Raw genomic sequence first — 54,702 nt, forward strand, 5'->3', positions numbered from 1 at the left:
TGCCGATCTGCTGGTGCACGAGGTAGACGCCGTACGAGATGCCGGCGAGCCACGTGACCGGCCTGGCGACGGAGTTGAAGAACACCCAGTCGGGTCCGGCGGCCGCCGCGCACACCATGAGCAGCAACACGGCGAAGCCGAGCGTCGATCCGTACTCGGTCGTGTGAATCGCCTGCGCCACCAGGGTGGCGACGAGGAGCGCGGCCAGGTGCGGCGTCTTCACCCTGTCCTTGTGCCACAGCCAGATGGCGATGCCGGCGGCGAACAACTGGGCCCTGTGCAGCGCGAACCCGTTGTAGATCGTGAAGAGCGCGTGCGAGTGGTCCAGCAACGGCCGGAGCAGCAACGGCGTGACGATGAGCACCCACAGGAAGACCCGCAGCTGCGTACCTCTCAGGAACTTCACCAGCGCGGCACCGGCGATGAACGCGGCGATCTGCACCGGCACCGTCCAGTAGGCGAAGTCGACGATGTTGACGTCCGGCAGCCACTGGTTGACCAGCAGCAGGTTGTAGACGACGTCTCTGCCGTCGAGCTGGCTCCACCCCTCCGGCGCGATCCATCTCTGCACCGCGTAGGTGAGCAGCACCGCCGCCATGTACGCGGGCAGCAGTCTGGCGAGTCTTCTCCACAGGAACTGCCCCGGCCTGCCGCTGTTGAGCGTGGCACAGGCGAAGAAAGCGGAGACGACCATCAACGTGCTGGCGCCCATCGACATCGGGAAGGTGAACGGCAGCGGCCCGAGATCGGGGTGGCTGCTGACGCTCGTGAGCGTGGCGTGGTGGAGCAACACGCACCCGATGGCGACGACGCGGAGGACGTCCCAGCTGACCCTGCGGACCGTCTGGGGCTTCTGTCGTTGCGCTGGAATCACGAGAGGCGGGGACCTGTTCGTTGGTGCTTTCGGGGTAAGCGGCGACTAGGTGTTGACCTTTACTTACCCTATGAGTGCAACCTGTATGCAACCTGAAGGTGTGCGTTGCACCGCTTCGAGCGACTACCGTCTGCCACCGTGGACGTACTCGAGAACTACACCGGTCACGTCGATCCGGACGGCCCCGCCGCCCGCCGCACGCTGGACGCGCTGACCATCACGAAGATCTCCGTCGGTCCGATGGACAACAACGCCTACCTGCTGGTTTGCCGGTCCACGAACGAGGCGTTGCTCATCGACGCGGCCAACGACCACGAGCGCCTTTCGGACCTCCTGGGCCACGCCCCGGACCGCCCGAGGCTGCGCACGATCGTGACCACGCACCAGCACGCCGATCACTGGCAGGCACTCGGCTCCCTGGCGGGCGCCAACGGCTCGAACACCGTCGCGCACACCCTCGACGCCGCCGTCCTCCCGGTCCCGCCGGACGTCCTCGTGGAGCACGGAGACACCGTCAACGTGGGAGAAGTCCCGCTGTCGATCATCCACCTGCGCGGCCACACCCCAGGCTCGATCGCGGTCCTCTACGACGACCCGAACGGCCACCCGCACCTCTTCACGGGAGATTCACTCTTTCCGGGGGGTGTGGGGAAGACCACGTCCGCGGACAACTTCGCGTCGCTGATCAACGACGTGGAGGACAGGCTGTTCGCCGTGCTGTCCGACGACACGTGGTTCTACCCCGGTCACGGCGACGACTCGACCCTCGGCAAGGAGCGCCCGTCGCTCGCGGAGTGGCGTTCGCGCGGCTGGTGACGTGAGACGCACGGGGAGCCTGACGACGCGGGCTCCCCGTTGTCCGTGATCAGACTTCGACGATCGTGACCATCTCGTCGAGCCCTGTGAAGTCTTCGGCGTTTCGCGTGTAGAGCGGCAACCCGCGCGACGACGCGACAGCGGCGATCATCAAATCCATCCGCCGAGGCTTCGGATTCCGGTTCGCCGCCATCGTGAGCGCGACCAACGTGCCGTATCGGGCCGCTGCTCGACTGTCGAAGGGCAGCGGCTCGAAGTCCACGATCGCCGCGCCGAGCTTCTCGGTGCGCGCGGCCCTGGACGCCGCGTCCTTGGCCATCGCCACACCCTGGTGCAACTCGGCCATCGTGACCGCGGTGAGCTCAGGTACCTCCGGCAGTGCTGCCGGATCCAGAAGACCGAGGTCGATGTAGGCGCACGTGTCGAGCACCCCGGATTCAGGACGTTCAGCCACGGCTGCGCTCCCACGGATCGAGGTCGCCCACACGGTCCTCGTCACCGAAGAACTCATCGGCTTCCTGACGCATGCGGACGTGGTCGACCTGGGGCAGGGTCCTGTGCCGTTCGACGAGTTCCTCGGCCGTCAGCCGACGACGGCGAGGCAAGGGCCGGAGTTCGGCGACCTCGACCCCGTTCCGCGTCACGTGATACGTCTCGCCCGCCTCCACCGCGTCCATGACCGCCGCGGAGTGGTTGCGGAACTCCCGCTGACTGATGACCTTCACACGCCCAAGTGTAGTCCCGCGTAGCACACGGGGCTACATCAAGCTGACGATGTTCAATCTCGCCCGTGATCTCCGCGTCAGCCGACCGCGTCCAGCAGGTCCAGGTACCCGGTGGTCGTGCGCCACAGGGCGTCCGACTGCGGGGTGAGCTTGCCGGGACTCCACCGCCGGTCGGTGTACTCCTGGTTCGCCCGCCGCAACGCCCGCAGGCTCACGTCGAACTCGTCCCCGACCCGCTTCCGCAGCTCGTCCGGCGAAGGCGCCGCGATCCTGACCAGCTCCCCCGTGCCGTCGCCGACCGCCACGAGCGCCTCCTCGTTGATGCCGTCCGCCGCGCTCCAGAGCAGCGCCGGCCGTTCGACGCGGTGGTTCCACACCGGGGCGTCCTTCGACCGCCAGCGCGCCTCGAACGGGTTGCGCGACAGCCTCGTCGAGTTCGCCCAGTGCTCGGCGCCGACCGGCTCGGTCATCCACGGCACCTCGTCCACCGGCAGGTCGGTGACCAGCGCGACCTCGATGACGTCGACGTCGCGCGGCACGTCGAGCAGGTCGCCGAAGACCCACAGCTCGACCACCTGGAACCGGAAGAACGAGGCTGGCAGCTCGCCGCACTTCTCGGCGAGTTCGGCCAGGTGGTGCACAGCACGGGTCCACTTCACGGGGTGGATCATGCCTGACGCGGTCGCCGAGGCACTGGCGCGGCTCCAGCAGGTCGAGCCGGTGCTGTGCGCGTTCCACGAGGTCTTCGACACCTTCGCGCCGGTCGATCCCTCGTTGCCGTTCGCCGGCATGCCCATCGCCGTGAAGCGCGGCGAACGCAGAAGCCATCGGGAAGCGTTGATGGCCATGGGTTGCGTACCGATCGGATTGACGACGACGCCCGACAAGAGCACCCCATGGCAGACGTGGGGTCGCAACTCTCGCGGCCTCACACGCAACCCGTGGAACCTCGACCGCACGCCGGGCGGTTCGTCGGCGGGCTCGGCCGTCGCGGTGGCGTCCGGTGTCGTGCCGCTGGCCACGGGCGTCGACGGCGCGGGGTCGATCCGCGTCCCGGCCGCGTGGTGCGGCGTGTTCGGTCTGAAGACCACCTCCACCGAACGGGCCGCGGTCGGCGTCTTGACCCGCGACCCCGAGCTGCTCGCGACCTACCTCGGCGTCGAGGAATCCCGCTCTCCCACCGCCGTCTGGTCGACGGACCTGGGTTTCGCCGCGGTCGACGACGAGCAGGCGGAGATCGCCTGGCGGGCGGCCGCTCCCCTGCGCCCACGCCCTGTCCCTCTCCGGCTCGAAGATCCCGCGGCCGACTGGTACGCAGGCCGTTGCAGGCGCAATCCCGTGCTGGACTCGTTGTTCGAGAGCGCCGACCTGCTGCTCACCCCCACGACGCCCGGTCCACCGCACGGCCACGACGGTCCGGGAGCGCGGATCAACACGGCGTTGACCTGGGCGTTCAACCTCAGCGGGCACCCGGCGATCAGCATCCCCGCCGGGTTCGACTCGGAGGGACTGCCGGTCGGGCTGCAGGCCGTGGCGCGGCACGGGCGCGAAGCCGATCTGGTGGCCGCGGCGCTGTTGACCTCCAGTGCGGTGGAGGTTGCACCCTGGCCGCCATGAACCTCCTCGTGCGTGCGGAACAGCAGTCGCTCTGGTTGTGCTTCGAGCCGTGGGCCAACCAGTACACGCTCCTCCCGGGCAACACCGTGCTGGTCCGGTTCCCGCCCGACACCCAGGTCGAAGTGGTGCACCACCGCGACGGCATGACGTTCTTCAACCTCGGCCCGCACCCCGACCTCTACGCGGAGGACGGGAGCGCCGTGGAGATCTACAGCGAGTACATGCCGGTCTTCGGAGCCGACCTGCCGATCGACGTGCTCAGACACGTCATGGAGGTCGTCCCGCCGATCCGCGACGAACCCGACCGCCTCAACTAGGCGGCCACCGCGCGCACCGACCGCAGCGCCGACGCCCACGCCACCAGCTCGTCGAGCATGGCGTTGAGCTCCTCGTCCTGCCGCAACCCGTCCTGCAGGTCACCGCGCGCGAACGCGACCTGAGAGCGCACGGTGGCGACCTTCAGTTCCGCCAGCACCAGCCGTAGGTGCTCCACGGCGCGCAGGCCGCCGTGGCCACCCAACGACACGAAGCCGGCCGCCTTGTCGTTCCACTCCGCGTAGAGGTAGTCGAGCGCGTTCTTCAGCACGGCCGGGAACGAGTGGTTGTACTCGGGCGTGATGAACACGAAGCCGTCGTACGGCGCGATGCGTGCCGCCCACTCTCGCGTGTGGGCGTGGGCGTATTCGCCGACGATGGCGGGAACGGGCTCGTCGAGGAACGGCAGGTTCACCTCCGCCAGGTCGATGAGCTCGAACGACGCGTCGGTCCGGGCGTTCGCGACGTCCACGACCCACTGACCCACCGCCTCGGAACGGCGGCCGGGGCGGGTGCTTCCCAAGATCACTGCGATGCGCATGAACGCCAAAGTACAACGACCGTAGTACTTAGTGCAACGGCCGTTGTACTAAGCTGGTCCGATGCGACCGGACAAGCGGCAGGCGATCCTGCGCGGGGCGTTGGACGTGTTCTCACGCGACGGCTATTCGCGGGCGAGCATCGACGCCATCGCGAAGGAGGCGGAGGTGTCGACGCGCACGCTGTACAACCACTTCGCGGACAAGGCCGACCTCTTCCGCAACGTCATCCAGGCCAGCGCGGACGAGGCGGCGCGGGACCAGATCGCGATCATCGAGCGGTACTTCCACAAGGTCACGAACCTGGAGAAGGACCTGACGGCGTTCGGCAGGGCCATGAGCGCCGAACGCGGTCACGCCACGCACTTCGCGCTCGTCCGGCAGATCAACGCCGAGCTCACGCACATCCCTGCCGAGGCGATCGAGGCGTGGCAGGAGACCGGGCCGCGCAAGGTGGTGAAGGCGCTCGCGGACGAACTCGGCAAGCTCGGCTTCCAGGACCCGGCACGCGCGGCCGTGCACCTGATGCTGCTCACGATGACCGGTGATCCCTCCATCAGCGGCACGCGTCCGGACGACGACGACATCGCGGCGGGCGTCCGCGTCTTTCTTCACGGGCATGATGTCGAGAAACGGCGAGAGGCTGCGACATAGGGCTATGGACACACGTATCGACGACTACATCGCCGGGCTGCCGGAGTGGCAGCAGGACATCTGCCGCGAGGTGCGCAGGCTCGTGCACGAGGCCGATCCGGACGTCGAGGAGACGATCAAGTTCACCAACCGGCCGTACTTCGTGCTCGACGGCAACGTCTGCGCGTTGCTCGGCACCAAGGACCACGTGAACGTGATGCTCTACGACAAGGCGGCCGTGCCGGACCCGCACGGCATCATCACGAGCGGCCACGGCAACAAGACCGCGCGCATGATCTCCGTGTACCGCGACCAGCCGATCAACGCGCCGGCGCTCGTCGAGATGTTCCGCCAGATCATCGCCAACAACCGTCAACGCAGGGCTGTCGGACCTCGTCGGTAGCCTCATGACGCATGGAGGTCGAGATCTACACCGACGGTGCGTGCAGCCCCAATCCCGGTCCGGGTGGCTGGGGTGCCGTGCTGCGCTACGGCGAGCATGAGAAGGACATGTACGGCGGTGACATCGGCCCGACGACGAACAACCGCATGGAACTGATGGCGCCCATCGTGGCGTTGGAGAGCCTCACGCGCCCGTCCACCGTGAAGCTCTACACGGACAGCACCTACGTCCGTAACGGCATCACCTCGTGGGTGCACGGCTGGAAGACGAACGGCTGGCTCACCAAGGCCCGTGAGCCGGTCAAGAACTCCGACCTGTGGCGCCGCCTCGAAGAAGCAGCCGACCGGCACGAGGTGGAGTGGCACTGGGTCAAGGGCCACGCGGGCCACCCGGAGAACGAGCGCGCCGACCGCCTCGCCGTGCGCGGGGTCGAGGAGGTGACGGGGCGGAAGGCGGAACAACCCGGCTCGAAGCCGAAGAAGGCGGTCAAGCCCAAGCAGCCGCGCGAGCTCAGCGGCGAACCGTGCGGCGCGCCGACGAAGAAGGGCACGCCTTGCCCCATCACGGCGGGTGCCAACGGCCTGTGTCACGTGCACGACCCGGCGTTGCAGTGCGGTGCCGTCACGAAGAAGGGCACGCCCTGCACGGTCGCGACAGGCGGCGGGCGGTGCGAGTACCACCAGGACGCGCTGGAGCTCTTCAGCTGACGGGCCGGCGGGATCGACCTCCGGGCGTCACAGCGGCTCGTAGCACGAGTGGACCGCGGGCTGGCCCGTGTAGTTCGGGCCGACCCGGTCGTCGGCGCCCAGATACGCGAAGGGCAACCGCGGCAGCGCGTCTCCTTCCCAGCTGACGAGACGCCTGCGGCTGTCGTAGTTGAATCCGTTGTCGCGCAACGCTTTCGTCAGCACGCGGCCGAGCGGGGTGCCGTCGGCGCGGACCAGCAGCCGGACGCGGCGGCACGTGGTGGTCCACCAGGTCCACCCACCGCGCGCCAGGCCGCGCTCGCAGTTCATCTCGCAGTTCGCGACGACCGACGAGCTCCACAACGTCTCGTCGTCCAGCAAGCTCACAGCAGCACCTTGGCGAGGCGGGCCATGCCCTCGCGGATCTCCTCCACCGCGTTGGTGGTGAACGACATCCGGAACGTCGCGTGGTCCGGCGTGGTCGCGAAGAAAGCCGCACCGGGCACAAACGCCACGTCGTGCCGCAACGCCTCCTTGAGCAGCTCGGCGCTGTCCGCGGAACCGGGCAGCCGCAGCCACACGAACATCCCGCCGTCCGGGTCGCTCCACGTCGTGCCCGACGGCACGGTGGCGGGCAGCGCGGCGATCATCGCGTCGCGGCGGGCGCCGTACTCGACGCGCAGGCGGGCGATGTGGGCGTCGAGGTCGTTGTGCGCCAGGTAGTTCGCGGCGGCAGCCTGGTCCACTGTGGACGTGTGGAGGTCAGCGGCCTGCTTCACGATCGTCAGTCCCCGCAGCAGGTCCGCCGGGGCTCGCAGCCAGCCCAGGCGCATGCCTGGCGCGCCGATCTTGGAGAAGCTGCCCAGGTAGATGGTCCTGTCACTGAGGGACGCGAGCGACGGGACAGGGGTGCCGCGGTAGCGGAGTTCGCCGTAGGGGTCGTCCTCCACGATCCACAGGCCGTGAGTCGCGGCGATCTCCGCGATCTCGACGCGGCGCGAGGCGGAGAGGGTGCGGCCGGTGGGATTGGCGAACGTCGGCACCAGGTAGAGCAGGTCGGGCTTCTCCGCGGCCACCACCGACCGCAGCGACGACGGGACCAGGCCGTCGGCGTCGCTCGCGACGGGCACGATGCGGGCGCCGGTCATGCGGAAGCACTGCAGCGCGGCCAGGTACGTCGGTTCCTCGACCGCCACGACGGCGCCCGGTCCGAGCATCGCGGTGGCCACGAGAGCCAGCGCCTGCTGGGAGCCCGTGGTGATCAGGACGTCCGGCGTGGGCAGTCCCAGTCCCGTCAGGCGCTCGGAGACCAGCGCGCGCAGGTCCGGATTTCCTTCCGTGGGCGCGTATTGCAGCACCGAGGGATCTTGCAGGGCCAGGTCGTAGGCGGCGCGCACACCCTCCAGGTCGAACAGTTCGGGGGCGGGCAGGCCGCCGGCGAACGAGATCACCTCGGGGCGGGAGGTCAGCGCGAGCAGGTCGCGCACCGGGGAACTGGCCACGGGAAGCTGCATGATCCGCACGCTAACCGGCACCCGGCCGGCGCCCAACGCGTTTCCCATGTAGCGGACATATGCCGATCGAGCTATATTGCCGTCATGGCATCTACCTTCGCGGTGCTGGCTGATCCGAGTCGCCGGGAGATCCTCGACCTGCTGCGGGAACGCGAGCGGCCAGTCGGCGACCTCGTCGACCGGCTGACGCTCGCCCAGCCGACCGTCTCGAAACACCTCAAGGTGTTGCGCCAAGCAGGACTGGTCGAGGTGCGCACCGACGCCCAGAAGCGCTGGTACCGCGTGTCACCGGGACCGCTGGCGGAGATCGACGCCTGGCTCGCGCCCTACCGCACGATGTGGGAGAAGAGCCTCGACGCACTGGAACGACGACTCGACGAGATCGAAGGGGACTGAACCCGTGGACGCCGAACTGCGGATGATCGAGGGCAAGCCCGTGCTGCGCTTCGAACGCGTGCTGCGGCACTCGCCGGAGAAGGTCTGGCGGGTCGTCACCGATCCCGCCGAGATGAAGCACTGGTTCCCGGCCGAGGTCGAGATCGACGGCCAGAAGATGCGCTTCACGTTCCCGGACGAGGCGCCGGTGGACGCGGACGGCGGCGAGGGCGAACTGATCGAGTCCGATCCGCCCAAGGTCTTCGCCTTCCGCTGGCTCAACGACGTGCTCCGCTTCGAGATCCTCCCGCGCGAGGACGGTTGCGTGCTGGTCTTCACCGCCGTCGTCACGAACAAGCTCTCCGTGGGCCGCGACGCCCCCGGCTGGACCACCTGCCTGGACGCGCTGATCGCCCACGCCGACGGCACGAAGTTCGAGCCACCGACGGAATGGCTGTCGCGCATCGAGCACTACGTCCGGCACTTCGGCCTGGACGAGGGCACCGACGAACCCGGCGGCGTGCGCTTCGAACGCGACCTGGTGTGGACGCCGCTGGACGACGTCTGGAAGCTCCTCACCGAGGGCGACTCCGGCGTGCCGGCCCGTGCCGCGCATCCCGGCATCACGCCGGGTGAGGTCACGAGGTCCGAGGCACCGGCCCTGCTGGAGTACGAGTGGCTCCAGGACGGCGAGCCGAAGGGCAAGGTGCGCTGGGAGTTCGAGCACGTGCCGTTGCAGGGCACCACGGTCACGCTCGTGCAGGAGAACGCCCACGGCCCCGAAGCGCTCGCCGCGTGGCACGTCCACATGGAACTGTTCTTCGCGGCCACGCAGGGCGAGATCCGCTGCCCGTGGCCGGAGGACAGGGAACGGGAACTGGCCCAGCGCTACGCCCAGGGCTGACCCTCGCGGACGCCTTGTCCCGTGGCGAGCAAGTACAACTCGGGTACGGCTCGCCACGAGGACCGCTCAGTCGTCACAGCTAGTGGCGAAGGCTCTGGACGAGTTCCTCGACGCCGCTGAGAGTGTGCGGGTCGAACCGGTGGATCACCAGTGAGCGCAGCAGGAGTGACAACGTCTTCAGGTCGGTTCCTGGCGGCACGATCGGCAGAACGGTGCATCCGTCGGCTCCGGAGTGGTCGTAGATCTTCTGACGCACGAGACCGGCTTCGTAGCGGACACCGAGATGGTCCGTCACATCGTCGGATCCCAGTGCCTTCACGTAGTCCGGCGACGCGACGACCAACACTGCCCGTTCCGAAACCCTCCATCGCTCGTGCTGTAGCTGACGAACAACGGCGGACCGACAGGCTCAGGGCGTATCAGGTCCAGAGCCGGGGAACTGGGTGGATCAGCATCGAGCACGGTGTGCCTCCGGTTACGGGTCATCAGCGACATCCCCGCGCGTCGTGTGGTCGGGGCTCCGTCGGCCGACAACGCCGGTGGATGGAGCTACGTGCAGCCGACGCGTCGAACAGTGTTGTCAACCAATAGACAGCTTCAGCCGGAGAGATAGCAGCACGAGGGAACGCTGATCAACCTCGTCACCCGTTCGGCGTTTCTCGGACGACATGTCACGCCACATCTCGGCCCAGTCGGAGAAGGTGACCGCTACGCCGAGGGCTGAGGCGCGGCCGTCGCACAACGGCCGCGCCCACCGCTCAGACGTGCTGCACGCGGTCGACGAGACAGGCCCAGTCCGGCACGCACCGCCGGTTGGGTCGTCTCGCCGCGCGCCGTTCGTGCTCGAGCACGGCCAGCCGCCGCTCACGCGGGTCCGGCGCGAGGTCCTCCAGCCGCAGCACGTCGGCGGTGCTCAGGCGGAAGCCGACGAGCTTCGTCGAGTCGATCCTCGCGATCGACCACCAGCAGGTGGCCGCCGCGTAGTCGCAGCCGAGGCCGCGGAACTGCTTCTCGGCGTCGAGGAGGTCCCGCAACGCCTCGGACTTCTCGCGGGTGGCCAGGAGCAGGTCGGCTCGGACCTGCCGGGACCTGGCGACCACCTCGGGGTAGTCCGCGGTGTCGATGACGCCGGAGACGAACTCCTTTCCCTCGTTGTACTTCCGCGCCGTGAGGCAGAGCCGCGCCAGCAGGACGCTGACCCAGTGGTACCGCTCGGTGCCCGGCGTCAGCAGGCCCTCGGCCACTCCCGCGCTCTCCCACGCGGTCGCCAGGTGGTCCCGGTCGCCCGTCATCTCGTACAGCAGCAACTGCTTCTCCGCGTGCAGCGAGGCGCACACCCCGACCTCCTCGCTGGTCTGCCCGCACAGGGAACGGAACTGCGCCGTCGCGAGGATCAGCAGGTGCTCACCTCTGCGCAGGTAGAAGTCGCGGTCGTACGGCAGCGCCTCCATCGCCATGTGCAGGTAGACCCGTGCGTGCACGCGCTGACCGCGGGCGGCCGTGAACAGGTCGCGGTACTTGTGCGCGATCTGCGTCCCCTCCTCGGCCACCGACGCCGCCTGGCTGAAACGGTGCTCCCGCAACAGGTGCCACGCCTTCCCCGAGACGAGGACCTTCGCCATCAGGGACTCCTCGCCCTTCAACGGCAACGTCGACGACATGGTCTTCAGGCACACCTGCGACAGCCGGCTGACCAGCCCGACGTCACCGTGGGCCTTCGCCACGCCTACGACCGAGTCGAACGCCCTGGCGATCTCAAGATCACCCTCCCCCTGCTCCACCAGGTCCCGCGCCAGCCGGTAGGCCAGCGCCGACGACGGTGGATGCGCCTCCAGGGCCGCCAGCATCACACGGCTCCCCTGCACACCTTGTTCCACCACCATCACTTCACCCCCGTTCCCCACCTCGAGCGCGCCCAGGCCGCGCACCAGTTCCTCCGCACCGTCCAACGTGCCGGGGTCGAACCGGTGGATCACCAACTGCTGCAGGACGGCCGGCAGCGCGTTCGCGTCGGCGTCCGGCGGCACCACCGGCACCACCGCGACGCCGTTGGCACCGCGATGGTGGTAGATCTTCTGCCGCACCAGCCCCGCCTCGTAGCGCACTCCCCTGCGCTCCATGAAGCCGTTGGACTCCAACGCTTTGACGTAGTCGTCCGACACGATCACCACGACCACGCAGTCCCGGACGGAGGTCTCCATCCAGGCCGGAATGGACAGTGGGCGGACGTCCGGCAGATCGCCGTCCCAGACCACGTCGAACCCGCGGGCACGCAACGCTCCCACCACCGCGGACGCGGCCGGGCCTCCATCGCTACTGCTGTAGCTAACGAATATGGCCATCGCAGCGACCTCTCCCGTGATGAGCTACGAGGGGGTGGGTGCGAGTTCTGGTGTCATTGCTCATGGTGCGCCTCCTGCGGGCATGGTCGCGCCCCGGTCGAAGACCGGTGCGGCGAGGACATCACCCGAACGGGACCTGGATGGCGGCACTCATCTGGGCACGAACGTCATAGGCTTGCCTACGGCGACATCGCCTCGCCTCATTGGACTGGGGTTCGGTTGTGGTGTGCCATCGGACGGGTGGCTGTTGGCGCAGCCACCCGCCCGGCCATTGCGGTTCAGGCGCCTCCTAGCTCCTTGAGTCGTCGGTCGATCACCTTGGACGTCTCCTCTGCCGGAAGCGCGAAGTCCTCCAGCTGGATGAAGTAGTTCAGGAACTCCTTGAGCTCCGGACCGGACGTCATCAGCTCGTCGCGGCCGGGATGTTCGAGCAGCAGAGCGAAGTCCTCCTCCCCCTCGGAGAACTCCAGGATCGAGAACGACCCCTTCATCGCCGGGTGGATGCCCGCGGCGAACGGCAGGATCTGGACGGCCACGTGGTCCAGCGCCGCGACCTCCCTGATCCGCAGCAACTGCCGGCGCAGCACGCCCTCGTTGCCGATGACGCGGTGCAGCACGGACTCGTCGAGGATGATGGAGATGTCGGGACCGTCCGGGTCCAGCACCGCCTGGCGGTGCATCCTGATCTCCACACCTCGTTCGACGACGGTGTCCGGGTTGCCGTAGCTCTTGACCAGCGCGTGCGCGTAGTCCGGCGTCTGCAGCAGCCCGGAGACAACGTTGAGCTGGCTCTGCCGAATGCGGACGGCAGCGGTCTCCAGCTCGACGAACTTCGCGAACTGCTCGCTGAACGAGCCTCGGTACTTCTCCATCCAGGCCGACTTCGACTGCCGGATCGCCCTGGTCATCCCCACCAGTTCAGCGACCCGGTCGTTGTCACGCACCCCGTAGTGGAAGAGGAGCGCCTGCACGTCGGTGACAGAGATCTTGTTCTCCCCCTTTTCGATCCTGATCAGTTTCGAAACAGACCAGTCCATGGCATCGGCAACGGTCTGTTGACTGAGGCCGAGCTCGTCCCGCGTCTGCTTCAACTCGGCCAGCAGGCGCTTCTGCAGCACGACGGGACTATCCTTGCGGGGCACTGCGACTCTCCTCAATCTGCTAGGTAGCAGAATGGTAGCCCTCAATTGGAGGGTCTCCACAATGGTTGACCACCAATTGACCAATTTCAAGGAGAAAGATCGCAGAAAGAAGCCTCGCAGATCAAATCGGCGGACTCCATCAGAGTGGAGGGCGTCGCTCGTTCGGCTGAATCACGAACGAACGAGGAGGAGGAACGCGCGCCAGCCGGCCGGGGAGACCTCGAGCCGCTGACCACCGCGGTCCTTCGAGTCCCTCAGCCACAGCGCGCGGCCATCGCCAGCGCACTCAACACAATCCGTGGTACCACCGCTACTGCTGTACGAGCTGCGCTTCCACATGAGCTCCGCCGCCATGGTCGCCCTCCCGGCAAGGTCCCCGACCCGACAAGGCCACACTTGAGCGTAGATCCAGAAAGTTGATCGATCTACCGCCAGAGGTCGCCTAGTAGAACCTGTTCCCATCGCGTGGAATCAGAGCGTGGCGAACCGATCGACCCCGATGCCACTGATCAGCAGGCGCTCCTTGCGGTTACCTGTCAACCGCGCGGTCCAGTCGACGAACCCGCCGTCCCCGATCTCCACCCCGTCGCGGAACACCTTGAAACACAAGCCCTTGTAGTACCCGGTCTCCCGCAAAGGGTCAGCGGCCAGGTCCCCGCGCACCACCTCGAACCGCGGATCCAGCACCGTCACGCGGAACTCGACATCCCCACAGGCGGAACGCAGGAACGCCACGTGCTCAGCGAAGTGCTCGCGCTCAAAGGCAAGCGAGCCGCGGTCACGACCGGCGGACACCGCCGCGAAGAGCGAGAAGTGCGCGAAACGACCGGCACCGCTGAACATCTGCGCCCGCACCACGCGCTGCACTGCGGCGAGACGCACGTCGTCCGGGCCGGATTGCCGCAGCAGAGCGGCTTCCAGCGCCAGCGCGTTCGTCGGGTCTGCCGCGACCTCGGTGCCGCGCACGGTCGACACGACGTTGTTCTGGTCCATCAGAGCAACGGCGGAACACGTGCCGAGGGGCGCTACGGGAGCGAGGCCCAGCACGGAGAACGACGGCGGTAGCGCTGCCAGCAGGCGGTCCTCGGCCGCGCGCAACGTCAAGAACGGCACCGCGGAAGGTGCCACGAAACGGTCGGAGCGGTACTGCCGCAGCACATCCGGCCCGGACAACGCCTGGGCGCGTCGCCGCGTCAACGCGAGCAGGAAGCTCGTCAGGTCGCTGCCGGACAGGCCCGCTAGCCGGTCCAGCACCTCCTCGCCGCCCACCGACCGCAGCACCCGCGCCAGTACACCCATGCCTGCCATGATCCACGGGCCCGCCAACGGATTAGGGTCGCAGCCATGAGCGAAGGCGAGTTGTGGGGGCGCAAGGCCGCCGAACGGGCGGTGCTCGGCGCGACGATGTCCCTGCCCGCCTGGCAGGCCGCGATCGAACGCACTGGGATCACCCGAGGCACGACGGTGCTCGACCTGGCGTGCGGCAGTGGTGAGTTCTGCGCCCTCGCAACGGAAGCAGGTGCGAAGGCCACCGGGATCGACATCTCGGCGGCCATGATCGCGGTGGCGAGGAAGGCGAGCAGCGCCGAGTTCCACGAGCTGCCGCTGGGACCGTTGCCCTGGCAGGACGGCACCTTCGACGTCGTGACGGCGTTCAACGCGCTGTTCTTCGCCGACGACCCCGACGAGGCGTTCGCGGAGGCCGTGCGGGTCAGCAGGGACCACGTGGTCGTGTGCCAGTGGCATCCCGAACAGAAGAGCGATCTGCTCACGGTCGGCCGGGTCGTGCGCGGGCTTGGCGGGCGCCGGGGTGCGCGGCTGCCCGAGCCGGACGAAGAACTCACGATCGACATTCCCCAGGTTCACGCCGACGAGGCCACGATGCTGCGCAGCTTCCTGAGCGTGGGCAGCTATCAGCGCATCATCGAGAACGAGGGGGAGGAGAAAGTCGTGGAAAAAATCAGGGCCGCCGTTGAACCGTTCCGAACCCCAGACGGTGGCTATCGGTTCTCGAACAAGTACCTGATGTCGGTTTTCCGCAAGCGTCAGGCTGCGAGGATCTCGTAGCCCGCCGTGGTCAGTGCCGCGGGGCCGGGACGGGTGCTGATCAGGCCCGCAGTGCGCAGGCGCAGGCCGACGAACTGGTCGGCGCAGCACAGGCCGTCGACGAGCAGCGAACTTCCGGCGATCTCACAACGGCCGTCGGCCACTGCTCTGAGAACGGCGCGGTCGCGGTGTGTCAGCGATGAGTCGGTCATCTTCTTCTCCTAGCGGTGAATCCTCTACTTACAGATACGTCGAAGAAGAAGCCTTCGGTTCGACAGAATCGTCAGAGAATTCCGCGCGTACTCCAAGAAGACGTACGGCCCGGCCGTGTTCGAAGCGGTCCAGCACGACCAGGGCCGCGGCCGCCAGGTCGTCGGCGGAGGACGTCGGCGCAGGCAGCTTCATCAGGCGCACCTTCGTGAAGAACGGTACGAACCGCACCTTCACGCCCACGCGCACGGCCGGGCGTCCCTCGGCCACGACGTCCAGAGCCACCTGGTGGGCCAGCGCCACGACCTCGCGGCGGATGTCCTCCAGCGACGCGAGGTCCTGCTGGAACGTCTTCTCGTGCGAGCGGGACTTCACGACCCACGGCGTCGCGCTGACGACCGTGTCCCCCGCGCCGAGAGCGACAGAACGGAAGTACGGGCCCATCCGCGGGCCGAAGCGCGCGGCCAGCACGTCGGCGGACGCGGACGCCAGGTCGGTCACGGTCACGAGGCCCAGCTCGGCGAGCTTCTTCTCGGTCTTCGACCCGATGCCCCACAGCGCGGACGTCGGCCGGTGCCCCATCACCTCGACCCAGTTGTCCCGCGTGAGCTGGAAGACGCCGGCGGGCTTGCCGAACTCGGTCGCGATCTTGGCGCGCAGCTTGTTGTCGCCGATGCCGACCGAGCAGTGCAGGCCGGTGGCCGACAGCACCTCCGCCTGCACCGACCGCGCGAACGCGAAGGGATCGTCCACCGACACGCCGACGAACGCCTCGTCCCAGCCCATCACCTCGACGACCACGGGGAACGAGCGCAGCACGGCCATCACGTCCGCCGACGCCGCCTCGTACAGCGCGTGGTCGACGGGCAGGTAGACGGCGTCCGGGAGCTTCTTGAACGCGGTCCGCAGCGGCAGGCCCGAGCGCACGCCGAACTCGCGCGCCTCGTAGGACGCCGTGGCCACGACCGCGCGTTCGGTCGGGTCGCCGTTGCCGCCCACGACCACGGGCTTGCCGCGCAACGACGGGTCGCGCAGCACCTCGACCGCCGCGATGAACTGGTCGAGGTCCACGTGCAGGACCCAGTCCGCCATGCTGGACAGTATGAAACGGTCTGCCGGGATCCTGCTCTTCAGACGAACCACCCAGCTCGAGGTGCTGCTGGGGCACATGGGCGGCCCGTTCTGGGCCCGCAAGGACGCCGGCGCGTGGTCCGTGCCGAAGGGCGAGTACACCGAGGACGAGACGCCGGAACAGGCCGCGCGCCGCGAGTTCGAGGAGGAGCTCGGGCTGCCGGTGCCCGAGGGCGAGCTCATCGAGCTCGGCGAGGCCAAGGGGTCGGGCAAGGTCATCACGGTCTGGGCGCTCGAAGGCGACCTCGACCCGGAGGCCGTCACGCCCGGCACGTTCGAGATGGAGTGGCCGCCGAAGTCGGGGCAGCGCAAGACGTTCCCCGAGGTCGACCGCGTGCAGTGGTTCGGCGTGGAAGAGGCGAGCGCGAAGATCGTCTCCGCGCAACGCCCCTTCCTCGACCGACTCACGGCCAGATAGAGGCGACCCACTCCGGGTGGTCGATGAACGGGTTCCGGTTGTGCTGGAACCGGTCGAAGATCACCTGGTTGCGGTTGCGCTCGAACGCGTCCGGCGGGTCCTGCTGGCTCCACTGCTTGAGGACCGAGAGCTTGCCGATGTAGGGCTGCGAGCCGTTGGACACCGAGTTGTTGATCTCCAGGTTCACGTAGCCGTCGTTGCCCTCGTAGCGCACGGCCATGTAGAAGATCATGCGCGCGACGTCGCCCTTCACCGCGTCACGCGGCTCGAACGAGTCACCGTCGGCGAGGCTGCCCGGCGCCTGGTTGACGGGCGAGCCGCCGTTGTCGAAGTCCAGGTTGCCGCGGGCGGCGTTGACCGAGACGTCCTCGGGCCGCAGGTGGTGGACGTCGGTGCCGGGACCGGTGGCCGTGCCGAAGTCACCGTGCGACTTGGCCCAGACGTGTTCGCGGTTCCACTGGTCGCCGCCGCCACCGTTCGAGGTCTTCGGCAGTGAGATGCCGCTGTAGAGCAGCTTGACGTTGTTCGCGTTGGCCGGGTCCTGGTCCGTGGCCGTCAGCGCATCCCAGACCTGGTCGTAGCTCAGCTTGGTCTGGTTGCGGATGATGCCGTTCAGGGCCGACTTCAACGCCGCGCCGGTCTTGCCGTTGGCCGCCGCGTAGTAGTCGTCACCACCACCGGGTGGAGGCGAGGTCGTCGTCGTGGTGATGGGTGGCGTGGTGCCGGCAAACGCGAACGCCGTGGACGAGGTCAGACCGGCGTGCGAGAAGTACGCGCCCAAGGAGCCCGTCACGTCGATCTGCTTGCCCAGCAGCGACGGGTTCGACTTCATGCCCCACGCCGAGCGGAACGACGACGGGATCTGCACGTAGACCATGTTCGACGTGCTGGTCGTGGACGCCGCGTCCGCCAGTGCGAGCGCGTAGTCGTTCGGATAACCCGAACGTATGACGGTCGTCGTAGCCGTGGGCTGACCGACGACGTAACCGCGGACCGTCGCCGCCGACCCGTTCTGCTGACTGATCGCCTGGGCGACAGTGAGCGGAGCTGCTGCAACAGCGGTGGTCGGCCCGTACAGGCCGACCACCGCCAACAGAGCGACAACTAACGCAAGTGGACTCCACCGTGCCATGAGCACTCCCCGATCGAGTGGATGTTTCGCACACGATCGGTGTACATGGTCAACGAATGGTTAACGAGGGGTCACGGCACCAGGACGACCTTGCCCGTGGTGCGGCCGGACGCGACGAGCTCGTGCGCCTTCGCGACGTCCGCGAGCGGCACCGCGTGGTCGATCTGCACCTTGAGCTGCGGCAACGCCGCGAGGTCCGCGCCGGACGCGACCACGGACAGCACCAGCTCGAACCGGATTCCGAGCGCGGAAGCTCGGTCAACGTCAAAAGCCGGGTTGCCGGGAATGATCGACACGAGCACACCACCCTGCTTGATGACACGCGCGGAACGCTCCGCGTACTCGCCGCCGATGGTGTCCAGCACGACGTCGACCGGCTCGATCTCGGTGAAGTCCTGGTGGCGGTAGTCGATCACTTCATCGACACCCAGCGAGCGCAGGAAGTCGTGCTTGGCCGCCGAGGCCGTGCCGATCACGTGCGCACCGCGCGCCTTGGCGATCTGCACGGCGAAGTGCCCGACACCACCGGCGGCGGCGTGGACCAGCACGCGCTGACCGGCGGTGACCCCACCGCGGCCGACGAGCGCCTGCCACGCCGTCAGCGCCGCCATCGGGACCGCGCCTGCCTGCTCGACGGTCAGCCAGGACGGCCGTTTCACCAGGCTGGAGGCCTTGAGAACGGCGTACTCGGCGTAGCCGCCACCCGTGCCGGGGAAGTCCAGCAGCCCGAAGACCTCGTCGCCCGCGGCGAACCCCTCGCCGTCGTGCACGACCGTGCCCGCGACGTCCCAGCCCAGCGTGAACGGCGGCTCGCCGAGCGCGGGGAACCCGCCGCCGCGGACGTAGGTGTCGACCGGGTTCACGCCCGCCGCACCCACCTCGACCAGCACCTCACCCGGTCCGGCCACGGGCGTCGCGACCTCGGCGACCTCCAGCACGGACGGGTCGCCGACGGTCTTCTGCGTGATGACTCGCATGATGATCCCTCTCGAAGTTCGCGATGGGACCATCTTGCAGTTAGCGCCAACTTCTAGAAAGTAGGCACTTTCTGGAAACTAACTCTCCCTGAGGTAGAGGTCGCGGAGCAGGGCGACCTCCGCGAGGTGGTGGATCACCTCGCGGTTGATGTGCAGCACCAGGGTGGCCATCGGCTCCGCCGCGAACGGTCCCTCCGCCGGACCGACCGCCTTCGAGAGGTCCGCCGTGCGCGCGCCGGCCATCCACGTCTCGTACGCGTCGTCCAGCTGCTTCAGGGCCTCGTCGGCACTCAGGGCGAACGGCCAGGTCGCGTAGTCGGCCGGCGGACCACCGAAGTGCGACGCGGACCGCTGGGCGAACACACCGACGGTGACGTGCGCCAACCGCCAGGCGATCGTGGTGACCGGCGCAGGGGAAGGCGGCGGGTACTGCCAGTCGATCGAGTTCTCCCGGACGGTCCACGTGTCGGCCACGGGCTCCCAGAGGTACTCCGCGTCCGTCAGGCCTTCGAGCCGCGGCCGCGCCGCGATGTTCCAGTGGAACTCGAGCTGGTCCGTCAACTGCTTGTTCCAGTCCATGCGGACGACGGTAAATCCGTTTGCGGACAACCACCGTCCTGGAAACACTCCGGCCGTGGACATTCGCACCTCGCGCCCGGAAGACCTGGACCAGGTCGAGAAGCTGATCGTCTCCCGTCTCGACCCGAGTGACGGCGTCGACGCCCGCCTGCTGATGACCGACCCGGACGCGGGCTGCGACTGGGTCGGGGTCGCGGCCGACGGCGACCGGATCGTCTCCACCCTCACCCTGATGGACGAGACGGTGACGCTCGCGGGTCTCGACATCCCCGCCGGCCAGATCGAGCAGGTCGCCACCGACGCCGAGTACGAGGGCAGAGGCCTGGTGCGGCAGCTCATGGACTGGGCGAACGACAGGTCGGCCGAACGCGGCCACCTGCTCCAGTTCGTGATGGGCGTGCCGTACTTCTACCGCCAGTTCGGCTACGCCTACTCGATCCCGGTCAAGCAGACCCGCAAGCTGGTCACGACCCCGCAAGCCGTTGCGGGACACACCATCCGGCGGGCGACCGACGCCGACGTCCCCGTGCTGGCACGCCTGCAGGACGACGCCCAGCGCGGCGCGGACCTGCGGATGGGCCACACCACGCCGTGTTGGCGCTGGCTCCTGCGCCGCACCGGCTCGGTCACGTGGGTCGTCGAGCGCGACGGCGTGCCGGTCGCCACCGGCCGCAGCACGCCGGAGGAAGAGGGCGACGTCGGCCTCGGCGAGATCGCCGGTGTGGACGACGACGCGGTCAGGGCGTTGGTGGCACTGGTGAACCCGGCCCAGGTCGGCGAACGCCACCCGCTGCTGGAGGCGCACCTGGCGGACCGCGCCGCGGATCTGGACCAGTACATGGTGCGCATCCCGGACGTCCCGAGGCTTCTCGAACACCTGCGGCCGGTCTTCACCCAGCGCCTGCGGGGCCACGAACCCACCGACGTGGTGCTCGGCTTCTACCGCACGCACGTCCGCTTCCACTGGGACGGCGAGCGGGTCGGCCCGTACGAGTGGGGTGGCACGCTGCTCGGCCCCGGCTCGGTGGGAGGCGCGGGAATCGCCCCCGACCTGCTGGCACCGCTGCTGTTCGGCCCGCACGGCATCGACGGCCTGCGCCGGATCTTCTCCGACGTCTACCCCGGACCGAAGGCCGAGCTGATGACCAGGCTGTTTCCGCCGGTCACGAGCGATCTGCTGACCTTCTACCTGCCGTAACCCAGAATAAACCGAGCGCTCGGTCTAGTATTGGGCGCATGACGACTGTGCAGGAGACCGCGGCGGTCCGGTACGGCATCTGGGTCGCGTGCCCGGTCGCCGGCGCCGCCGCGGTGTGGGGGCTCAAGCTGGCGGCCGGGTGGATCACGACGCTGAAGTGGTTCCCGTTCCAAGGTGTGTTCGAGCTGGCCACGGACGTGCCGGAGCCGTGGGTCACGCTCGCCGCCCTCGCGATCGGTGCGGTCGCGGGCTTCGTGTTCGCGCTGTTCTGGGCCAGCGAGATGCTGTCGGTCGAGGTCGACCACGCGCGGATCACGCTGCACAAGGACGACAGGACGTTCGGCTTCGGCCGCGACGAGGTCGAGTCGGCGTTCGCGGACGGCAAGCAGCTCGTGCTGCTCGCGCCCAACGGCACCGAACTGGCCCGTGAGACCTCGGACCTGAGCAGGGCGAAGCTCGAACGGGCGTTCACCGAGCAGGGCTACCGGTGGCGCGCCGAGGACCCGTTCGCGCAGGACTTCCGGATGTGGGTCGAGCACGCGCCGGAGCTGCCGTCGGACGTGAACGCGCTGTTCACGGCCCGCCGGAAGGCCATCGCGAAGTACGAGAACGCGGAGGCCGCAGAATTGGCGCGGGAGATCCGCAAACGCGGCGTCTCCGTGCGGGACGAGAAGAAGAGGCAGTACTACAGGTGCGAACGGTAGACCCGGTCAAGCACGCGGAGAAGAAGCGGCACATCACCGACACCGCGGCGGGTCTGTTCGCCCAGAAGGGCTTCGAGCGCACGACCGTCGCGGAGATCTGCAGGGCCGCGGACATCAGCACCGGCAGCCTCTTCCACTACTTCCCCACCAAGCGGGCGATCTTCCGCGAGATCTTCGTGCAGGACGCCGAGGACAACGCGGCCATGTTCGCGAAGGCCCGCGAGCTGAGCCCGTGGGACGGCGTCGGGCTGGTGGTCGGCCACCTCTGCGAGCCGGCGCTCGACCGGGCGGTGGCGGGCCTGGTGCTGGAGGTCGTCGCGCAGGCGAGCCGCGACCAGGAGCTGTGGGACCTGGTCGGCCGCAACGAGCAGACCGTGCGCGACGAGCTGGCGACGTTGCTCCAGCAGGCGCACGACGCGAGCCAGATCAGCCTCCCGGTGAGCGCGACGAACGCCGCGACCTGGGTGCAGGCGCTGGTCGACGGCCTGTTCGGCAGGCTGATCGACCCCGACTTCGACGCGACCGAACAGGTGATGACCCTACGGTTGATCCTTTCCCGATTCGTGGGTGCTGAAGCACCATGAGGGCATGGCCTACGACGTCGCAGCGGTCCGCGCCCACTTCCCCGCGTTGCGCGAGGGTGCCGCGCACTTCGACGGCCCCGGCGGCGCGCAGGTGCCCGACGTCGTCGCGGACGCGGTCAGGGACACGCTGACCTCGGCGGTCTCCAACCGCGGCAGCGTCACTGCCTCCGAACGCCGATCTGAGGAGATCGTGCGGACCGCACGGCGCACGATGGCGGAGTTCCTCAACGCCGGCAGCATCGTGTTCGGGCGCAGCATGACCCAGCTGACCTACGACTTCGCCCGCACGCTGTCGAAGAACTGGCGGCCGGGCGACGAGATCATCGTGACCAGGATCGACCACGACGCGAACATCCGGCCGTGGGTGCAGGCCGCCGAGGCCGCCCGCGCCACGGTGCGCTGGGCGCCGTTCGACCGCACGACCGGCGAGCTGCCCGTCGAGGCCGTGACGAAGCTGCTGTCCGACCGCACCCGCGTCGTCGCGATCACGGCCGCGTCGAACCTGCTCGGCACGCGCCCGGACGTCGCCGAGATCGCCCGTGCGGCGCACGAGATGGCGGCGTTCGTCTACGTCGACGGCGTGCACTACACACCGCACGTGCCGGTCGACGTCGAGGCGTTGGACGCCGACTTCTTCGTGTGCTCGCCGTACAAGTTCCTCGGCCCGCACCTCGGGGTGCTGGCCGCCGCGCCGGAGCTGCTGGAGACGTTGCGGCCGGACAAGCTGCTGCCGTCGACGAACGCCGTGCCGGAGCGGTTCGAGCTGGGCACGCTGCCGTACGAGCTGCTGGCCGGAACGACCGCTGCCGTCGAGTTCATGCGGTCGTTGGAAGGCCTGGAGGAGTACGAGCTCGAACTCCGCGAGAAGATGGAACACGGGTTGCGCGAGCTCGGCGTCCGGATCTACAGCAAGGCGTCCTCGCGCACGCCGACCGTGCTGTTCTCCGTCGACGGCCTGGACCCGGCCGAGGTGTACCGCCGGCTCGGAGCCGAGGGCGTGAACGCGCCCGCGGGCCACTTCTACGCGCTGGAGTGCTCGCGGTGGCTCGGTCTGGGCGACAAGGGCGCCGTGCGGGCGGGCATCGGGCCGTACACCGACGAGTCCGATGTGGACCGCCTGCTCCAGGCCGTGGCCAGGCTCAGATGAACAGGGCCAGCCCGGCGTAGACCGCGGCGGCGAGCACGCTGACGTTGAGCCTGCGGGTGACGCGGTCGCCGGCGTGCTCGGCGATCAACGACCGGGCGCGCGCCCACATCACCTTCTCGCCCGCCTCCCGGTCCGGCAGGTGCGGCGTGGTCAGAACGTCGCCGTGCGGGCCGAACGCGAGCATGAGCTGGGGGCCGGAGCGGCGCACGCCGTGCAGCTGCGACCACGGCACGCGGTAGGTGAAGACGCCGGTGTAGAGCACGACCGAGTTGTGGTCGAGGCGCAGCATCGGCTGGAACCGCGTCACGGCCGACAGCACGCACTGCACGCCGATCAGCGCGAGCACGATCCAGTCCGGGTAGTTCGCCAGCAGGACCAGCGCGCCGGCGGCGGCGAGCAGCAGCGCCACGCCCTCGACCCGCCTGCGGTCACCCGGCCAGATCGCGTGCGGCAGGTCGACCGGCGTGCCCGCGGTGACCGGCTCGCCCGGCAGGTGTGCACTGTGGACGGTGTGGCGCGGGCTCACGCGGTTCAGCGTGCTGGTCGCCACGACCGCGCCCTCGACCAGCAACGCCACCTGGCCGCCGTGGTGCCACTCCCCCGCGACGAGCACCTCGGCCGGATCGAGCTGCACCGGCGGGTCCTCCTCGCCGCGCCACACCCGGCCGAACTCGTCGGTGTCGTGGTAGAGCGGTTCCTCCAGCCCGAGGTCGGCCAGCGTGGTGACCGTGGCGAGGTCCTTCCTGCCGTACCGCAACAGGATCCGGCGCGGCCCGACCTGGTGCACCCGCACCCTGACGGCCTTCACCGGACCCGTCCACAACGCGCGGCGGCGGCGTTCCCGCGCGGCCAGCATGATCGCGAAGAACACGGCGGCGCCACCGATGGTGAGCCACCACGTGACGTCCTCCGGCTCGTTCTCCATCCGCACCCACGTGCCGTCCGCGAGCACCGGCACGTCGTCTCCGACCTGGTAGCTCTCGGGCGCGAGGGGCTGGAACGCGGCGCGCTGCCTGTCCGGCAGCTCCACCCACACCTCGTAGGCGTCCTTGACCTCGACGACCTCCGCCTGGACGCGGCTGGAGTTCGCGATGTGCTGCTCGATCGCGTCGTTGGTGAGGCTGTACTGCACGAACGTCAGGAACCCGAAGACGACGAGCAGCACGGCGACCACGCGCAGAACTCCGCGTTGTGGCGGGAGGTCCGGCAACGCGACGACCGCCGCGCCCGCCGCCTCGTGCTGGTCCGCGCGGGACCTGACCGTCCACGCCGCCACCACCGCGCACGCGGCGGCGTGCAGCCCGAACGCCACGTTGGCCGCCGCGCTGCCGTCGAGCGCGATGTCGACCACACCGAACAGGGCGCCCATCGCGCAGCCGGTGAGCACGCGGCCGAACAGCAACAGCAGCGGTGTGGCCAGCAACGGCACCACCGCGAGGGAGAACAACGGATCCGGCAGGCACGGCTGCGCGGCCGTGCACGGAGCCGCGTTCGCGCTCACGGAGAAGTAGAAGGCGACGAGCCACCCACCGACGAGCCCGACCTTGGTCACCCACCACGGAACCGCCGCTGCCTGCCAGCGCTCGACGTCCACGGGACCGATCATGACATGTCCATTGCTCCGAACGGCCCGGTTCCCCCGTGAACAAGTGGGTATCCGCACCTCACCTAATACGGAGGTGGACACAAAATGCTGGCCATCATCGCCGCGGTCTCGTTCGGATTGGCGCTGATCCTGGACCTGGCCAAGGTCGCGCTCGGTGACGTGATCACCGTGAACACGCTGGTCGTGCTCGGTCTGCTGCTGCTCGCGCTGCACCTCGCCGGTGTCGGCTCCGGCAGCCGTTCGTTCAGCTGGCGCCGTGCCCGCAGGTAACACCGTGGAAGGCCCCACCAGGCTGCCCAAGCGCGCCTGGTGGGGCGTTCTCAAGCGGACGGTCAAGGAGTTCAACGACGACAACCTGACGGACTGGGCGGCCGCGCTCACCTACTACGCGGTGCTATCGCTGTTCCCCGGGATCATCGTCCTGACGTCCGTGCTCGCGCTGCTCGGTGACACGACGACGCAGGAACTGCTGAAGTACGTCGACCAGGTCGCGCCCGGTCAGGCGGGCGAGGTGGTGAAGTCGTCGATCGAGGAGCTGCAGAAGAGCCAGAACGCCGCGAGCCTGCTCGGCGTCATCGGTCTGCTGACCGCGCTCTGGACCGCCTCGGGCTACCTCGGCGCGTTCATGCGGGCGTGCAACGCCGTCTACGACGTCGAGGAAGGTCGTCCGATCTGGAAGACGATCCCGCTGCGGCTCGGGCTCACGCTCGGCTCGGTGGTGCTCGTGTCCCTCACTCTCGGCGCGCTGGTGCTGACCGGCGGGGTCGCGGACGGCGTCGGTGAGTTCCTCGGGCTCGGCGACACCGTCGTCACGGTCTGGGACAGCGCGAAGTGGCCCGTCATCCTGCTGCTCGTGAGCCTCGGGTTCGCGGTGCTCTACTGGGCGGCGCCGAACGTGCGGCAGCCCGGCTTCCGCTGGGTCACCCCCGGCAGCCTGCTCGCGATCGTGCTGTGGGCGCTCGCGACCGTCGGCTTCGCGGTCTACGTGGCGAACTTCGCGTCCTACAACAAGACCTACGGCTCGCTCGGTGGTGTGATCGTCTTCCTGGTGTGGCTGTGGATCTCGAACATCGCGGTGCTGCTCGGCGCCGAGTTCGACGCGGAACTGGAGCGCGGCAGGCGGATGGCCGAGGGTGAGCGCGACGCGTCACCCGAGCCGCGTGATCTCCCGGGGTAGCTCGGCCTCGACCGCCGTCCAGACCCCGTCCGGGCCGGCCTCGATCCGTTCGCTCGTGTCTCCCGGCACGAGCACCCACAGCTGGTCCTTCGTGGACAGCCACACGACCCCGATGCCGTCCGCACGGGAACTCGTGGCGTACTCGTAGGACTTGCTGAACACCTCACCGCCGTCGCGGTCGGTCACCCGCACCTCGCTCGCGCTCTCGGCGTGCGCGACGAACTTCCCGCTCGGCGACTGCCGGGGCTCGCCGGGACGGGCGAACCAGCTCTCGGGCTCGCCGCCGCACCCGGTCAGCGCCAGCAGGAGGGCGGCGAGCGCCACCGTGGCCCTGCCGCGGGAAATGCCGTGCGTCATGGCGCCCAAGGTAGCTAGCCTGACCGGCCGTGTGGGACGTTCTCGAAAGCTTTTACGACTCCGTGCCCCGGCCGGGATCCCGCGTCGAGGAGCACGGCGAACTGGTGCTGTTCCTCCAAGCGGGCGACGGCTACCCGTTCTACGCGCGACCCCGCTTCCCCGGCGGGCGGCCCTCGGTGGACGACGTGCTGAGGATGCGCGCCCGGCAGCGTGAGCTCGGGGTGCCCGAAGCGTTCGAGTGGGTGCACGAGACGACACCGGACCTGCTCGGCGTCGCCCGCGAGGCCGGTCTGGACGTGCTCGAAGCGCCGCTGATGGTCCTCGACCCCGCGAAGCTGCCGGAACCGCATCCGCACGTGCGCCTGCTCGGCACCAGGACTCCCGAGGTGACGGTGGTGGCGCAGCTCGCGTTCTCGTCACCGGGCACGGCGAGGGGTGAGATCGGTGTCGCGGAACGGGACGCGGCCCTCGCGGAGGCGACCCCGATGGCAGGCAGGCACCGGTACGCGGTGGCCGACGTGCCGGGCGAGGGCGTGCTGGCGTCCGGCACCGCGCAACGGGCGGGCGACGTCGTGGAGATCGCCGGGATCGGCACGCTGCCCGCCGCACGGCGCCGCGGTCTCGGCGGCGCGGTCACCGCCGAACTGGCGCGGGACGCCCTCGCCGGTGGTGCGGGGCTGGTGTTCCTCTCGGCGGGCAGCGCGGAGATCGCGAAGGTCTACCAGCGCGTCGGGTTCCACCGCGTCGGAACGGCCTGCATCGCGGCACCGCCCGAGTAGTTCGTCCGGTTTCGCAGCGACCTGGGACCCGCACCGACTATTCTGCGCGCGTGATCAAGGACTTCGGTGCCGGTGTCGGTCTGCTGCTGCGTGGGTTCAGCCTGGTGTTCAGCACGCCCAAGCGCGTGCTGATGGGGGCGTTGCCCGCCGTCATCACGGCGGTCCTGATGCTCACCGGCTGGGTGGTGCTGCTCACCAACATCGACTCGATCGCCGGGTGGCTCACCGGTTTCGCGGACTCGTGGAGCGACACCTGGAAGAGCCTCGTCGAGGTCGCCGTCGGGATCTCGGTCCTCGCGGCCGTGCTGGGTCTCAGCGTCCTGCTGTTCACCGCGATCACGCTGATGATCGGCGGCCCGTTCTACGAGTACATCTCCGAGGAGGTCGAGGACGAGCTCGGCGGTGTGCCCGACGCGGAGCAGATCGGCTGGTGGCGCGGGTTCCTGGTCGGGCTGCGCAGCACGGTGCTGCTCGTCGCGACCTCGATCGCGTTCGCGATCCCGCTGTTCTTCTGCGGGTTCATCCCCGTCGTCGGCCAGACCGTCGTGCCGGTGCTGGCCGTGCTGATCAACGGTTACCTGCTCGGCATCGAGCTGACCGGCATCCCGTTCACGCGCCGCGGCCGGACGTTCAAGCAGCGCAGGAAGATCCTCGCGACGCGCCGCGGCCTGGTGCTCGGGCTCGCCGTTCCCACCTACCTTCTGTGCCTGGTCCCGCTCGCCGCGCTGATCGTGATCCCGGCGGCGATGGCAGGCGGCACGGTGTTGTCGCACCGCCTGCTCAACGGGGACCGCGCTACCGCGTGAACGGCAGCCAGGCCTGCTGCGCCAGACCGTTGCGCGCGTTGACCTGCACGCCGGCGCTGGAGATCGACCACAGCTGGTCGCCGATCACGATCGTCCTCCTGGGACCGCCGTAGTAGTCGGAGCCCGACGGTTCGACGATCTTCCCGCTGTCGCGCAGCTGGTTGCCGTCGACCTTCAGCACCAGCGACGAGAACTCGTGGTTCGCCTTGTAGGACGACACGGGGATGACCAGCGTGCCGTCCTGCGGCCAGAAGAGGAACGCGTGCGGGTCGAACTGCGCCTCGGAGCTGGAGTTCGGCAGGTGGTACTGCGCGAGTCGTTGCGGTGACGCGGGATTCGCCACGTCGAACAGCGACACCTGCGTGCCGGTCGTCCTGCCCTGCTCGGTCGCCTCCTGGCCGACGCCGATCAGCTTCCCGTCGCCCGCCGGGTGCAGGTACGCGGAGAACCCGGTGATCTTCAGCTCGCCGGTGACCCTGGGCTTGGCGGGATCGTTGAGGTCCAGCGTGTAGAGCGGGTCCGTCTGGCGGAACGTGACGACGTACCCCATCTTGCCGATGAACCGCACGCTGTAGATCCGCTCGCCCTTGCCCAGCCCGCCGACCTGGCCGACCTGGGTCAGCCGGCCGCCGTCACGGCGCAGCGTGGTGACGAAGCTCTCCGACGGTGGCTGCGGTGGCTGCACGTCCGCGGGCATCCGCCAGCAGCAACGGCTTTCGGTGCCCGTGGTGGTGGCGACGCGCAGGACGCCGTCGTGCTCGGACAACGAGTACTGGTTCAGCAGCGTGCCTTTGACGTCACCAGAGGCGACGTGCTTCGGCGGGCCCGGCTTGCTGATGTCGAACTGGTGGACCGCCGTGGTGATCGGGCGCTGAACCGGTGTCCTGGAAGGGATCTCCGGCAGCAGGCGGTGGTCGTCGGCGATGTAGAGGCTGCGGTCGGTGCCGTAGACGGTGTCGCCGTCGGCCACGATCGAGACGGGTTGGCCGGTGCCGAGCTGCCCGGAGAGCTCGAACGTCAGCACCGTCAGCATCGACGTGCCGGAGTGCACGACGGGGTGGCTGACGTTCGCGCAGTCGACCAGGGTTCCGCTGGACTTGGCGCCGTTCTCGCTGAGCTCGTAGCGCGGCAGCCACGACGAGACGGGCTCGTTCTGCAGGATCTCCTTGTTGCGGCGCAACGATCCCGCTTCGTTGGTCGTCTGGTCCGGGTACACCCACGGCAGGCGCGGCTGCGAGCGGACGACGACCCGTGCGGTGCCGCCGATCTGGCGTGCGTCGAGGTAGAAGCCGTCGGTCTTGAGGCTGCTGATCTCCTTGAGCCCCTTGAGGTCCACGAGAACCAGCTCGGTGCCGGACTCGGGGGCGTACGACGGGCGGTCCGGCGGCAGCGTCGGCTTCATCATCGGCACGGGGCCCTCGGTGACCACGAGCGCGCGGTCGCCCGAGACCAGGAGCTGGCTCGCGCGGCGCTCGCCGAGGTCGACCGTGCCCGTGACGGCCCTGCTCGCGACGTCGATCAGGCGCAGCTTGCCGTCGGCGATGGAGACGACGCGCTTTCCGTCCGTCTTCACGACGTCCGGCTCGTCGACGCCCTGCTCGTGGACGTTCGTCGTCGAGTGCTCCTGCTGCTGCTCGGGCGGGGTGGCGGCGCTGTTGCGCGAGTCGGGCGTGGCCTTCTGCGGCACGGCCGCGCCGCTGTCGGTCGCCATGCCCTCGGCGAACATGGTGGGGCCGCCGCCGAGCCCGTACGCGGTGACGTACGGGGCCATGGCGCGGCGCAGTTCGGTCACTGCGTTGTCGCACGAGTCGAACGCGACGAGACGCACCGGCCCGGAGTCCACGATCGGTGGTGGCGCGGGAGAATCGTCCCGCACCGCGGAGCTCACACACACTCCGGCGACGGCCAGCACGGCGGTGCCGGCCAACAGCTTCTTGCCGTTCATGGTGTGAGGACGTAAGCGGGGCCGGAAAGGGTTGCCCCTTCCCGGCCCGTCGTTCATCGCGTTCTTCCTACAGCTGCGCCTGGATCTGCGCCGCGTAGGTGGAGACGCGGGAGTAGACGCCGGGGTAGCCGGCGGCCGCACAACCCTCGCCCCACGACGTGATGCCGATCAGCTTGCCACCGGCCACGAGCGGGCCACCGGAGTCGCCCTGGCAGGTGTCGGTGCCGCCCTGCGAGTAGCCCGCGCACACCATGTGCGTGGCGTTGAAGTCGCTGCCGTACGAGCTGGAACAGCTGGAGCTGCTGGTCAGCGGCACGGTGGCGCGCAACAGGTAGCGCGAGGCCGAACCACCGGAGGACGTCGTGCCCCAGCCGAGGATCGTCGAGCTGGTGCCCGCGGCGTAGAGCCCGCTGTCCGCCGACGTGGCGAACGGGAGCGGGGTCTGCGACAGGTTGCGGTCGAGCGTGAGCACCGAGACGTCGTAGCCCAGCGTCACGTCGCGGTAGCTCGGGTGGATCCAGATCTTCGTGACACGGGCGACGGTGCCCGCCGTGGAGTTCTTGTCGTCACGACCGGCCACGACCCGGACGACGGACGGGGAGTCGCCCACGGTGCAGTGCGCGGCGGTGACGACCTTGTTGGGAGCGACGAGAGTGCCGCCGCAGTACTGGAAACCGCTGCTCGTGGCCAGGTAGACGACCCAGGGGTAGGTGGACGTGCTCGCGCGCGTGCCACCGACGATCTGGGTGCCGAACTCGCCGTCGGCGGTCGGAGCAGGAGCTGCTTCGGCCACGCTGACGCAGGCCATGGACAGCGTTGCCGCCGCCAGTGCCGCGCCGAGCAGTGACCGGAGGCGGTGCAGGGTTGCCGCCATGATCGTCTCCTTCTTCTGTTGTGTCCCTCCGGCTGCAGGGGCCGGTGGTCGTTAAAGAAAGACATGACTGCGACGGGACCGGGTAGGGCTGGTCCGCGTAGGCCATTCGGCCGCGCGCGCCCGCGCGTGATTGGATCGAGCGCGAACACCCCCGTTCGAGAGGAAGTTGTGATGGCCCCCACGAAGCCTGAGGTCGACCCGCACGACGGCCCGGCGCCCGCCGACCTGCTGATCGAGGACATCACCGTCGGCGACGGTGCGGAGGCCACGGCCGGGCAGTTCGTGTCCGTGCACTACGTCGGTGTCTCGCACTCGTCCGGCGAGCAGTTCGACGCGTCCTGGGACCGCGGCGAGGCGTTCCAGTTCCCGCTCGGTGGCGGTCGAGTCATCCAGGGCTGGGACCAGGGCGTCCAGGGCATGAAGGTCGGTGGCCGCCGCAAGCTGGTCATCCCGCCGCACCTGGGCTACGGCGCGCGCGGTGCCGGTGGCGTGATCAAGCCCAACGAGACGCTGATCTTCGTCGTCGACCTGCTGGGCGTGAACTAGAACGTTGTCCCAGCGGCGTCCCACTGGTTCGATCGGTGGGACGCCGCTGGTCTTTTCGGCCTATTTGGTCTCGGGGTGGAACGAGATCGGATCCGGCTGCGTCATCCTTTGAGTCCGCCGCCGCTTTGGGAGGGAACCACCGGTGCCCGAGGACATCGCCGGGTCCGAGCAGATGCTCGCGAACTGGAACCAGAACATCCAGGAACGCGCCGCGCGCTATCAGGAGATGGCGACGCGCGTTCAGGGGATGACGATCTCCGAGCGGTCGCAGGACGGCTCCATCGAGATCCTGGTCGGGTCCAACGGGATCCTGCAGAACCTCGTGATCAACGAGTCCGCCTCCGGCAAGCGCATGTCCGAGGTCAGCGGCGAGATCATGAAGCTGCTGCAACGCGCGCAGTCGCGCATTCCCGAACTGCTGCAGGAAGCCATGGCAGAGACCATCGGCACGCAGGACGAGACGGCCAACGTCCTGTTCAACGAGGCCAAGAAGAACTTCCCGGCGCCTCCCGCCGAGGAGCCCACGCGCACGCCGTACGACCGCAACGAGATCAACTTCCGGGTCGAGGACGACGCACCGCCGCCCGCACGCCCGACGCCGCCTCCGCCGCCGCGCCGCCGTCCGCCGAGGGATGACGACGACGACTTCGGCGGCGAGTCGGTGCTCACCTGATCTTCCTGTCCGCTGCTCGAACTTGAGGGGGTTCGATGACTTCCGGTGGTTTCCACGTCACTTCGGACGTGCTGGAAGCGCACGCCAAGGCCTTGGAGGGCCTCCACGGGCGACTGCAGGGGGCGGTGGACGCGGCGAACACCGTGTCCATGCCGACTGACGCGTACGGGATCATCTGCCAGCCGTTCCGGATGCTGCTCGACCCGGTCGAGCAGTGGGGCCTGGACGCGCTGAAGGGCGCGGCGGAGGCGATGCAGGCGACCTCCAAGAAGGTCACCGACACCGCCAAGCACTACCAGGAGGTCGAGGACCAGATCACGCGCACCCTCAAGGGCGGCGCCTGATGTCCTCCCCCAATCCGCTGGTGGCACAGGCGCCCGCCGAGCCGTCCGGCTTCTTCAACGCGGGCACCGGCGACAACGGCTGGGCGACCGGCTTCTCCATCGCCGACTCGGCCGTCGACGCCTACAAGGGCATCTCCGAGGGCAGCTGGATCGAGGGCGGCCTCGGCGTCGTCGGCCTGGTCGCCGACGCCGCCTCGATGGCGATCGACCCGTTCGGCACGCTGCTCTCGTCCGCGGCCTCGTTCCTGATGGAACACATGCAGCCGTTGAAGGAGGCGCTGGACTGGCTGGCGGGCGACCCGCCGGTGATCCAGTCGTACTCGACGACGTGGAACAACGTCTCGCAGGAGCTCGGCAAGATCGCGGGCGACTACAAGGCGGCCGTCGACGGCACCGGCGAGTGGACGGGAGCCGCGGCCGACTCGTACCGCAAGTCGGCGGGCGAGCAGCTGGACGCGTTGTCCGGCGCGGCCTCCACGGCGGGCTCGGTGGGCACCGTCGTCGGCGTGATGGGCATGGTCGTCGGGTTCGTGCGCGAGATGGTGCGCGACCTGATCGCCGACCTCGTCGCGAAGCTGATCACGTGGGTGCTGGAGGCCGTGTTCACGCTCGGCTTCGGCACGCCGGTGATCGTGGCGCAGGCCGTGACCGCGATCTCGAAGTGGGCCACGCGCATCGGTGAGCTGATCCAGAAGCTCATCAAGACCATCAAGAAGGTCTCGCCGCTGCTCGGCCGTCTGGTCGAGATCTTCACGAAGATCATGAAGGTCGTCGGCAAGCTGGTCGGCAAGGTGACCGGCCTCGACGTGATCTCGACGAAGTCCATCAAGCCCGGCGGCTTGTTCCACAGCACCAACGCCCCGGACCTCTCGCCTTCGGGCGGCCGCGGCACGCCTTCGTCCTCCTCGCCCGACAGCTCGCCGTCCTCTCCGTCGTCACCGTCCTCACCGGACAGTTCGCCTTCCTCTCCGTCGTCGCCGTCGTCACCGTCCTCTCCGGACACTTCGCCGTCGTCGCCTTCTTCTCCTTCGTCTTCGCCGGACAGCTCGGCGCCGTCGTCAGCGTCGCCGCCCTCGGCTCCCTCGCCGTCGCGCACGCCCGACAGCCCGTCGACCCCGGACACCCCGTCGAGGACCCCGGACAGCTCCACCCCCGACGCGCCGTCACGAACCCCCGACAACGCCTCGGCCCCGTCGGCCCCGCGTTCGCCGGACAGCTCCCCGTCCTCCCCCTCTTCGCCTTCGGGCCCAGGTGCGCCGCACTCCCCGGCCGGACCTTCGTCCACTCCGGACGCTCCCACGCCCCGCAACACCGGCCAGACCGTCCAGTCCTCGGTGGCACCCCCGGAGGCCCCGGCACGACCGGACGTCCCGCACGCCCCCGCCGCGCCCCGCACCCCGGACACCACCCCGGCCCAGTCGGGCCCGATGGGCGGCGGCGCCCCGAACGCGGGCGGCAACGCCCCGTCCTCCCCGGCGGCCGGCCGTCCCCCGGCAGGCGCCGGCCAGGGCTGGACCGGCACCCCGGGCAGCCGCGGCGACCTCGGCTCGGGCGCCCCGGCCCCGCGCACCCCCGACGCCTCGACGTCAGCGGCAAGGGCAGACGCCCCAGCCCGCCCGTCGATGCCGTCGTCACCGTCCATGCCGTCGTCACCGTCGATGCCTTCCTCGCCCTCGATGCCTTCCTCGCCCTCGGGCGGCATGCCATCGGGCGGCGGAATGCCCTCAGGCGGCGCCCCGTCGGGCGGCGGCATGCCCCACGCACCATCAACGGGCGCACCACACAGCCCGTCGACCGGCGCCCCGAACGCGGCCCGTCCCGACGCGACTCCCCCGAGCCGCGCCACAACCCCGTCGTCGGCGGCACCACACGCCCCGTCGGCACCGCACGCCCCGTCGACGCCGTCCTCCCCGTCGATGCCGCCGGCACACAGCCCGAACGCACCCTCGGCAGGCACGCCGCACTCCCCGTCGACACCGAACGCCCCGCGCGGCGACGCGCCGATGCGCCCGCAGTCGTCCGCCCCGCACGCACCCCAGGCCCGCACGGACGCCCCGAACGCGCCGTCATCGCGCCCGGACGCACCACAGAGCCGCCCCAACACCCCGAACACGCCCCCGTCCGGCCCGCACGGCGGCCCCACGCGCCCAGACGGTCCCCACGGCACCACGACGCCGTCGTCCCGTCCCAACGCACCCCACAACGGCCCGTACGCGCCACACAGCCCGAACGCGCCCCACGGCGGCCCCAACGCACCCCACAGCCCGAACACGCCGCACGGTGGCCCTAACGCCCCGCACAGCCCCAACGCACCCCACGGACCGAACGCACCGCACGGCGGCCCCAACGCCCCGCACGGGCCCAACACGCCCCACGGGCCGAACACGCCGCACGGTGGCCCCAACTCACCGTCCCGCCCGGACGCACCACACCGGCCCGACGGCCCGTCCCGCCCGGACGGCAACGGCCCCGGCAACCGCCCCGACAGCACCCGCCCAGACGGCTCACGTCCCGACGGCTCACGTCCCGACGGCTCCCGCCCGGATGGGTCCCGCCCGGACGGCACCCGTCCCGACGGCACGCGCCCGCACACCCCGGACGGCCCCCGCCACCGAGGCACCGACACGGCCGAGGCCCCCCACCGCGCCCCGGACACCACCCGCCCGGAAGCCGCCACCCCGCACCGCCCCGACGCCGACGCACCCCGACGTCCCGACGCGGACGCCCCTCACCGCGGCCCGGACGCCGACAGGCCCCACGACGGCACCCCCGACCAACCGCACGACGCCACCCCGGACAAGCCGCACGACAGCGACCCCAACCGCGACCCGAACAACGACCCCGACAGCCCGAACAACCACGACCAGGACGCCCCTCCCGCCGACCGCCCCTCCCCGGAGGAGGCCCACCAGCGCCACGCCGAGACCACCCCGGCCGGCATCTCGCACCACGGTGGCGACCGGGACATGGGCGACCTGCCGCACCGCGTGCCCAACGACCCGCGGTACTTCACCGCGGACGTCCACGTCACGCCGGACGGCAGGGCCCGCATCGGTGGTCACGACTACTCGCCGCGCGAGTACGCGGACATGCTCCGCCGCTCCGGTTACGACGGCAGCAGGCCCGTCCGCCTGATCGGCTGCGACGCCGCCAGCAACGACTTCGCCCGGCAGCTGTCCCGGCACCTCGACGCGCCCGTCCTGGCTCCCACCAAGCCCGCCTGGACCGACGCCAACGGCCGCGTCTTCACGAGCGACCCCGAGATCCGCCCCGACGGCACCCGCCAGCCGAAGATCCCGCCGAACGGCGAGTGGGAGACGCACCACCCGGACGGGTCGTCCAGCAGGACCGGCGACGACGGCTTCGCGCCCGGCACGCACGACAAGGACAAGGACCTCGACCCGACCGACTCCAGGGACCGCGGCGACGACCCCGACGGCAAGCGCTACATCGATCCCGCGCCCGTGGAGATCGAGACGCGCAACCCCAAGGCGTCCATGGAGGAGAAGGTCAACGACCCGGACTACCGGAAGAAGTACTACCTCGACGAGGACTCGCAGGGACGTACGCCGCGCAAGGAACAGATGATCACCGACGCCAACGGCGACCCGGTGCCTCCCGTGCGCAAGCAGGGCGACGAGTACGTGCTGTCCGAGGACCAGACGCCGATCCCGCCGGACTTCCACAAGGACAAGGTGGACAGCTCCCGCGGCGACGACGTCGACCCGGAGCTCAAGCGCGAGAACCAGGACCTGGTCGACGAACGCCGGACGGAGAACCAGAACCAGAAGGACGCCGAGGACAAGTCGCCGGAGGAGAAGGCCGCTCAGGCGCGTCTCACCAAGATCGGCGAGGAGCTCGGCGACCGCGCGGGCATGCACTCGACGCCCGAGATCTACCCCGGTCCGCCACCGCCGTCGCGCCTCGACCCCGGTCTGCCCGGCAGCGGCCGGTTCGACCAGGTGTGGGAGACCGGCGACGGCAGGCTCGTCGTGGTCGAGGCGAAGGGCCCGAGCGCCCAGCTCGGCAACGCGCTCAACGGCGACAACGTGCTCGTCAAGCAGGGTCACGACACCTACTTCGAGAAGATCGCCGAGGAGATGCGCGACCGCGAGCTCTCTCCCAAGGCGGAGAAGAAGCTGCGCGCCGACCTGGAGGGCGAGGGCCTGAGCAGGGCCGAGGTGGACCAGCGGGTCAACGACCTCAAGGCCGCCTACCTGCGGGAGAACGAGCTCGGCGAGCGCCTGCTGACGGCCAGCCGGGACCCGAACCACCCCGGTGTCGAGTACGTTGTGACGCAGGCCAAGGTCAAGGAGATGGGTCTCGACGACTACCTCCAGGCGCACCACGCGGACGACGTCAAGGACCTGTCGCCGGCCGAGCTCGACGCGTACAAGCGGGAGCACGGCTACAACGACAAGTACCCCGACGGGCGCGTCGACGTCTACGACGGTTACGAGACGAAGCACTTCAAGATGAAGTGGCAGACGGAAACCGAGGAGTGAGCACCAGGTGGTCGAGGTCAGCCGACACGAGGTCGATCCGGACTGGTCCGCCAAGCAGCTGAAGAAGATCGAGCGGCGGATCGAGGAGACGGTCGACTCGCTCCCGAACGTCCGCACGATCGCGCTGAGCGGGTTGATGAGGGACGCGCTCAGCCACCTCGGCCACCGGTGCGCGGTCGACCCGCTGGGCAGCAACGGCGACACGTGGGACAGCCTGTGCTTCGCCGCGGAGGTCGGTGCCGCGATCTACGTCGTGGCCACGGCCGAGGAAGGCGCGACGGTCGAGATCACCTTGCGGGGCAAGCAGATCCCGGTCACGGCGACGGGTCCCGTGTACTTCGCGTCCGGCGGCACCTGGCTCACCGCGAACTACCTGGCGGCCGTCGCCAGGGACGTCGCGAAGACGCAGCAGCTGAGCGAGGTGCCCGTCGAGGCGCTGCGCGCGTCCGGCAGCGAGGAACCCGAGTACGTCTTCCTCATGGTCGACATGTTCCAGAAGTTCAACCTCCAGCAACCTGGCGTCCACGAGGCCCTGAACGCGGCGCTGAAGGCCACCGCCCCTGACGAGATCGACCCGGTGCACCGCGAGCACGTGCGCGTCGTCGCGTTCCCGCAGCTGAACCTGTTCCACAACATCGTCAACTCCGGCCGCGAGCAGCAGTTCAACCAGGCGCTCGCGGAGTCGCTGGAGCTGTACCGGGAGCTGTGGTCCTCGGAGGAGAACGAGGAGTCGCCGAACGGGTACGTCGCCATCGGTCCCCTCGGCCTCACCAGCGTGGCGCACGACGCGGGCATCCCGATCGAGGTCACGTCGGAGTACCTGCCGCCCTACCTGTACAACGGCTCCTGGACGAGCGAAGGCCTCTGACCCGCCGAATCAGCTGGAACCACAGGCCTCAACACCCACTCAGAGTGGTGTGAACGACGCGGGGTGAGTGACCGGACCGCGCGCGTCGCGGTGGCCCGATAAGATCAGCGGGCTTTCACGGGGAGAGGGGCGAGGACCACATGAGCCAGCCGGCGACACCGCTGAGCGAGCAGGACCAGCAGCAACTGGTGCGGCAGATCGGCCGTGCCATGCTGCCGGCCGTACCGCAGGGCTGGCAGCGCATCCGCGCCGAGTACCGCGCCGCGGGCCGGCACATCGAGGTCGACCTGGCGTTCGCCGGGCCCGACGGCCAGCTGCGACCGGTGCGGCCGCCGATGGACGTCGTGCAGATGTTCGGACACCTGCGCGGGGGCATGTACCACCCCGAGCGCGGCACGTGGCTGAGCGCGACGTACGAGATCGAGGCGCCGGCGGCGTTCACGGTGGACTTCAACGCCGAGGACGAGCCCCGCTGGCGCAACGCGCCGCCGCCCATCGGTTTCCGCGACGAGCTGCAGACGTTCCCGCGCCCGGACCGGCAGATCCCGGACTGGTGGCGCCAGCGCGTCGGCCTGCCGCCGCTGCCCGCGCCCGAGCCGGAGCAGGCGCCCCAGCAGCAGGAGTACCAGGTTCCTGCGGCCCAGCCGGAGCAGCAGGCCGCCGGTGGTGAGCTGCGCACGGCCCGCGTGTACGACGGCAAGAACGACGACGGCCGCATCGTGGTGAACCGCCAGCCGGTCGACCCGCAGCTGCTCGACGGGCTGCTGAACTACCTCGAGTCGGCGCCGGTCGTGCTGGCCGCGCGCAGCTACGACCTCGACGAGTTCTCGCAGAGCGGCGAGCAGGACGTGCCGCTGAACTTCCGCACCGACGGCACCTGGATCTGGGCCGGCGCCGTGCCGCACTACCTGCGCAAGTACGGCCTGCCGCCGGAGCCCGAGCTGGTGGCGCACGCGGCGGCGCGCGGCTTCCAGGTCGCCGAGGTGAACGAGCAGACGCAGGACCGGGCTGTCTCGATCATCACGGGTCAGTAGTCAGGGAACGCAGGTACGCCTCTCCCCGCGGGGAGAGGCGATATCCCACCTCCAGGGACTCGGTGAGCCCCTTGGCCTTGAGCTTGCGGACGTCCGCCTTGAACGGCAGCTTCTCGCGGCCCACCGAGGCGGCGAGATCCGCGGCCCGCACGGCCGGATTGGCCGCGATCAGCCGCAGCAGCGCCAGAGCGCCGGCAGACAGCTCCAGTCCGTCCACATCGGACGATGAACGCAGCTCGACGCGCGGATCCTCGCCCACGTAACGCAGGCGGATCCGGTAGAGCGAGCCCTCGCGTCCGTCCACAGAGGACTTCAACGCGGCGACGGTCGGGAACCCGGCCGCCACCGCCTCCGCCCTGCTCACGCGGGACACGACGTCGACGGCGTCGATCGCGAGGACGCCCAGCGACGTCCGCAAGGTCCCGCCGGCCCGCACGGTCGGCCGTTTCCACCGGCGGAACTGCAGCGTGACCTCGCCGGACCGGATGCGTTCCCAGTCAGCCACTCGGATCAGCACCGAACGAGGGTCTCAGGTTGCCGACCCCGGCGACAGCCGAGACGATCCTGCCCATGCAACGGTGGTGGCTCTTCACGGTGCGCGGAGTGTTCGCTGTCCTGTTCGGCCTGGCCGCGCTGGTCTGGCCCGGCCTCACGCTGATCGCGCTGATCATCCTCTGGGGCGCCTACGCGTTCTTCGACGGCGCGATGACGCTCTACCTGACCCTCACCCACAAGGAGTGGCCCGCGCGCTGGGCGCTCGGCCTGATCGGCGTGCTCGGCCTGGTCACGGGCTTGGTCGCGTTGTTCCTGCCGGGCATCACGGCGAACGCGCTGTTGCTGCTCATCGCCGCGTGGGCGCTCGTCACGGGTGTACTGCAGATCGTCGACGCCATCCGGCTGCGCAAGGTGATGACGAACGAGTGGTTCTACGTCGTCACCGGCGCGCTGACGGTGCTGCTCGGCCTCATCCTGATCGTGAACCCGGCGGCGAGCGCGCTGGCGTTCGTGATCACCATCGGCGTGTTCGCGATCCTGTGGGGCGTGGTGCTGGTGCTGTTCAGCCTGCGGTTGAGGCAGCTCTCCGGCGGTTCCGCACGACACGCACAGCGAGTGTGACCAGCACGGCGACCCCGACGAACACGTAGAGGTTGCCGATCACCTGCTGCCACCAGGCCCAGTCGCGCTCGACGTCGTTGTCGCGCGGGAACAGCCAGTGCGGCCCGATCGCGAACACCGCCACGACCGCCCACGCGGCCCACTGACGGCGCAACGCGGGCCGCGAGAGCAGCACGAGCGCGGGCGCGATCCACACCCAGTGGTGCCCCCACGACACGGGCGAGATCAGCAGGCCGCCGATCGCCACGACGAAGAACGCCTCGACCTCACCGACCTGCGACGCCAACCACCACACCGCCGCCACGACCAGAAGCGCCAGCACGAGCCACACGCCGACCTGCGCGGTGTTCTCCAGACCGAAGCGCGCCAGCGTGCCGCGGATGGCCTGGTTCGACGCGTACGTCAGACGCCCGACACGGCCCGGATCCAGCAGCGCGTGCGTCCAGTACTCCTTCGCGTCACCGAACGAGATGACGAACCCCAACGCGCCGAAGAAGAAGAACGACCCGATGGACACGAACACGGGCTTCCACTGCCGCCGCGCCACGAAGAACAACGCGAAGAACGCCGGCGTCAGCTTGATCGCGGCGGCCAGCCCGATCAGCGCGCCCCGAGGCCACCAGCGGGTGCGTTCCAGCAGGCAGTCAGCCATCACGAGCAGCCCGAGCAGCAGGTTGATCTGCCCGAACCACAACGTCTCGCGCAGCGGGTCGAAGATCGACGACACCGCCGCCGCACCCAACCCCCAGGCGACGGCCTTGGGCCCCCAGCCGACGACGCGGCTCGCGGCGATCAGGCACAACCCGGTGAGCATCGCGAGGTTCGCCACCGCCACCGAGAAGATCGCGACGCCGAGCGGCACGAGCGCCAGCAGGCTGAACAGCATCGCGGCGATCGGCGGATAGGTGAAGGGCAGGTCGGGCCCGCCCAGGGGGTTCGCGAAGCCGTCGACGTAGAGGGGGAGGTCCTTCAGGAACGCCGCCCCGCCGTTGCGGTAGACGCGCAGGTCGAGGGACCACCCCGGCGGGCGGTACATGACGTAGGCCAGCGTGGCCACCATGACGGCGGCCCACGCCACCACGACCCGCTTGGCGGTGCGGTCGAGCTGCATCCGGGAATGGTATCGATGTGCCAGATGAGGCCCACGTCACCGGTCCGGACCGGGAAATCTCACGTAGCGTCGCGGCGTGACCGCGCAACGTCGAACGTTCCATCTTGAGCCGTTCGTAGGGCGCACAAATGCGCACGCACGGGATATTCTGTGCGCATGAGTCCCGCGCTGGAGACGGTGCTGGCCAAGGCCGGCCTGCAGGTGAGCCCCGACGAGTTCCTGGCCCTCGTGTCCGACGCGGCACGCAGGCTGGCCCCACCGCACCCGGAACCGGCCACCTACTTCACGCCGGACCAGCAGGCGGCGCTGACCGACGTCGGCCTCGACCTCTCCCCGGCGGGCCCGGCCGACGCCAAGCCCCGCACCCGCACCGTCGTGGCCCACGCGGTCCTGCGCGACTCGGCGCTGACCGTGAACGAGGCCGCGCGCCAGCTCCAGGTGGACACCAGCCGCATCCGGCACCGCCTCGGCGTCGGCAGGCTCGTCGGCTGGAAGGACAGGGGCAGCTGGCGCCTGCCCGCGTGGCAGTTCGCGGGCACCGGCGTCCTGCCGGGCCTCGAAACCGTCCTGGCGGAGATCCCGCAGGACCAACCGGCACTAGTCGTCGCCGCGTTCATGACCAGCGACCAGGAGGACCTGCCCGTAGACGGCAAGCCCGCGACCCCGCGCGAATGGCTCCTCGCAGGAGGAGACCCGCGCCGGGTAGCCACCCTGGCCTCCGCACTCGGCACACCGGCCTGAGCGCGTTCCCGGACACCCGACAGGACCCGAATGTCACGGCTTCCACAGCCGCCTGCCCCTGCCGTGCTCCAAGCACACCTGCGCCGCACCGAGGACGTGGTGGCGGTGCACCGCGCCACCCGCCTGGTGCGGGTGTTCACGGCGAAGGGCTCCCACCCGCAGCGCTGGAACACGTTCCGCTACACGGGCCCGCTCCCCCACGCGCGCTTCGACGCACAACAACCGGCGGACGACGGCAGCCCGGTCCAGGACCACGAGAACGGCGTCCTGTACTTCGGCCTGTCCGTCCGCACGTCGATCGCCGAGGTCTTCCAGGCCACCTCGATAGTGGACCGCCGCACCCGCTCACCGTTCCTGGTGGTGCTGCGGCCCCGGCGCACGTTGCGGCTGCTGGACCTCGGCGGGTTGTGGCCCACGCGGGTCGGGGCGTCGCAGGAGATCTCGACGGGGCCGAAGATCGTGACGCAGGCGTGGTCGCGGGCTATCCGGGCGGCTTATCCGGAGCTGGACGGGCTTTGGTACCGGTCGTCGATGGACTCCGGGGATCCCGCCATCTGCCTGTGGGATCCGCCTGGGGCCTCGGGGTTGCCGGCGGCGCCGGACGTGTTGCTGCCGTTGGACCATCCGGGTCTGGATCTGCCTTTGGCGCGCGTGTGCGAGGAACTCAACTACACGTTGCTCGGGTGATCATGCGGCCACGTGAACCCATGAGGTCGTAGATGCCGACGAACGCGGCCAGAGCCCACCGGCTCGAAGCGTGGACCAGCTTCAGTCCTGCCTACGCGATCGGGCTGGGCGTGAGTGAGCCGGGTGAACGCCAGGACCTCGTGGCGTTCGACGCCGAGTCAGAACCTGCCAGAGAACTCCTGGCTCGCTTCGAGGCCTTCGCGTCAGTCGAGCCCCGCTAGTTTCCTGCGCACGTCGGCGAGAGTGGCACGCTGCAACTCTTCGAGGATCACCAACGCCTCCTGCCAGGCGGAATGCGCCGCGTCACGCCGCCCCTGCGCCAACTGCGCGTCGCCGATGCGCTCCAACGCCTCCGCCTCACCCAGCCGGTTGCTGATGTGGCGATGGATCGCCAGTGCTTCCTGCGCGGTCTCCATCGCGAGCTCGTGTTCTCCCATCAAGGCACGGATGTAGCTGATGGTGTTGAGAGCTTCGGCCTCACCCATCTCATCGCGGATCTCCAGGGTGCGATGAAGTTCGAGCGCCTCCATCGAGTACTTCAGCGCCTTGTCCGGGAGTTTCATCGCCGCGTAGCAGCGCCCGACGATGTTGAGCGAGTAGCCTCGCCACGCCGCGTTGTCATCAGTCGGATGCAGGTCCAAGGCGCTCTGCGCATGCACCAACGCGCGTTCGTGCAACTGCCGCTCCGAGTACAACCAGGACAGCGCCTCATGACATTGCGCCTGCTGCCTCCGGTCGAGCGTCCCATCGGTGAAGCTGAGGGCCATCCGCAACACGTCCTCCGCCTCTTTCCACCTTCCGATCCGGCTGAGCGCCCTTCCCAGTCCTCTGTGGACCCTTGCTTGGACGAGCCTGTCCGCCAACCGGTTCGCCGGGGCGATGGCAGCCCGGTACACGTACTCGTAAGCACGCCAGTGTCCATGGTTGTCCAGGTAGCTGCGCATTGCCATGGCCAGCCGCCACGCGTGCTCGTCGAATCCCGCATCAGCCGCATGGCTGACAAGCCCTGACAGCACGGCCTGTTCCGCCGTGAACCAGCGCGCGGCGTCCGCTGGCCCGGAAAAAGCCAGCGGGACCACCTCCGGGGCCGGTGGAGGCAGGTCGATGCTGATGCGCTGCGACACCAGAGCACGGTCGCCGGCCCACGCCGAGTGCAGGTAGAAATCCAGAACACGGCGCTGGGCGTCGTCATCAGTGCCCGCCTGCTCTCGGGCGAACAACCGCAGCAGGTCGTGGAAGCGGAACCGGCTCGCCACGTACTCTTCCAGCAGGTTCGCCGCAGCCAACTGCCTCAGCAGCCTCCGGCACTCCGCGACGGAAGAGCCCGCGAGCGCGGCAGCGGCCAGGACGTCGATGTCAGGTCCGGGATGCAGGCCGAGCAATCGGAACATGCGTGCGGCGGACTCGGGCATTGCCCGGACCGACCAGGAGAAGACCGATCTCGCGCTGAGCTCGTGCTCCCCGAGATCCAGTGCTTCCAGGCGGTCGGCACGCAGTTCGGCGACCACCTCGGCCACGGGGATGTGCGGTTGCTGAGCGACCCGCGCCGCCACGATGGCCAATGCGAGTGGAAGGCCGGCGCACAGGCCTGCCACCTCGGAGAGTGCCGAAGGATCGACGTCACCGATGCGGGCTCTCAGCAGAGCCATGGACTCGGCATCCGTGAGGCGATCGAGCCACAGCGGTTTGGCCTCGTGCTCCACCACCAGGCTGGACAGCCGGTTCCTGCTGGTGATCAGGACGAAACAACTTCTGGTCCCCGGCAACAGAGGACGCACCTGATCGGCGTTGTTCACGTTGTCCAGGACCACGAGCACACGGCGTCTCGCGACCATGCTGCGGAACAACGAAGCCTGCCCGTCCAAGGTCATCGGCATGGCATCGCCCGGAACCCCGAAAGCGTCGAGGAAGCAGCGAATCGCCTCGTCAGGAGCCATCGGCTCCCGATCCGGCTCGAACCCGCGCATGTTCACGTACAACTGGCCGTCCGGGAACTGGTCAGCGACGCGGTGGGCCCAGTGCAGCGCCAAGGCTGTCTTCCCGACGCCTGCAGTGCCGTTCAGGGCGGAGATGACCACGGCGCCCGAACCGACACCCGATTCCAGTTCAGCGATCTCGTCGAGTCGCCCGCTGAAGTTGCCGACAGCGGCGGGAAGCTGGCGGGGAACGACGGCATCGCCGGGTGAAGGAAGGCGCAGACGCGTTTCAGCCCGCACAACCGCGCCGGACACGGTGTTCTCCTCCATCGGAACACCCTCGTACCCGGCGCGGCGGCTGACCAGCGGCCGAACGGGTCAGGCCTTGAGGTAGCGGCCCCACCACTCCAGCACGGCGTCGAACCGCTGCCGCCGGTGCCGAGGCTGCCCAGTCCGGGTCAGCTCGTGCCCCTCACCGGGGAAGATCAGCATCTCCGTCTCCACGCCGCGCCGCTTCAGCGCCACGAACATGCGCTGCGCCTGCTCCAGCGGGCAGCGCCAGTCGTGCTCGGAGTGCACGACGGCGAACGGGAGGTTGATCTTCTCGGCGTAGGTCAGCGGTGACATCGCGCGCTGCGCCTCGGGGTCGGTGCCGCAGTAGGCGTCGGCGAAGAAGTAGCCGATGTCCGACGAGCCGCCGAACGAGTCCCAGGCGTTGACGGCGCGTTCGGACCACGCCGCGCGGAAGCGTTCGCCGTGGTGCGCTGACAGCCACGACGTCATGAAGCCGCCGTACGAGCCGCCCATCACGCCGACGCGTTCGGAGTCGCAGTCAGGGCGGGCCAGTGCGACGTCCAGCAACGACAGCACGTCGTCCACGTCGACGGAGCCGAACTTGCCGATCACCGCCTGGCCGTGGGCCTGGCCGTAGCCGGCCGAGCCGCGCGGGTTCGGCAGCACGACGGCGTAGCCGGCGGTGGCGTAGACCTGGGCCTCGTCGAAGAAACCCCAGCTGTGGTACATGAACGGGCCGCCGTGGACCGCCATCACGACGGGGTGCGGGCCGTCGCCCTCGGGCAGCACGAGCCAGCCGTGCACCGGGTAGCCGTCGGAGGCGGAGCCCGACAGTTCCACGACGCGGCGTGCGGACACCGACGAGAACGCCGTGCGCACACCGGTTCCGACGAACTCGACCTGACCGGGACTGTCCGGAGTGGACACGACCGCGACCACAGTGGACCCGTCGGTCGCGAAGGACCGCACAGCGGCGGACGAACCCGCCAGCACCTCGCCGGGGCCGCCGTCGAACGGGATCCGTCGCAGCTCCAGCGCGCCGCGGTTGCGCACGACCAGCAGGACGCCGGACGCGTCGGCCACGGGCGGGCCGGAAAGTCGTTCGACGTCAACGGTTTCGACGTCGGTGAGCCGGACGGCGCCGGAACCGTCCACAGAGGCCTTCCACAGGCCGTGGTTGCGCGCCACGGCGTCGATGCCGCTGAACTCCGTGCCCAGCCAGAACAACGAGCCGTCGGCCACGAACGGCATCGACGCCTCGCCGGCCGCCTGCACCAGCAGCGTGGCGGAACCACCCGCGGCGGGCACGGTGTACAGGTCGGAGTGCAGCGTCTCGACGGCGCCGAGGTCGCGCGGCGCGACGAGCACCAGCGTCGAGTCGTCGAGCCACGCCGGGTCGGAGACGTCGTGCGAGCCGTCGGTCACCTCGGTGACCGAACCCTCCAGGTCCACGACGTGCAGGCGCGGGCGGCGGTCGAGCAGGAAGCCGACGTCGTCCACGCGGTAGTCGAGGCGGGTGATGCGGCGCGGCGCCTCGGCCTCGGGGCCGTCATCGGTCGTGCCGTAGCGGCCTTCTTCCGGCAGGCGGGCGACGAACGCGATCCGCGACGAGTCGGGCGACCACACCGGGGCGCCGGCGCCGAGCGGCAGGTCGGTCAGCCTGCGGGGCTCGCCGCCGTCCACGGGAACGACGTAGAGCTGCGGCTTCGACTTTCCGCTGACGCGCAGGAACGCGACCAGTTTGCCGTCAGGAGAAATGCGCTGCGCATTGTCACGATCACCGTGTGTCCACGGTGTCGTCGTGCCGTCCGGGAACACCCGGTGCAGACCGCCCCGATAGGTGTTCTTGTCGAGGTCGGGCGTGGTGATGCTGACCAGCACCAGGTCTCCGGACACGGCGACGGTGCCGGGCGTGGTGAGCAGCTGCAGGTCGTCAGGGCGCACGGCCAGGACGTTAACAGAACTTGTTAGCAAGGCTCAGAGTTATTTGTTGACCGATCACAAAAATTGACTCGCGGCATAGATTCCCGCGTATGACGCGCATCGTGTTCTCTGGGGGCCGGGTCTTCACCGGCCGGACGACCGAACCCGGCGACGTGGTCGTCGAGGGTGACCGCATCGTCGACGTGGGCATCGGACTCGACGGCGACACCTCGGTCGACGCGACCGGCCACACGATCCTGCCGGGGCTGTTCGACTGCCACGTGCACTTCATGTTCAGCGGCGCCGACCTGGTGCGATCGCTGAACACGCCGTTCTCGCTGCCGTTCTACGAGGCGATCGGCAACATGAAGGCGACGCTGCAGTGCGGCATCACGACGGTCCGCGACGCTCTCGGCGCCGACCTCGGTGTCGCGGAGGCGGTGCGGCGCGGCCTGATCCAGGGCCCGCGCATGCAGATCGCGGTCAACATGGTCTCGCAGACCGGCGGCCACAACGACGACTGGATGCAGTGCGGCGCGCACGTCTCACCGCCGCTGCACCCCGGCCTGCCGGACACCGTCGCCGACGGCCCCGAGGAGCTGCGCAAGGTCATCCGCACGCTGGTCCGCCACGGCGCCGACATCATCAAGATCGCGTCGAGCGGCGGCGTGATGTCCCCGCGCAGCAACCCCCGGCACGCGCACTTCCGCGACGAGGAGATCGCGATGATCGTGCAGGAGGCCAACGCCGCGGGCATCGCCGTCATGTCGCACGCGATGAGCGGCGACGGCATCCTCACGGCCGTGCGCAACGGCGTGCGTTCCATCGAGCACGGCGTCTTCCTCACCGACGAGGGCGTCGAGGAGATGCTCAAGAACGGCACGTGGCTGGTGCCGACGCTGATGGCCCCGCGCATGGTCCTCGACCAGGCCGCGGCGGGCATGGCGATCTCGGACGTCATCCTCGACAAGGCGAACGCCGTCGTCACGCAGCACTTCCAGTCGTTCCAGAAGGCGCACCAGGCGGGCGTGAAGATCGCGATGGGCACCGACTCCGGTGTCGGCCCGCACGGCGACAACCTCAACGAGCTGAGCCTGATGGTCGAGTACGGCATGTCGCCCGCGGAGGCGCTCTACGCGACCACCACGTCCGCCGCCGAGCTCATGCGCCTAGGAAACGAACTCGGCGAGCTCGCCCAGGGCAAGCTCGCCGATCTCGTGCTCGTGGAGGGTGACGCCGAGCAGCACGTGAAGGCCGGAACGCTCAAGCAGGCCATCCGCGCCGTCTACCAGAACGGCGTCACGCAGTTGTAGCTAGTGGTTGGCGTCGGCCCCGACGTGCTTCGCGGCGTCGGGGTCGCGCCGCACCTTCCACAGGCTGGCGATGGTCGTGATCGCCAGCACGCCGATGATCACCGACAACGAGACCTCGATGCCGATGGTCGGCACGTGGAACGGCTCGCCGCCGTTGAGGAACGGCAGGTTGTTGGTGTGCAGGGCTTCCAGGATCAGCTTGACGCCGATGAAGCCGAGGATGACCGACAGGCCGATCGACAGGTAGACGAGCTTCGCGAGCAGGCCGCCGAGCAGGAAGTACAGCTGGCGCAGGCCCATCAGCGCGAACGCGTTGGCCGTGAACACCAGGAACGGCTCCTTGGTGAGGCCGAAGATCGCGGGGATGGAGTCGAGCGCGAAGAGCAGGTCGGTGGAACCGATCGCGACCATCACGATGAACATCGGGGTCACGAAGCGCTTGCCTTCGATCTTGATGAACGACTTCGAGCCGTGGTAGTCGTCGGTCACCGGGAAAACCTTGCGCACCATGCGCAGCATCAGGTTCTCCTTGTACTCCTCTTCCTCGTCGTGGTTCTCCCGCGCCAGCTGCCAGCCGGTGTAGATGAGGAACGCGCCGAAGATGAAGAAGACCCAGCTGAACTGGCTGATGAGCGCCGCGCCGGCCGCGATGAAGATGCCGCGCATGACCAGGGCGAGCAGGATGCCGATCAGCAGCACCTTGTGCTGGTGGATCGCGGGCACCTTGAACGTCGTCATGATGATCAAGAAGATGAAGAGGTTGTCCACGCTGAGCGAGTACTCGGTGATGTACCCGGCGAAGAACTCCGTGGCGTACTGCCCGCCGGAGAAGTACCAGATCCCGAGACCGAAGAGCGCGGCCATGGCCACGTAGAAGATCACCCAGCGGGCGGCTTCACCGATCGTCACCTCATGGGGTTTTCGATCGACGATCACGAGGTCCACAGCGAGCAGGACGAGCAGACCACCGATCGTCGCGAGCCACATCCATGCGGGGACGTTCACAACCCAACCTCCGGGATTCTCAGCGCACGCCAAATTCACCCGGAGGTCTCCTCCGCCGCCGAGATGATCTCTCGAACGACCGACGGCACCGGGAGCTCTACGCCGAGCTCCGTACTGACGACACCGCCGCTTAGGGAGTACTCCCCTCCATGCTGCGTCAATATTGTGCTCCACGAGGTGGTGTTAGCGCCACACAGGGTGAGCAGACCCACGCAACCAGCCGCAACGGGAATACGCTGCGTGTCGTTCGGGCCGGAACAGGCCCTACCTGAAGCCGCGCTGAAGATCCACTGATGCTGAGACGGCGGCCGGATCCCGACAGGCCGTTCTCAGCAAAACTCGCATATCGTCATCACCGTGTCCCGCCTCTCCCGCCTTCGCGGCAGGTGGACGATCCCCGCATTGATCGTGGTACTCGCCCTCGTCGCAGGCGGCGTGTACTTCACTCGATCCGGAGACGACCCCGTAGCCGTTTCCTTCAAAGAAGCGAACATCGACGCACCTGAGAGCCCTGACAGCGCTCAGACGGTGACGATCGAGACCCGCCTCTACCTCCCCCAGCAGACGCCCGCGCCCGCGATCATGCTCGCGCACGGTTTCGGCGGCAGCCTCCGCAGCGTGCACACGCAGGCCGAGGAGTTCGCGCGCCGCGGGTTCGTCGTGCTGACGTGGTCCGCGCGCGGTTTCGGCCGCAGCACGGGCCAGATCGCGCTGAACTCCGTCGACCGCGAGGTCCGCGACGCGCAGAAGCTCCTCGACTTCCTCGGCACACGTGACGAGGTCGAGAAGGACAGCGGCGGCGACCCGCGCGTGGGGGTGACAGGAGCGTCGTACGGCGGTGCGTTGTCACTGCTGCTCGCGGGCGTCGACAAGCGCGTGGACACCATCGTCCCGGTCATCACGTACAACGACCTCGCGCAGTCGCTGCTGCCCAACTCGGCACTGGCGACCCCGCGTTCGGACACCACCCCGTCCGCCACGGCGTTCGGCGAGAACGGCGTCTTCAAGCGTTCGTGGGCGGGCATCTTCTTCTCCGCGGGCATGACGTCGATCGACCTGTCGTCGCCCACGGGTGACGCGCCGGAGCAGGGCCAGCGGGAGTCGAACCAGAACTCCGTGCAGGCGCCTCAGCAGCCGGGTGGCAACTCCGGCGCCCAGGGCATGCAGCCCCCGACGCCGTCCAACGGCGCGTGCGGCCGCTTCACGCCCGAGGTCTGCGCCGCCTACACCGAGGTCGCCACGACGGGCACCGCCTCGCAGCAGACGCTCGACCTGCTGCGCAAGTCGTCCCCCGTCGCCGTGGCGGACCAGATCAAGCAGCCGACGATGCTGGTGCAGGGCGAGCAGGACACCCTGTTCGGCCTCGACCAGTCCGACGCCACCGCGCGCCAGATCGCCGCGGCCGGCGGCCAGGTGAAGATGGTCTGGTACGCGGGCGGCCACGACGGCGGCAACCCCGGCACGGCGCTGCGCGGTGAGATCACCGACTGGATGGACTTCCACCTGCGCGGCAAGGGCACCGACCCCGGTACCGGCTTCGAGTACACGGTGCAGGGCGCGTTCCGCTCGTCCGGCCAGCCGTCGCTGCGCACGGTCGTCGCGCCGTCGTACCCCGGTCTCGCGCAGGGCTCGTCCACCGAGCGCAAGACGCTGAAGCTGACCGGGCGCGAGCAGGTCGTCGTGAACCCGGCCGGTGGCAACCCGGCGTCGATCAGCAACCTGCCGGGCCTCGGTTCGGCGTTGTCGAGGTCGTCGGCGATCTCGTCGCGGCTGTCGCTCGACATGCCCGGCCAGGCCGCCGTGTTCACCTCGGAGGAGCTGACCTCGCAGGTGCTGCTGACCGGTTCGTCGACGGTGAGGCTGAAGGTCGCCCGCGGTGACCAGTCCTCCGGCGAGGCGATCCTGTTCGCGAAGCTCTACGACGTCTCCGCAGACGGCACGCGCACGCTGCCCGGCTCGATCGTGGCGCCGTTCCGCGTGGCGCTGCCGCCGGACGGTTCCGCGGCCGAGGTGACGGTGACGCTGCCCGGTGCCGTCCGTCCCGTCGAGAGCGAGCACAAGCTGGCTCTCGTGGTGTCCACGACGGACCAGGCGTTCGCGAACGCCGAGCAGCCCGCCGCGTACCGCGTCTCGCTGGCCTCCGACGAGATCTCGGTGCCCGTCGTGCCCGGTCGCAACGTCACCGAGGGCTTCCCGACGGGAGCCCTGTGGGGCATCGGGATCGCGCTGCTGGTGCTGATCGGCTCTGGCGTCATCGCGATGTTCCGCCGCCGCATGGCGCAGGACTCCGACCCTGACCTCGCCGACGTGCCGCTGGTCATCTCGAACCTGACCAAGGCCTACCCCGGTGGCGTCAAGGCCGTGACGGACCTGTCGTTCCGCGTCGAGCACGGCATGGTGCTGGGCCTGCTCGGCCCGAACGGCGCCGGCAAGACCACGACGCTGCGCATGGTGATGGGCCTGATCCACCCGTCCGAGGGCCACATCCGCGTCTTCGGCCACAAGGTCACGCCGGGCGCTCCCGTGCTGTCGCGCATCGGGTCGTTCGTCGAGGGCTCCGGCTTCCTGCCGCACCTCTCCGGCGCCGCGAACCTGCGCCTGTACTGGGCGGCGACGGGCAGGCCGGAGGACGAGGCGCACGTCGAGGCGGCGCTGGAGATCGCGGGCCTCGGCAAGGCGGTGCACCGCCGCGTGCGCACGTACAGCCAGGGCATGCGCCAGCGCCTCGCGATCGCGCAGGCGATGCTCGGCCTGCCGGACCTGCTGATCCTGGACGAGCCCGCCAACGGTCTCGACCCGCCCCAGATCCACCAGATGCGCGAGGTCCTGCGCCGCTACGCCGCCGCGGGCCGCACGGTCGTCGTGTCGTCGCACCTGCTGGCCGAGGTGGAGCAGACCTGTTCGCACGTGGTCGTGATGCACAAGGGCAAGCTCGTCGCCGCCGGCGAGGTGTCCGACATCGCGGCGGGAGGCGGCGAGGCGACGTTCCGCGTCGACTCCCCCTCGAAGGCAGCCGATGTGCTGCGGAGCCTCGAAGGCGTGCACGACGTGCACGAGGACGAGGACGCCGTGCACGCGTCGATGAACGGCGTCCCGCGCGCCGCGGCGCTGTCCGCTCTCGTGGCGGCCGGCGTGGCGGTGGACCAGGTGGGCCCGCGACGCAGGCTGGAAGACGCGTTCCTGGAGCTGGTCGGTGAATGACTTCCTGATGGCAGCGGCGTCCGCGACGGACGCCCAGGCCGAGGCAGAGGTCCCCTCGTCGAGCGAGCGCACGTTGCTCGCCGGCGAAGGGGGACCCCTTGACTCAATTATCCCAGTCGGCACCGACAGTTTCGGCGCCGAGCAGCCGCCCGCCGACGCGGTTTCGCCCGTGGTGAAAACAGTCCTCACCGCGAACCCGAACCGCACGAAGGCCCCGATCCGGCAGGAGGTGGACCGATGAGCGACAACGGCGTCCACACCGATCCCGGCGCGCTCAACGACCTCACCGACGCGGCCGCCCAGCACCACACGAAGGTGGCACCGGACGGCTCGTCGGCCGGGTACAAGGCGCGCCGCACGCTCCGCATCCACGTGGAGCTGCAACGGCAACTCCGCCGCCGCAGGACCCAGCTCGTGCTGGGCTTCCTGGTGCTGCTGCCGTTCATCCTGGCCCTGAGCTTCGAGATCGGTCAGTCCGACCCGAACCGCCGCTCCGGCGGCTTCGTGGACCTCGCGACGGCCAGCGGCATCAACTTCGTGGTGCTCACCCTGTTCGTGAGCAGCAGCTTCCTGCTGCCGATGATCGTGGCGCTGTTCTTCGGCGACACGATCGCGTCCGAAGCGTCGTGGTCGAGCCTCAAGTACCTGCTCGCCGCACCGGTCCCGAGGCACCGCCTGCTGCGTCAGAAGGCGATCAGCAGCGGCATCCTCAGCGTCTTCGCCCTCACCCTGCTCCCCGCGGTGGCGCTGGGCGTCGGCGTCATCTGGTACGGCACGGGCGAGGTGGTCAGCCCGACCGGCGAGGCCGCCCCGTTCGGCGACGGCGTGCTCGCCATGGCGTTCGCGGTCGTCTACATCTCGATCAACCTGTTCTGGGTGGCAGGCCTCGCGATGTTCCTGTCCGTGTCCACCGACGCACCTCTCGGCGCGGTCGGCGGCACGGTGCTCGTCTCGATCCTGTCGCAGATCCTCGACCAGATCGAGCCGCTCGGGGACCTGCGCAACTACCTGCCGACGCACTACGCGATGGCGTGGGCCGACCTGCTCTCGACCGACATCGACTGGTCGGAGATGGCCCGCGGAACGTTCTCCGCGCTCGTCTACGGCGGCGTCTTCACGCTGCTCGCGGCACGTCAGTTCAAGACGAAGGACATCACCAGCTAGCTACTGCACGCAAAACTCGTTGCCCTCGGGGTCGAGCATCACGACCCAGTGGCCCTTGGCGTCGTTGAACTCCTGAACCTTCGTGGCACCAAGGGAAACGAGCCGATCAACCGCCTCCAGCCCGGCGTTCACGTCGAGGTGGAGGCGGTTTTTCGCTGTCTTGCCCTCCGGCACGCGCTGGAAGAAGAACCGCGGTCCCCCACCCTCGGGGTCGATGATCGCCGAGAAGTCGTTGACCGACTCGAACGGAATGTTGTTCTTGACCGCGAAGTCCTCCCACGAGTCGAACCCGGGAGGCGGCGGCTGCACCACGTAACCGAGCGCCTCCGCCCAGAAAGCAGCCAGCTTGCCGGGGTCCGCCGCGTCCATCGTGACCTGGATTCCGATTGCCATGAGAGCACCGTAAGACCCAATGCGGACAACCACTGTCCGGAGTAGCCTGCCGTCTCATGTTCCGTCCTGTGCACTTCGAGATCCACGCCGCAGATCCCGGGCGAGCGCGCGACTTCTACACGTCGGTCTTCGGCTGGAAGATCGAACAGTGGGGCGACATCCCCTACTGGACCATCGTCACCGGCGACGACGACCAGCGCGGCGTCAACGGCGGCCTGCTCCCCCGCAGGGGCCCGGACCCGGCACCGGACGCACCGGTCCACGGTTACGTCATGACGATCAGCGTGGTCGACATCGACGCCACCATCGCGGCCATCGAGGTCAACGGCGGCACAGTGGCCCTGCCCAAGGACAACATGCCCGGCGTCGGCCAGATCGCCTACTACCGCGACACCGAGGGCAACATCTTCGGCGTCCTCCAACCAGAAGACCGCTAAACAGCGGGCCGCTTCTTCTTGGGCAACCGCGCGACGACGGCCTCGTAGGAGCCGTCGACGAGTTCCAACAGGTCGTCGTCGGGCACAGACCCCTTGAGCGCCACGGTGTTCCACCCGTACCGCCCGATGTACCCGCTCACGGTCACGTCATCGGGAAAGCGCTCTCGCCACACCGCGGCAGCCTCGGCATCAGCACCGCACTTGAGCCCAACGGTGTGCACGTCAAGCCCGATGAAGGCGAACGCCTTCCCACCGACCTTGCACACCAACTCGGCCTCGCCCCACGGATACGTCTCCTCGGCACCAGGCTTCCCGGCGCAGTAGACGATCAACTCATCCAGTGTCACAACAAGATTATCGCGCACCGAACACAGCGACGAAGCGCGAGAACAACCGAGCGAACTCAGCCCGCTCCTCGTCACTCCAGTCAGCCATGGCGACAGCACAGGCACTCTGCCGAGCCCGGTGCAGCTCAGCGGACGTGGCCCGCCCCCGAGGCGTCCGCACGAGCAACACCCGCCGCCCGTCGGCCTTGTCCGCGATCCGAGCCACCAGCCCCGCATCAACAGCACTGGTCACCAGCTTGCTGGCCCGAGGCTGATCAACGTGCAAAGCCAAGGCAACACTGGAAACCGTGGCCTGAGCCCCAGCCCGCTCAGCCGCTTCCACGACATCCAGTACGTCGAAGGCCGGAACAGCCAACTCGGCCAAAGCCCTACGAGACTGACTGCGCCGCACAGCTACAAGCGCCTGCTCCACCGCGGCGAGGTGGGAGTCCACATCCACCCCGAGATCATGGCCGCCAGAGCCCCTGACGAAAGCTGTCAGCGAACATCTCACCCCAGAGGGCGATTTACGTGAGAAGCGCAAATCGTT

General features: G+C 69.1%; 60 protein-coding genes and 2 pseudogenes (2 of these 62 only partly in view). 33 read left to right on the top strand and 29 right to left on the bottom strand.

Going from position 1 to position 54,702, the window contains the following annotated elements; translation table 11 throughout:
* Window positions 1-874, bottom strand: a pseudogene (locus tag ACFWN2_RS40110) (acyltransferase family protein) (its annotated part extends 86 nt beyond the left edge of the window); the annotation flags it as partial.
* Between the two features lie 138 nt (window positions 875-1,012).
* Between ACFWN2_RS40110 and ACFWN2_RS40115 the strand changes: the two are divergent.
* Window positions 1,013-1,690: an MBL fold metallo-hydrolase gene (locus tag ACFWN2_RS40115; RefSeq protein ID WP_382435803.1), complete on the top strand. Its 678-nt coding sequence runs from the start codon at window positions 1,013-1,015 to the stop codon at window positions 1,688-1,690.
* A gap of 49 nt (window positions 1,691-1,739) precedes the next feature.
* On the opposite strand, the gene ACFWN2_RS40120 is transcribed toward ACFWN2_RS40115, so the two are convergent.
* The 3 genes from ACFWN2_RS40120 to ACFWN2_RS40130 all read right to left on the bottom strand — a co-directional run bounded on the left by ACFWN2_RS40120 (window position 1,740) and on the right by ACFWN2_RS40130 (window position 3,074).
* Window positions 1,740-2,144: a type II toxin-antitoxin system VapC family toxin gene (locus ACFWN2_RS40120; protein ID WP_382435804.1), complete on the bottom strand. Its 405-nt coding sequence runs from the start codon at window positions 2,142-2,144 to the stop codon at window positions 1,740-1,742.
* A complete protein-coding gene (locus ACFWN2_RS40125; RefSeq protein WP_382435805.1) occupies window positions 2,137-2,415 on the bottom strand; it encodes a type II toxin-antitoxin system Phd/YefM family antitoxin in 279 nt (92 codons plus the stop codon). The genes ACFWN2_RS40120 and ACFWN2_RS40125 overlap by 8 nt, the downstream gene beginning before the upstream one ends.
* A gap of 77 nt (window positions 2,416-2,492) precedes the next feature.
* Entirely contained in the window at window positions 2,493-3,074 is a 582-nt protein-coding gene (locus ACFWN2_RS40130) for a hypothetical protein (RefSeq protein WP_382435806.1), read from the bottom strand.
* Window positions 3,075-3,084: 10 nt separating this feature from the next.
* Here ACFWN2_RS40130 and ACFWN2_RS40135 point away from each other — a divergent pair, with 10 nt between their 5' ends.
* On the top strand, window positions 3,085-4,032 hold the full coding sequence (locus ACFWN2_RS40135) for an amidase (protein ID WP_382435807.1): 948 nt from the start codon (window positions 3,085-3,087) through the stop codon (window positions 4,030-4,032).
* Window positions 4,029-4,349, top strand: a complete 321-nt coding sequence (locus ACFWN2_RS40140) for a hypothetical protein (RefSeq protein ID WP_382435808.1) — start codon at window positions 4,029-4,031, stop codon at window positions 4,347-4,349. The genes ACFWN2_RS40135 and ACFWN2_RS40140 overlap by 4 nt, the downstream gene beginning before the upstream one ends.
* Here ACFWN2_RS40140 and ACFWN2_RS40145 read toward each other — a convergent pair.
* Window positions 4,346-4,888 carry an NADPH-dependent FMN reductase gene (locus tag ACFWN2_RS40145; protein ID WP_382435809.1) on the bottom strand — a complete coding sequence of 181 codons (543 nt, stop codon included), beginning with the start codon at window positions 4,886-4,888 and terminating at the stop codon, window positions 4,346-4,348. The genes ACFWN2_RS40140 and ACFWN2_RS40145 overlap by 4 nt on opposite strands.
* A 61-nt stretch (window positions 4,889-4,949) precedes the next feature.
* On the opposite strand from ACFWN2_RS40145, the gene ACFWN2_RS40150 reads away from it, so the two are divergent.
* The 3 genes and pseudogenes from ACFWN2_RS40150 to rnhA form a co-directional block, all read left to right on the top strand.
* Window positions 4,950-5,540, top strand: a complete 591-nt coding sequence (locus ACFWN2_RS40150) for a TetR/AcrR family transcriptional regulator (RefSeq protein ID WP_382435810.1) — start codon at window positions 4,950-4,952, stop codon at window positions 5,538-5,540.
* Window positions 5,541-5,544: 4 nt separating this feature from the next.
* The gene (locus ACFWN2_RS40155; RefSeq protein ID WP_382435811.1) at window positions 5,545-5,922 is read left to right on the top strand and encodes a DUF1801 domain-containing protein; all 378 of its coding nucleotides are present in this window, start codon (window positions 5,545-5,547) and stop codon (window positions 5,920-5,922) included.
* Between the two features lie 11 nt (window positions 5,923-5,933).
* Window positions 5,934-6,371, top strand: a pseudogene (gene rnhA, locus ACFWN2_RS40160) (ribonuclease HI); the annotation flags it as partial.
* Window positions 6,372-6,656: 285 nt separating this feature from the next.
* Here rnhA and ACFWN2_RS40165 read toward each other — a convergent pair.
* Together ACFWN2_RS40165 and ACFWN2_RS40170 are read right to left on the bottom strand one after the other, a co-directional pair.
* Window positions 6,657-6,995, bottom strand: a complete 339-nt coding sequence (locus tag ACFWN2_RS40165) for a hypothetical protein (RefSeq protein ID WP_382435812.1) — start codon at window positions 6,993-6,995, stop codon at window positions 6,657-6,659.
* Window positions 6,992-8,122 carry a PLP-dependent aminotransferase family protein gene (locus tag ACFWN2_RS40170; RefSeq protein ID WP_382435813.1) on the bottom strand — a complete coding sequence of 377 codons (1,131 nt, stop codon included), beginning with the start codon at window positions 8,120-8,122 and terminating at the stop codon, window positions 6,992-6,994. The genes ACFWN2_RS40165 and ACFWN2_RS40170 overlap by 4 nt, the downstream gene beginning before the upstream one ends.
* An 84-nt stretch (window positions 8,123-8,206) precedes the next feature.
* On the opposite strand from ACFWN2_RS40170, the gene ACFWN2_RS40175 reads away from it, so the two are divergent.
* Complete coding sequence (locus ACFWN2_RS40175; RefSeq protein ID WP_382435814.1) at window positions 8,207-8,518, top strand: ArsR/SmtB family transcription factor; 312 nt, start codon at window positions 8,207-8,209, stop codon at window positions 8,516-8,518.
* A 4-nt stretch (window positions 8,519-8,522) separates the two neighbouring features.
* The gene (locus ACFWN2_RS40180) at window positions 8,523-9,401 is read left to right on the top strand and encodes an SRPBCC domain-containing protein (RefSeq protein WP_382435815.1); all 879 of its coding nucleotides are present in this window, start codon (window positions 8,523-8,525) and stop codon (window positions 9,399-9,401) included.
* A 79-nt stretch (window positions 9,402-9,480) separates the two neighbouring features.
* Here the strand turns inward: ACFWN2_RS40180 and ACFWN2_RS40185 are convergent, their stop codons facing one another.
* From ACFWN2_RS40185 to ACFWN2_RS40205, 5 genes are all read right to left on the bottom strand, one after another.
* Window positions 9,481-9,747 (bottom strand): hypothetical protein, encoded by a 267-nt coding sequence (locus tag ACFWN2_RS40185; protein ID WP_382435816.1) that lies wholly within the window; start codon window positions 9,745-9,747, stop codon window positions 9,481-9,483.
* Between the two features lie 412 nt (window positions 9,748-10,159).
* Window positions 10,160-11,743: a TIR domain-containing protein gene (locus tag ACFWN2_RS40190; RefSeq protein ID WP_382435817.1), complete on the bottom strand. Its 1,584-nt coding sequence runs from the start codon at window positions 11,741-11,743 to the stop codon at window positions 10,160-10,162.
* 278 nt (window positions 11,744-12,021) lie between these two features.
* Window positions 12,022-12,885 carry a helix-turn-helix transcriptional regulator gene (locus ACFWN2_RS40195; protein ID WP_382435818.1) on the bottom strand — a complete coding sequence of 288 codons (864 nt, stop codon included), beginning with the start codon at window positions 12,883-12,885 and terminating at the stop codon, window positions 12,022-12,024.
* 171 nt (window positions 12,886-13,056) lie between these two features.
* Entirely contained in the window at window positions 13,057-13,347 is a 291-nt protein-coding gene (locus ACFWN2_RS40200) for a DUF397 domain-containing protein (RefSeq protein WP_382435819.1), read from the bottom strand.
* A 9-nt stretch (window positions 13,348-13,356) separates the two neighbouring features.
* Window positions 13,357-14,184 carry a hypothetical protein gene (locus tag ACFWN2_RS40205; RefSeq protein WP_382435820.1) on the bottom strand — a complete coding sequence of 276 codons (828 nt, stop codon included), beginning with the start codon at window positions 14,182-14,184 and terminating at the stop codon, window positions 13,357-13,359.
* A gap of 45 nt (window positions 14,185-14,229) precedes the next feature.
* On the opposite strand from ACFWN2_RS40205, the gene ACFWN2_RS40210 reads away from it, so the two are divergent.
* Window positions 14,230-14,952: a class I SAM-dependent methyltransferase gene (locus ACFWN2_RS40210; RefSeq protein WP_382435821.1), complete on the top strand. Its 723-nt coding sequence runs from the start codon at window positions 14,230-14,232 to the stop codon at window positions 14,950-14,952.
* Here ACFWN2_RS40210 and ACFWN2_RS40215 read toward each other — a convergent pair.
* Together ACFWN2_RS40215 and ACFWN2_RS40220 are read right to left on the bottom strand one after the other, a co-directional pair.
* Complete coding sequence (locus tag ACFWN2_RS40215; protein WP_382435822.1) at window positions 14,931-15,143, bottom strand: hypothetical protein; 213 nt, start codon at window positions 15,141-15,143, stop codon at window positions 14,931-14,933. The two genes, ACFWN2_RS40210 and ACFWN2_RS40215, sit on opposite strands and share 22 nt — an antisense overlap.
* Before the next feature lie 28 nt (window positions 15,144-15,171).
* On the bottom strand, window positions 15,172-16,233 hold the full coding sequence (locus ACFWN2_RS40220) for a DNA polymerase IV (RefSeq protein WP_382435823.1): 1,062 nt from the start codon (window positions 16,231-16,233) through the stop codon (window positions 15,172-15,174).
* A 10-nt stretch (window positions 16,234-16,243) separates the two neighbouring features.
* Here ACFWN2_RS40220 and ACFWN2_RS40225 point away from each other — a divergent pair, with 10 nt between their 5' ends.
* Window positions 16,244-16,690, top strand: coding sequence for an NUDIX domain-containing protein (locus ACFWN2_RS40225; protein WP_382435824.1), 447 nt, complete (start codon window positions 16,244-16,246; stop codon window positions 16,688-16,690).
* On the opposite strand, the gene ACFWN2_RS40230 is transcribed toward ACFWN2_RS40225, so the two are convergent.
* The 3 genes from ACFWN2_RS40230 to ACFWN2_RS40240 form a co-directional block, all read right to left on the bottom strand.
* Window positions 16,677-17,822, bottom strand: a complete 1,146-nt coding sequence (locus ACFWN2_RS40230; RefSeq protein WP_382435825.1) for an endonuclease — start codon at window positions 17,820-17,822, stop codon at window positions 16,677-16,679. The two genes, ACFWN2_RS40225 and ACFWN2_RS40230, sit on opposite strands and share 14 nt — an antisense overlap.
* Window positions 17,823-17,893: 71 nt before the next feature.
* On the bottom strand, window positions 17,894-18,799 hold the full coding sequence (locus ACFWN2_RS40235; RefSeq protein WP_382435826.1) for an NADP-dependent oxidoreductase: 906 nt from the start codon (window positions 18,797-18,799) through the stop codon (window positions 17,894-17,896).
* Window positions 18,800-18,877: 78 nt separating this feature from the next.
* Window positions 18,878-19,378: a DinB family protein gene (locus tag ACFWN2_RS40240; protein ID WP_382435827.1), complete on the bottom strand. Its 501-nt coding sequence runs from the start codon at window positions 19,376-19,378 to the stop codon at window positions 18,878-18,880.
* A 55-nt stretch (window positions 19,379-19,433) separates the two neighbouring features.
* On the opposite strand from ACFWN2_RS40240, the gene ACFWN2_RS40245 reads away from it, so the two are divergent.
* From ACFWN2_RS40245 to ACFWN2_RS40260, 4 genes are read left to right on the top strand one after another with little or no spacing between them, the layout of a single operon-like run.
* Complete coding sequence (locus tag ACFWN2_RS40245; RefSeq protein WP_382435828.1) at window positions 19,434-20,576, top strand: GNAT family N-acetyltransferase; 1,143 nt, start codon at window positions 19,434-19,436, stop codon at window positions 20,574-20,576.
* A 38-nt stretch (window positions 20,577-20,614) separates the two neighbouring features.
* Window positions 20,615-21,280, top strand: coding sequence for a hypothetical protein (locus ACFWN2_RS40250; RefSeq protein ID WP_382435829.1), 666 nt, complete (start codon window positions 20,615-20,617; stop codon window positions 21,278-21,280).
* Window positions 21,268-21,864, top strand: a complete 597-nt coding sequence (locus ACFWN2_RS40255) for a TetR/AcrR family transcriptional regulator (RefSeq protein ID WP_382435830.1) — start codon at window positions 21,268-21,270, stop codon at window positions 21,862-21,864. The genes ACFWN2_RS40250 and ACFWN2_RS40255 overlap by 13 nt, the downstream gene beginning before the upstream one ends.
* 4 nt (window positions 21,865-21,868) lie before the next feature.
* Entirely contained in the window at window positions 21,869-23,011 is a 1,143-nt protein-coding gene (locus tag ACFWN2_RS40260; protein ID WP_382435831.1) for a cysteine desulfurase-like protein, read from the top strand.
* Here the strand turns inward: ACFWN2_RS40260 and ACFWN2_RS40265 are convergent.
* Window positions 23,004-24,617 (bottom strand): hypothetical protein, encoded by a 1,614-nt coding sequence (locus tag ACFWN2_RS40265; protein ID WP_382435832.1) that lies wholly within the window; start codon window positions 24,615-24,617, stop codon window positions 23,004-23,006. The genes ACFWN2_RS40260 and ACFWN2_RS40265 overlap by 8 nt on opposite strands.
* An 84-nt stretch (window positions 24,618-24,701) precedes the next feature.
* Here ACFWN2_RS40265 and ACFWN2_RS40270 point away from each other — a divergent pair, with 84 nt between their 5' ends.
* Window positions 24,702-24,887 (top strand): hypothetical protein, encoded by a 186-nt coding sequence (locus tag ACFWN2_RS40270; RefSeq protein ID WP_382435833.1) that lies wholly within the window; start codon window positions 24,702-24,704, stop codon window positions 24,885-24,887.
* Window positions 24,874-25,794, top strand: a complete 921-nt coding sequence (locus ACFWN2_RS40275; RefSeq protein ID WP_382435834.1) for a YihY/virulence factor BrkB family protein — start codon at window positions 24,874-24,876, stop codon at window positions 25,792-25,794. Before ACFWN2_RS40270 ends, ACFWN2_RS40275 begins: the two co-directional genes overlap by 14 nt.
* Here ACFWN2_RS40275 and ACFWN2_RS40280 read toward each other — a convergent pair.
* On the bottom strand, window positions 25,765-26,151 hold the full coding sequence (locus ACFWN2_RS40280; protein WP_382435835.1) for a hypothetical protein: 387 nt from the start codon (window positions 26,149-26,151) through the stop codon (window positions 25,765-25,767). The two genes, ACFWN2_RS40275 and ACFWN2_RS40280, sit on opposite strands and share 30 nt — an antisense overlap.
* A 29-nt stretch (window positions 26,152-26,180) precedes the next feature.
* Between ACFWN2_RS40280 and ACFWN2_RS40285 the strand changes: the two genes are divergently transcribed.
* A complete protein-coding gene (locus ACFWN2_RS40285; RefSeq protein ID WP_382435836.1) occupies window positions 26,181-26,930 on the top strand; it encodes a GNAT family N-acetyltransferase in 750 nt (249 codons plus the stop codon).
* A gap of 50 nt (window positions 26,931-26,980) precedes the next feature.
* The gene (locus tag ACFWN2_RS40290; protein WP_382435837.1) at window positions 26,981-27,736 is read left to right on the top strand and encodes an EI24 domain-containing protein; all 756 of its coding nucleotides are present in this window, start codon (window positions 26,981-26,983) and stop codon (window positions 27,734-27,736) included.
* Here the strand turns inward: ACFWN2_RS40290 and ACFWN2_RS40295 are convergent.
* Complete coding sequence (locus ACFWN2_RS40295; protein ID WP_382435838.1) at window positions 27,726-29,681, bottom strand: beta-propeller domain-containing protein; 1,956 nt, start codon at window positions 29,679-29,681, stop codon at window positions 27,726-27,728. The genes ACFWN2_RS40290 and ACFWN2_RS40295 overlap by 11 nt on opposite strands.
* Before the next feature lie 67 nt (window positions 29,682-29,748).
* Window positions 29,749-30,555, bottom strand: coding sequence for a S1 family peptidase (locus tag ACFWN2_RS40300; protein WP_382435839.1), 807 nt, complete (start codon window positions 30,553-30,555; stop codon window positions 29,749-29,751).
* A 171-nt stretch (window positions 30,556-30,726) separates the two neighbouring features.
* On the opposite strand from ACFWN2_RS40300, the gene ACFWN2_RS40305 reads away from it, so the two are divergent.
* The 6 genes from ACFWN2_RS40305 (at window position 30,727) to ACFWN2_RS40330 (ending at window position 38,525) form a co-directional block, all read left to right on the top strand.
* Entirely contained in the window at window positions 30,727-31,101 is a 375-nt protein-coding gene (locus ACFWN2_RS40305; RefSeq protein ID WP_093596735.1) for an FKBP-type peptidyl-prolyl cis-trans isomerase, read from the top strand.
* Window positions 31,102-31,243: 142 nt separating this feature from the next.
* Window positions 31,244-31,774 carry a YbaB/EbfC family nucleoid-associated protein gene (locus ACFWN2_RS40310; protein ID WP_382435840.1) on the top strand — a complete coding sequence of 177 codons (531 nt, stop codon included), beginning with the start codon at window positions 31,244-31,246 and terminating at the stop codon, window positions 31,772-31,774.
* A gap of 35 nt (window positions 31,775-31,809) precedes the next feature.
* The gene (locus ACFWN2_RS40315; protein WP_382435841.1) at window positions 31,810-32,118 is read left to right on the top strand and encodes a type VII secretion target; all 309 of its coding nucleotides are present in this window, start codon (window positions 31,810-31,812) and stop codon (window positions 32,116-32,118) included.
* Window positions 32,118-36,623 (top strand): hypothetical protein, encoded by a 4,506-nt coding sequence (locus tag ACFWN2_RS40320; protein WP_382435842.1) that lies wholly within the window; start codon window positions 32,118-32,120, stop codon window positions 36,621-36,623. Before ACFWN2_RS40315 ends, ACFWN2_RS40320 begins: the two co-directional genes overlap by 1 nt.
* 7 nt (window positions 36,624-36,630) lie before the next feature.
* Window positions 36,631-37,491: an immunity 49 family protein gene (locus tag ACFWN2_RS40325; RefSeq protein WP_382435843.1), complete on the top strand. Its 861-nt coding sequence runs from the start codon at window positions 36,631-36,633 to the stop codon at window positions 37,489-37,491.
* Window positions 37,492-37,631: 140 nt separating this feature from the next.
* Window positions 37,632-38,525: a hypothetical protein gene (locus ACFWN2_RS40330; protein ID WP_382435844.1), complete on the top strand. Its 894-nt coding sequence runs from the start codon at window positions 37,632-37,634 to the stop codon at window positions 38,523-38,525.
* Here the strand turns inward: ACFWN2_RS40330 and ACFWN2_RS40335 are convergent.
* Window positions 38,512-39,042, bottom strand: a complete 531-nt coding sequence (locus ACFWN2_RS40335; protein ID WP_382435845.1) for a hypothetical protein — start codon at window positions 39,040-39,042, stop codon at window positions 38,512-38,514. The genes ACFWN2_RS40330 and ACFWN2_RS40335 overlap by 14 nt on opposite strands.
* Window positions 39,043-39,095: 53 nt before the next feature.
* Between ACFWN2_RS40335 and ACFWN2_RS40340 the strand changes: the two genes are divergently transcribed.
* Window positions 39,096-39,641, top strand: coding sequence for an HdeD family acid-resistance protein (locus ACFWN2_RS40340; protein WP_382435846.1), 546 nt, complete (start codon window positions 39,096-39,098; stop codon window positions 39,639-39,641).
* Here the strand turns inward: ACFWN2_RS40340 and ACFWN2_RS40345 are convergent.
* Window positions 39,583-40,752 (bottom strand): glycosyltransferase 87 family protein, encoded by a 1,170-nt coding sequence (locus ACFWN2_RS40345; protein WP_382435847.1) that lies wholly within the window; start codon window positions 40,750-40,752, stop codon window positions 39,583-39,585. The genes ACFWN2_RS40340 and ACFWN2_RS40345 overlap by 59 nt on opposite strands.
* Before the next feature lie 156 nt (window positions 40,753-40,908).
* Here ACFWN2_RS40345 and ACFWN2_RS40350 point away from each other — a divergent pair, with 156 nt between their 5' ends.
* From ACFWN2_RS40350 to ACFWN2_RS40360, 3 genes are read left to right on the top strand one after another with little or no spacing between them, the layout of a single operon-like run.
* Complete coding sequence (locus ACFWN2_RS40350) at window positions 40,909-41,493, top strand: DNA-binding protein (RefSeq protein ID WP_382435848.1); 585 nt, start codon at window positions 40,909-40,911, stop codon at window positions 41,491-41,493.
* Window positions 41,494-41,523: 30 nt separating this feature from the next.
* A complete protein-coding gene (locus ACFWN2_RS40355) occupies window positions 41,524-42,180 on the top strand; it encodes an RES family NAD+ phosphorylase (RefSeq protein WP_093596775.1) in 657 nt (218 codons plus the stop codon).
* 32 nt (window positions 42,181-42,212) lie between these two features.
* Window positions 42,213-42,401, top strand: coding sequence for a hypothetical protein (locus ACFWN2_RS40360; RefSeq protein ID WP_382435849.1), 189 nt, complete (start codon window positions 42,213-42,215; stop codon window positions 42,399-42,401).
* On the opposite strand, the gene ACFWN2_RS40365 is transcribed toward ACFWN2_RS40360, so the two are convergent.
* Together ACFWN2_RS40365 and ACFWN2_RS40370 are read right to left on the bottom strand one after the other, a co-directional pair.
* Complete coding sequence (locus ACFWN2_RS40365) at window positions 42,384-44,426, bottom strand: ATP-binding protein (protein ID WP_382435850.1); 2,043 nt, start codon at window positions 44,424-44,426, stop codon at window positions 42,384-42,386. The genes ACFWN2_RS40360 and ACFWN2_RS40365 overlap by 18 nt on opposite strands.
* 48 nt (window positions 44,427-44,474) lie before the next feature.
* Window positions 44,475-46,334: a S9 family peptidase gene (locus ACFWN2_RS40370; RefSeq protein ID WP_382435851.1), complete on the bottom strand. Its 1,860-nt coding sequence runs from the start codon at window positions 46,332-46,334 to the stop codon at window positions 44,475-44,477.
* Window positions 46,335-46,423: 89 nt separating this feature from the next.
* Here ACFWN2_RS40370 and ACFWN2_RS40375 point away from each other — a divergent pair, with 89 nt between their 5' ends.
* Complete coding sequence (locus tag ACFWN2_RS40375) at window positions 46,424-47,626, top strand: amidohydrolase family protein (protein WP_382435852.1); 1,203 nt, start codon at window positions 46,424-46,426, stop codon at window positions 47,624-47,626.
* On the opposite strand, the gene ACFWN2_RS40380 is transcribed toward ACFWN2_RS40375, so the two are convergent.
* Entirely contained in the window at window positions 47,627-48,631 is a 1,005-nt protein-coding gene (locus ACFWN2_RS40380) for a TerC family protein (protein WP_382435853.1), read from the bottom strand.
* Window positions 48,632-48,988: 357 nt separating this feature from the next.
* Between ACFWN2_RS40380 and ACFWN2_RS40385 the strand changes: the two genes are divergently transcribed.
* Genes ACFWN2_RS40385 through ACFWN2_RS40395 form a run of 3 tightly spaced genes read left to right on the top strand, consistent with a single transcriptional unit; the run spans window position 48,989 to window position 52,996 of the window.
* On the top strand, window positions 48,989-51,832 hold the full coding sequence (locus tag ACFWN2_RS40385; RefSeq protein WP_382435854.1) for an alpha/beta fold hydrolase: 2,844 nt from the start codon (window positions 48,989-48,991) through the stop codon (window positions 51,830-51,832).
* Entirely contained in the window at window positions 51,825-52,073 is a 249-nt protein-coding gene (locus ACFWN2_RS40390; protein ID WP_382435855.1) for a hypothetical protein, read from the top strand. Before ACFWN2_RS40385 ends, ACFWN2_RS40390 begins: the two co-directional genes overlap by 8 nt.
* Window positions 52,070-52,996, top strand: a complete 927-nt coding sequence (locus ACFWN2_RS40395) for an ABC transporter permease (protein ID WP_382435856.1) — start codon at window positions 52,070-52,072, stop codon at window positions 52,994-52,996. Before ACFWN2_RS40390 ends, ACFWN2_RS40395 begins: the two co-directional genes overlap by 4 nt.
* On the opposite strand, the gene ACFWN2_RS40400 is transcribed toward ACFWN2_RS40395, so the two are convergent.
* Window positions 52,997-53,389 (bottom strand): VOC family protein, encoded by a 393-nt coding sequence (locus ACFWN2_RS40400; protein WP_382435857.1) that lies wholly within the window; start codon window positions 53,387-53,389, stop codon window positions 52,997-52,999. It lies immediately after the preceding gene.
* Window positions 53,390-53,445: 56 nt separating this feature from the next.
* On the opposite strand from ACFWN2_RS40400, the gene ACFWN2_RS40405 reads away from it, so the two are divergent.
* Window positions 53,446-53,826 (top strand): VOC family protein, encoded by a 381-nt coding sequence (locus ACFWN2_RS40405; RefSeq protein WP_382435858.1) that lies wholly within the window; start codon window positions 53,446-53,448, stop codon window positions 53,824-53,826.
* Here ACFWN2_RS40405 and ACFWN2_RS40410 read toward each other — a convergent pair.
* Together ACFWN2_RS40410 and ACFWN2_RS40415 are read right to left on the bottom strand one after the other, a co-directional pair.
* Window positions 53,823-54,173, bottom strand: a complete 351-nt coding sequence (locus ACFWN2_RS40410) for an MmcQ/YjbR family DNA-binding protein (protein WP_382435859.1) — start codon at window positions 54,171-54,173, stop codon at window positions 53,823-53,825. The genes ACFWN2_RS40405 and ACFWN2_RS40410 overlap by 4 nt on opposite strands.
* Window positions 54,174-54,180: 7 nt before the next feature.
* Window positions 54,181-54,702 carry the 3' portion of a MarR family winged helix-turn-helix transcriptional regulator gene (locus ACFWN2_RS40415; RefSeq protein WP_382435862.1) on the bottom strand. 30 nt of this gene lie beyond the right edge of the window, so the window shows 522 of its 552 coding nt (coding positions 31-552); its start codon lies off the right edge, out of view; its stop codon occupies window positions 54,181-54,183.

The sequence above is a fragment of the Lentzea sp. NPDC058436 genome (genome assembly GCF_042721515.1).
Taxonomy (GTDB): domain Bacteria; phylum Actinomycetota; class Actinomycetes; order Mycobacteriales; family Pseudonocardiaceae; genus Lentzea.

Bases quoted from the DNA above. Each gene is read 5' to 3' on its own strand.
- ACFWN2_RS40135 (WP_382435807.1), top strand. From the start codon at position 3,085: ATGCCTGACGCGGTCGCCGAGGCACTGGCGCGGCTCCAGCAGGTCGAG.
- ACFWN2_RS40140 (WP_382435808.1), top strand. From the start codon at position 4,029: ATGAACCTCCTCGTGCGTGCGGAACAGCAGTCGCTCTGGTTGTGCTTC.
- ACFWN2_RS40145 (WP_382435809.1), bottom strand. From the start codon at position 4,888: ATGCGCATCGCAGTGATCTTGGGAAGCACCCGCCCCGGCCGCCGTTCC.
- ACFWN2_RS40150 (WP_382435810.1), top strand. From the start codon at position 4,950: ATGCGACCGGACAAGCGGCAGGCGATCCTGCGCGGGGCGTTGGACGTG.
- ACFWN2_RS40155 (WP_382435811.1), top strand. From the start codon at position 5,545: ATGGACACACGTATCGACGACTACATCGCCGGGCTGCCGGAGTGGCAG.
- ACFWN2_RS40170 (WP_382435813.1), bottom strand. From the start codon at position 8,122: ATGCAGCTTCCCGTGGCCAGTTCCCCGGTGCGCGACCTGCTCGCGCTG.
- ACFWN2_RS40175 (WP_382435814.1), top strand. From the start codon at position 8,207: ATGGCATCTACCTTCGCGGTGCTGGCTGATCCGAGTCGCCGGGAGATC.
- ACFWN2_RS40190 (WP_382435817.1), bottom strand. From the start codon at position 11,743: ATGGCCATATTCGTTAGCTACAGCAGTAGCGATGGAGGCCCGGCCGCG.
- ACFWN2_RS40200 (WP_382435819.1), bottom strand. From the start codon at position 13,347: ATGGGAACAGGTTCTACTAGGCGACCTCTGGCGGTAGATCGATCAACT.
- ACFWN2_RS40205 (WP_382435820.1), bottom strand. From the start codon at position 14,184: ATGGGTGTACTGGCGCGGGTGCTGCGGTCGGTGGGCGGCGAGGAGGTG.
- ACFWN2_RS40210 (WP_382435821.1), top strand. From the start codon at position 14,230: ATGAGCGAAGGCGAGTTGTGGGGGCGCAAGGCCGCCGAACGGGCGGTG.
- ACFWN2_RS40215 (WP_382435822.1), bottom strand. From the start codon at position 15,143: ATGACCGACTCATCGCTGACACACCGCGACCGCGCCGTTCTCAGAGCA.
- ACFWN2_RS40220 (WP_382435823.1), bottom strand. From the start codon at position 16,233: ATGGCGGACTGGGTCCTGCACGTGGACCTCGACCAGTTCATCGCGGCG.
- ACFWN2_RS40225 (WP_382435824.1), top strand. From the start codon at position 16,244: ATGAAACGGTCTGCCGGGATCCTGCTCTTCAGACGAACCACCCAGCTC.
- ACFWN2_RS40230 (WP_382435825.1), bottom strand. From the start codon at position 17,822: ATGGCACGGTGGAGTCCACTTGCGTTAGTTGTCGCTCTGTTGGCGGTG.
- ACFWN2_RS40235 (WP_382435826.1), bottom strand. From the start codon at position 18,799: ATGCGAGTCATCACGCAGAAGACCGTCGGCGACCCGTCCGTGCTGGAG.
- ACFWN2_RS40240 (WP_382435827.1), bottom strand. From the start codon at position 19,378: ATGGACTGGAACAAGCAGTTGACGGACCAGCTCGAGTTCCACTGGAAC.
- ACFWN2_RS40250 (WP_382435829.1), top strand. From the start codon at position 20,615: ATGACGACTGTGCAGGAGACCGCGGCGGTCCGGTACGGCATCTGGGTC.
- ACFWN2_RS40260 (WP_382435831.1), top strand. From the start codon at position 21,869: ATGGCCTACGACGTCGCAGCGGTCCGCGCCCACTTCCCCGCGTTGCGC.
- ACFWN2_RS40265 (WP_382435832.1), bottom strand. From the start codon at position 24,617: ATGATCGGTCCCGTGGACGTCGAGCGCTGGCAGGCAGCGGCGGTTCCG.
- ACFWN2_RS40270 (WP_382435833.1), top strand. From the start codon at position 24,702: ATGCTGGCCATCATCGCCGCGGTCTCGTTCGGATTGGCGCTGATCCTG.
- ACFWN2_RS40280 (WP_382435835.1), bottom strand. From the start codon at position 26,151: ATGACGCACGGCATTTCCCGCGGCAGGGCCACGGTGGCGCTCGCCGCC.
- ACFWN2_RS40295 (WP_382435838.1), bottom strand. From the start codon at position 29,681: ATGAACGGCAAGAAGCTGTTGGCCGGCACCGCCGTGCTGGCCGTCGCC.
- ACFWN2_RS40300 (WP_382435839.1), bottom strand. From the start codon at position 30,555: ATGGCGGCAACCCTGCACCGCCTCCGGTCACTGCTCGGCGCGGCACTG.
- ACFWN2_RS40305 (WP_093596735.1), top strand. From the start codon at position 30,727: ATGGCCCCCACGAAGCCTGAGGTCGACCCGCACGACGGCCCGGCGCCC.
- ACFWN2_RS40315 (WP_382435841.1), top strand. From the start codon at position 31,810: ATGACTTCCGGTGGTTTCCACGTCACTTCGGACGTGCTGGAAGCGCAC.
- ACFWN2_RS40320 (WP_382435842.1), top strand. From the start codon at position 32,118: ATGTCCTCCCCCAATCCGCTGGTGGCACAGGCGCCCGCCGAGCCGTCC.
- ACFWN2_RS40330 (WP_382435844.1), top strand. From the start codon at position 37,632: ATGAGCCAGCCGGCGACACCGCTGAGCGAGCAGGACCAGCAGCAACTG.
- ACFWN2_RS40340 (WP_382435846.1), top strand. From the start codon at position 39,096: ATGCAACGGTGGTGGCTCTTCACGGTGCGCGGAGTGTTCGCTGTCCTG.
- ACFWN2_RS40345 (WP_382435847.1), bottom strand. From the start codon at position 40,752: ATGCAGCTCGACCGCACCGCCAAGCGGGTCGTGGTGGCGTGGGCCGCC.
- ACFWN2_RS40350 (WP_382435848.1), top strand. From the start codon at position 40,909: ATGAGTCCCGCGCTGGAGACGGTGCTGGCCAAGGCCGGCCTGCAGGTG.
- ACFWN2_RS40355 (WP_093596775.1), top strand. From the start codon at position 41,524: ATGTCACGGCTTCCACAGCCGCCTGCCCCTGCCGTGCTCCAAGCACAC.
- ACFWN2_RS40360 (WP_382435849.1), top strand. From the start codon at position 42,213: ATGCCGACGAACGCGGCCAGAGCCCACCGGCTCGAAGCGTGGACCAGC.
- ACFWN2_RS40365 (WP_382435850.1), bottom strand. From the start codon at position 44,426: ATGGAGGAGAACACCGTGTCCGGCGCGGTTGTGCGGGCTGAAACGCGT.
- ACFWN2_RS40375 (WP_382435852.1), top strand. From the start codon at position 46,424: ATGACGCGCATCGTGTTCTCTGGGGGCCGGGTCTTCACCGGCCGGACG.
- ACFWN2_RS40395 (WP_382435856.1), top strand. From the start codon at position 52,070: ATGAGCGACAACGGCGTCCACACCGATCCCGGCGCGCTCAACGACCTC.
- ACFWN2_RS40400 (WP_382435857.1), bottom strand. From the start codon at position 53,389: ATGGCAATCGGAATCCAGGTCACGATGGACGCGGCGGACCCCGGCAAG.
- ACFWN2_RS40405 (WP_382435858.1), top strand. From the start codon at position 53,446: ATGTTCCGTCCTGTGCACTTCGAGATCCACGCCGCAGATCCCGGGCGA.